Genomic DNA, 56,649 nt, shown 5'->3' on the forward strand with positions numbered 1-56,649 from the left:
CCGACGGCCCGCAGACTACCACGACCTCGCCGAGACGAATTTCGGCCGAACAACCGCGGAGGATCTGCTGCGAGCCATAGAACTTATGCACGTCGTCCAGAACGATCATGACGGACGCCTCCTCCTGTAGAACTCGGCAACCTTCGTGATCGACAGGCAGATCACCAGATAGACGACGGCAACCAGCGAATACATCTCGGTCGCGCGCCCGTCGCGCGAGGCGACGACGCTCGCGGCGGTAAGGAAGTCGTGCAGCGACACGACATAGACCAGCGACGTATCCTGGAAGACGATCACGATCTGATTGAGGATCAGCGGCCCCATGGCCCGCATCGCCTGCGGCATCACGATCAGCCGCAGCACCTGCCAGCGGCGCAATCCAGTCGCCAGCCCCGCATCGCTCTGGCCCTTGCGGACGCTGCCGATTCCGGCGCGGATGATCTCGCAATAGAACGCCGCCTCGAACAGGACGAAGGCGATCAGCGCCGAGGTGAGCGAGCCGACCGGCCGGCCAATGGCGAGCGGCATCAGGAAATAGAACCAGAACAGCACCAGCACCAGCGGCAACGAGCGCATCACCGTGACGTAGCTGGCCGCGGGGACGGAAATCAGCCGATGCTTCGACAGCCGCATCAGCGCCAGCCCAAAACCGACGACGAGCCCGCCCAGCGTCGCGACCAGCACCAGCAGCGCGCTGAGCGCCATGCCCTCCGCGAGGAAACCGTACGATCGGGCGATCACCCCCCAGTCGAAATCGCTCACGCTGTGGCCTTTCGCAACGCGGCACCGCCGATTCGATTATCGATGAGGCGCATGAGTCCGGTCGCGCACAGGCCGATGACGAGATAGCCAATGGTCGCGAAGGTGAAGGCCTCGAAGCCCTGGAAGGTGTAGTTCTCGACATGGCGGCTCTGCGCGGTCAGTTCGAGCACACCGATCGTCAGGCTGAGCGACGACAGTTTGATCGTGATCAGGAATTCCGAAGTCAGAGGCCCGACGATGGCGCGCAGGCCGAGCGGCAGCGCGATCAGCCGATAGGCCTGCATCGGGCGCAGACCGGTCGCGAGAGCCGCCGGCAACAGCGGCGCACCGACGGCCTCGATGCCTGCGCGAACCTGCTCGGCCACGCGCGCGCCGGCGAACAGGCCGATCGCGATTACCGCGGTGACGATCTCCGGATAGGGCAGATCACGCTTCAACCACAGGCCGACCGCGTCGGGAACGATCTCGGGCAGGACGAAGTACCACAGGAACAGCTGGACCAGCGGCGGCACGCTGCGAAACACGTCGATGTAGATGCCGGCCAGCAAGCGAGCCACCGGCGACGGGGCGCTGCGGGCGACGCCGGCGACGATGCCAATCGCCAGCGCGACGGCCCAGCTCATGATGCTGATCGCCAGAGTCAGGAGCAGACCGCTCCACAGCCAATCGACAAAAGGCTCCCGTATCAGGACCGACCAGTCCCAGCGGTAATTCATCCGGCCCCACCTATCGCAAAGGCAATTTCTACGTGTTTGCTATTCCGATATACCGGAATTGGCCCATCGACCGGGTGGATTGTCAATCAGCATTTTAGCTCGCCGAAATTTTCGGTATAGAGGCGATGAAGGCCGAATAGAGCGTCATTTACGCTTCATTACTGAACGCTTTAGATGAGTACTTTGTTTATATCTACGAACAAAAGCAATCCGGAGGGCGCCCACACCTATCCGCTATAATGAACCTAACGTGCAAGGCGGGGAACTCGATGGCATGGAAATCACGCCCCATCGAAAGCAAACCTCTGGCATTCCTTCGTATATCGCCGGCACGCTCATCGGCGGCCTTCGCGCGCGTTGAGGCTGCGCGAATCGTAACGCGCGGGAGCCGGCTCGGCGGTTTGCCCGAAATGGAGCCCCGCCACGGTGATGATCGGAAGCAGGCTGTTGCACAGCGCATGCGCGTAGACGAGCCGTTGGGCTCGCGCCCATGGTGGAGCGTCGAGACGGCTCATTCCCAGGGGTCATACCCAACAGAGCTCATGACGTTGATCACTGATGCGGCAATGCCTGGAGAGACGGCTACGATGGCTCGCCAGGAAGATTTGGATCCGAACCGAAAGCCGCGAGCAGGAGCTACGCGGCTGGCCAGGGACAGGCCCCGCCGAAAGCGATACCTGCGAGCTAGCGCGCGGAGGCGAAAGACCTCGGCGCCCCCTGCCCGACGGCTCGCTACAGACCATCGCAGATAGCGTGAAAAAGAGAGGTGCTGGCGAGCCACGGCTCCCCGTGCAGGGGGCCTCGCTTTAGGGATGCTGCAACGGGTCGAGCAGGCCGCCCTTGCTCGCACAATGTGCCGATGTTGGCCTCAGGCTGCTGCTTTAGATGCCACGCCAAGCTCGGCCAGAACAGCCTGCGGGCAAAGGCAAGCCGGATCGGTTGGCGGGGGGCCCCAAGCGGGTTGCCAGTCGAGTTCACCCTGCTGCCAGGCTGAAACAACCGCTTTCCATTGCTTGCGCTGCACAGATGCCTTCCGGCGCCGGACAGATCCGCTGTTTCGTTTAGCCATGATGGATTCGAAAGCCTGTTGTGCGCCGCGTCTAAATTTGTGCGACGCAACAAGGTAGCGACCCGGCGCCCTGGCCGACCATCCCCAGTTTGGGCATCGCGACTATGCGTCGAAGGGGCTAACCAAAAGGCCCCTTCCGCTCCGCTGCTCCGCGGGCTTGTACCGCCGGTCAGGACAGGGTCAGAGAGATAGCCGCCAGAAGAAGCCGTGACTTCACTCCCGCATCGCGGCAGGATCGGCTTCAACAAGGAGCACTCGGTATGAAGAAGTTTCTCGCGGCTGCATGCTGTCTGTTCCTCACGGGATGCGCTGCCTTCGGCGGAGTATCGGAGTCGACAGGCGTCGATCCGATGCAAAGCGACGGGCAGACTTATGTGCCTCGATCAGCAGGAAGCTTTGAGCCGCCTCCTGCCGAGGAGCGAATTACGAGCACCTGCACGATGAAGGGCCAAAACGTAAACTGCTTCTGAGCGTGGCGCTCCGGGCGAGTCCATTCTCGGCCATGGAGAACATTTCGAGCCGTTTAGGGCGTCGCTACGGCCAATCTCCGATTCGCGCTTCGGCCTTACGACGACGCCGGTAGCCCATGAATAGCAGCGACGCTCGAGCCTCTCCGTTTATCGGCGGCAAGCGTCGGCCATGAGACCCTGACGCCTTTCGGCAAGGCCTTCATAGTGATCGGCACGAGGCCGGTCACATTCGGAATACCCGCATAACGATCATGCCCAGTAATTTAATCATGAAGGCGCCGATCAACAGAAGTATGCCCGCGATCACCACCGCCGCAGCGGTCTTTATTATTGCGATATCCTGAGAGTCGAAGAGAGAACACCACCAGGCGATGAAATTCAGGAACCAGCCGAGTTCGGATTCGTCTGCCGAAAATTGATACATGGCGCACCGGCTAACCTGTAGCTGAGCAGTTGGCACGCTAACACGCACGCCAGGAGCGCTCAATTCGAAGTCGTCCTCACCGGGCAGCTTCGGCTGCCCTCCGATAGTCCGACCGATCAGCCCACCTAGGCGGTTTTTTCGCGCCTGGAGGATCTTCGGTTGCGTAAGCCGACCGAGTGCCAGGCGATCTGGTCGGATCACGCTTTCTCTATCAATAGCTTAGAGGCGGCTTCAGGCTCCGCTGATCGATTGGGCCCAGCTCAGCATCTCCCAGGCCACACAGCCAAGGAACAGGAACCAAGCCACCGTCAGCGCGCCGCCGAGGACCATGATCGTGACGAGGAAAACCCCGTGGAGGCGCTTCTTCAGACGGGCCGGAATGAGTTTTTTCATGGTCGATCAGCCAACCATCCGGACCAATTCCGTAGCCGGCGGAACACGCACCTGATTGGTCACGACCAGTGAAATGGACCCGCGGAAATCCGACCACTTGGCAATAGCGGCGCCACAGCTACCGCAGAGAACCTGGCTCTCCGGCTTGAGGTCGTCCGGGATTGAAACATGTGGCGACCAGCAAGTCTCGCAACGGAACTCTGTCTGATCCAAGACGGTACCTCCCGCGATTTTTCCGTTTGTCGCGGCAAGCCTCGTTCCAGTTCATCGTCATAGCCGAAGCATCCCGCTCCACGCGGCTTTTCTTTGGCGGGTGCTCCGACAGCGACGCCATCCGCCGCCCGGTCGAGGAGAACGGCACAATGCCCAACACCCTGCCCAAGACCGACCGGCACTGGAGGAACCCGCTTCTCGCCCGTGCTCTGCCTGGATCGCAACGCCATCAAGCGCATGTGCTGCCGTCTCAAGGACTTCAGGCGCATCGGGACCCGCCGCGACCACCGCGCCGTCGACTGTCTCGCCGTCGCCGTCAGCTACCGGCGGTGAGTTCGGGCCCTAGAACCGCAGGCTCAGCCCGACGACCGGTCCGTGCTGAAGCATATCGAAGGCATAACGCCGCCGTCCTTCCCCTTGCGAATAGTCGACATAGAGCGCCCGGTAACCGATGACGCCCGAATAGGTGATGCCGTTTTTCTCGGCGAAGTCGAAGCCGTAGCCGGCGATGCCCTGCCACGAAAACTTGCTGCCGCCCCCGCCGATGTCGCCGCGCAGGAAGAGTTCCTGACCGGGCGCGACCGCGACCCGCATGCGCGCCCCGGCGAAGCCGTCGAGCCAGTCGACAGTGCCGGAGCGGGCGACCGCCACGTTGCGGCCGAAACTGAGATCGCCGATGTCGACCGTCGTGGCGAGATCGAAGGACAGATTGGCCCGCTGATACCAGTAGCGCGCACCGGCCAGGACGTCGAAGCTGACCGATCCGAAGCGCGCCACCTCATAGGTCGCCCCCGCTTCGATGATTCCCATCGAGACTTTGACGTCGGCAGCTGCGCCGACCGCACCCACGATCCCGGGCGCGGCGCTGCGCGTCGTGGCGCCGCTGCGGTCGACACCGATCTTGGACCAGACGACATTGCCGTAGAGAGAGAACCGACCGTAGCGGGCCTCCAGATCGCCCATCAGGCCGATCAGGGTTCCGCCCTCTCCGAGTGTGGCATCGATGACATCAACGAAGCTGGCATCGACCTTCACGTTTCGCCCTTTCACGGTCTGGTTGCCGTTGAGCGATGTGAGCCAGCCATAGGGCGTGAACCGGAAGGTCCATGCCGGGGGCGGCACCAGCTTCTCGGCCGGCACCGGGGGCGACAGATCGGCGGCTTCAGCCAAGCCGCCGCCAAGTCCGAGCATCATCATCAAGGTAAGCCCGCACAACCTTGAGCCGATGAGTGTCATCGTGATCCCCCTTTTGCGTTTCGTGCTTTCTCGACGCGGGAAAGGGCCTTGTCGTCCCTTAGCCAACTCGCGAGCTAGCTTGCCCGAAAGCCAACTTTCCGGACCCAGAGAAAAGGCCACTTTTACCCGTCGGATCGCTCGCCACCAGAACACCCGGGAGCGGATGTTGTCAAAGTCCGAAATGAACCGATTGTGTTGAAGACGTCGGCGTTGCTGTTGGGCTTGAAGTCCTGCTTCAGTCGTTCTCGGGCTGGATGAGGACCGGCGAATGTCGAACCATCGCGACCAACGAACGCAACGGTGTCCGCCCGGAACAGCAGAGCGGTCGCCACCACGATCAAGCTCTGCGCCTTGCAGGAATGACGGCATTGAGGGCGCGAAAGCCGAATGCCCCGATGAGGCGAGGCAACTGGAACTCGGCGCCTCCCCGACCGATGACGCCGCCCCGCGTGCCGCCGCATGCACAGCCGCCGAATGCGGTCGATTGATCGCGGAGAGATTTCATGAGCACGAGCCTTCGACGCGCGGTTGGGCCGTCATCTAGATCAGGCCCATGAACCGACGTGGCGGTGCTTTTCACGGCGAGCTCACGGCGCGCCGCAGGGCGAAGGAAGCCTACGGCGCGCCGCGCCGAGTTGGCAGGAGCTGATCGCTCGAAACGCCGCGTTCGTACCAGCCCTTCGACCGATTCACGATCCAGACGACGGTCAGCATGACCGGGACCTCGATCAGGACGCCGACAACCGTGGCGAGCGCGGCCCCGGAATTGAACCCGAACAGGCTGATCGCGGCGGCGACGGCGAGCTCGAAGAAGTTTGAGGCACCGATCAGCGCGGACGGCCCCGCAACGCAGTGCTGCTCGCCGGCTATCCGGTTCAGGAGGTAGGCCAACCCGGCATTGAGGTAGACCTGAATCAGGACAGGCACCGCCAGCAGCGCGATCACCATCGGCTGGGCGAGGATCTGTTTGCCCTGGAAGCCGAAGAGCAGGACGAGGGTGGCGAGCAGAGCAACCAGGGAAATCGGCCCCAGGCGACCGAGCAGCCTATCGAGTGTGGCCTGACCGCCGTTTGCCAGAACGCGGCTGCGGACGACCTGCGCGACGATCACGGGAATGACGATGTAGAGGACGACCGAGAGAATGAGCGTTCCCCATGGTACGGTGATCGCCGACAAGCCCAGCAGCAGGCCGACGATCGGCGCGAAGGCGATGACCATGATCGCGTCGTTGAGCGCGACCTGGCTCAGTGTGAAATGCGGTTCGCCCTTGGTCAGGTTCGACCAGACGAAGACCATGGCGGTGCACGGCGCTGCCGCCAGGATGATGAGGCCAGCGATGTAGCTGTCGATCTGATCGGCAGGCAGCCACGGCCGGAACAGCCAGGCGATGAAGATCCAGCCCAGCGCCGCCATCGAGAACGGCTTTACCGCCCAGTTGATGAAGAGCGTGACGCCGATCCCGCGCCAGTGCCGGCCGACCTGCCCCAGCGCGGCAAAATCGATTTTCAGCAGCATCGGGATGACCATCAGCCAGATCAGCACCGCGACCGGAAGGTTGACCTTGGCGATCTCGGCCGAACCGATGGCCTGGAATACGCCGGGCATGATGTGCCCCAATGCGATACCGACGACGATACACAGCGCGACCCACACTGTGAGGTAGCGTTCGAAGGTGGACATGATGACCTCAGGCGAGCGCGACGGGGCGACCGCAGGCATCGACGACCAGCTCGCCGTCCTCCTTGCGGAACTCGCCGCGCTGGGGCGGCAGCAGGGCCATAACGGCCTCGGACGGGCGGCACAGCCGCACGCCCTTGGGTGACACCACCAGCGGCCGGTTGATCAGGATGGGATGGGCTTCGATCGCATCGAGCAGGGCCTCGTCGGAAAGGGCCGGATCGCCGAGGCCAAGCTCGGCGAAGGGCGTACCCTTCTCGCGCAGAATTTCCCGGACGGTCAGCCCCGCACGGTCGAGAAGCTGCTTGAGCAGCGTCCGCATCGGCGGCGTCTTCAGATATTCGATGACGTGCGGCTCGACGCCCGCATTGCGGATCAAGCCCAGCGTGTTCCGAGACGTCCCACAGGCTGGATTGTGATAGATGACGACGTCCATCACGCCACCTCCCGGCGAGCGGAATTGTGCGTGCGGATAAACGGCACGTTGCGGACGCGATCAGGCATCGGTCGTAACCTTCGGCGGGCAGCAGGGGCTGAGTTCGGCGAGAAGCGGCGCACAGATCTCCGGGCGACCGCCGCAGCAATCCTTGAGAACGAACGCGAGCACCGCACGAAGGGCGTCGAGGTCCGCGCGGTAGACGATAGAACGACTGAACCGCTCGGAACGGACGAGACCCGCCCGGCTGAGGATGCTGAGATGGGAGGACATCGTGTTGTGGGGAACGTCGAGCTGGCGGGCGACCTCGCCGGCAGGCAGCCCCTCGGGCTCCGCGGTCACCAGCAAGCGGAAGACGTCAAGGCGGGTGCTTTGAGCCAGCGCGGCCAGGGCGAGGACGATTTGCTTACTTTCCATATGTCGAGACTTATCGACATATTTTTAGCGACGCAAGAAGCCCTGGACGGACGTGAAGGATGGCTCCGCGCCGTCAACTGTCTCGCCGCCGTCTGCGTCGCTGCCGCCGTCAGCTACGGGTCATCAGTTTGGGCCCTGGCGCCCTGGCGCCAACCACCTCCATCTCGCCCCTGAACTCAGTGGTTCGTGAGCTGCCGAAGATCGTTCATCAAGCTCTTGGAGAGCTGGGCGGCTGGAGGCGACAACGAACGGTGGGTTGCCGTAATGATGCCGATGCGCAGCATGTTCACGCCGGGGGAAGACAGAGGGCGCCATGCGATCTTGCCCTGTTCGATTTCCTTCAGGAAGCCGAGTCGGGTGAAAAAGGCGATACCGAGTCCGAGCTCGATGCAGATTCGGATCATCTGAATCGAGTTCGAGGTGATCTTCGGTTTGAGCATCGCCTTGAACTGACTGAAATCGGCGTCGGTGTCGGCGCCGCGCGGCAACGGTCCGGTCTGGTCGAGCACGGGATAGGACAGAGCCTCCTCGAAGCTGACGCTCAGGCGCGCGGTCAGCGGATGATCAACCGGCATGACCACCCCGATCGGCGCGGGAACTTCTGCAATGAAATTGACGTTCGCGGTCGACAGCGGACTGATAAAGGTCAGACCAATATCGACGGCGCCGCTGCTGACCATGCCTGCGATCTCGGCCGGCGGCGTGGCGAGCACGGTGTGGTTGATCGCGGGAAAGTCGCGCCCGAACCGCGCCAATGCCCGCGGCAGGAAGTCAACCAGAAGCGAATCGAGCGCCGCGATCGTGACGTGGCCCGAACGTGCTTCGCGAAGATCGTCGATCGCCGCGCGAACCTGCCCATAGGCTTCGATCGTCGAGGTAACGTGCTGCAGAAGCAACGTACCTGCCACCGTCAGGCGCATTCCGGCCGGAAGTCGGTCGAAGAGGGGGCCGCCGAACTCGTCCTCGAGTTTCAGAATCTGGCGGTTGATCGCACTCGCCGCGACATTCAGCTGGGCTGCTGCGCGGCGGATCGAACCCAGCCGCGCGACCTCCCGGAAATAGAACAGGGCAGCGGCATGCATGACCGGGCATCCTCAGCTTGCGGCCTTCCTCGGCCAGGCCGCCACCGTGGGATGATCGCGCGTCGTCGTCAAAGACAAGTCGGCGCCGCCGGGCTTGCCCCAGCCTGTCACCTCCGGTCCGAAGAATTCGCGATTGACCGCCGGCCATTCGGCAAGCCCGGGCGGCAGCCGGTCATCGGCGTGGATAGCCGCAACCGGGCAGACCGTCTCGCACAGGCCGCAATCGATGCACTCGTCCGGCTGGATATAGAGCGTGCGGCCGCCTTCGTAGATGCAGTCGACTGGACAGGCTGTCAGGCAAGCCTTGTCCTTGATGTCGATGCAGGCGTCCGTGATGACAAAGGGCATGGCGGACCTCCCGGTTCAGCGACCCTGCCAGACGGGCTTTCGCTTCTCCCGGAAGGCGCGGACGCCTTCGTCCGAATCCGCCGATTGTAGAGCCGCGACCAGGGCCGGCAGGCGCTGCGCCTGCGCCTCCGTCGGCGAAAGATGGGCTGTCCGGCGCGCGACCTGCTTGATCGCGCGCAGCGAAAGGGGCGCGCAGGCGAGGATATCCTGCACCCAGCGATCGACCGCGGCGTCGAGTTCCTCCTTGGCTGCAACCTCGTTGACGAGGCCGAAGCCGAGCGCTTCCTGCGCCTTGATCCGGCGCCCGGTCAGCAGCATGCCGAGCGCGTGGCGATGGGCGATCTGGCGCTGCAGCAGCACCATGCCGCCGTCGAGCGGCAAGCGGCCGACGCGCGGCTCGGTCAACCCGAAGCTCGCATGCTCGGCCGCAACGACGAGATCGCAGCCTAGAACCATTTCGAAACCGCCACCGACCGCATGACCGTTGACGCGCGCGATAACCGGGATGTCGAGTGTCTGGCGCAACGCAATGCCGCCGAAGCCCGCCGGTCGTGCGGCCGCCCAATAGGCGAGGCCGGTCAGCTCGGGATCGACATTGCGCATGTCCGCGCCGGTGCAGAAGGCGCGGTCGCCGGCGCCTGTCAGCACCGCCACGCGCACCGAGCGATCGGCCTCGATGCGCTGCCAGATCGCCTCCATCTCGGCCTCGGCCACCTGGTCGAGCGCGTTCAGAACCTCCGGCCGGTCGATGGTGACCCGGGCTACGTGATCCTCGACCGAAAAGCTGACCGGCATCAGGCCACCTTTCCGAAAGCCGACAGCCCGAGCTCGCCCAGGATTTCGTCGGTATGTTGCCCGAGGCCGGCAGGAACAACGCGGATCGTCACCGGCGCAGCCTCCATATGGATCGGCGAGCCGACCACACGCACGCGCTCGCTCGGCCCGTCAGCCTCGAGGATCATCCCGTTCACGCGGGTCTGCTCGTCGTCGAGGGCTTCGGAGAGCTGGCGCACAGGCGCGCACAGGAGGTCTTGTCGCTCGAGCCGCTCCAGCCAGTAGGCGGTGGTCTGCGCCGCAAAGCGCTCTGCGAAGATCGCCTGCAAGGCCGATTTGTTGGCGACCTGCAGCTCATGGCCAGCAAAGCGCGGATCGCCCTTCAGCGTCGGCAGGTCGAGCGCGGCGGCGATGTCACCGAGCGGATCAGCCTTGAAGGCGCCGACCATGACGAGGGCTCCGTCCTCGGTCTCGAAGACGCCGGTGAGCGGCATCGCCCCCCAATTCACCTCGCGTCCGCGCATCAGCTGCGCGGCTGCCTCCTGCGTCTGCGCCGCCAGCATCGAATCGAAAAGCGAGACGCTGATGCGCTGTCCCTTGCCGGTCTTGTGGCGCTGCAGCAGTGCAAGCAGGATACCCTGGACCATGTGCATGCCGGCCGAATAATCGGCGAAGGTGGTCGAGAGCACGGCCAGCGGCTGATCGGCATTGGCGCGCCGGAACATCACGCCCGAGAGCGCCTGGGCCAGCACGTCCTGGCCGCCCTTGTGGGCATAGGGGCCGGTGAGGCCGAAGCCGGTGCCGACCGCATAGATCAGCCGCGGGTTGCGCGCGGCAAGCGCCTCGTAGGAGAAACCCATCCGGTCCATCACACCGGCGCGGAAATTGTTGACGACGACATCCGCCTCGTCGATCAGCCGCAATACGGCGTCCTTCGCCTCCTGCTTGCGCAGGTCCAGCACGATCGAGCGCTTGTTGCGGTTGAGCGAGCAGAAGACCGGGCCCTGCAGGCCGGCGGGGTCGTTGGGAAAGGACGTGCGCGAGAGATCGCCGTAAGGCGGGCGCTCGACCTTGATGACGTCGGCCCCATAGTCGCCAAGCACCTGCGTCGCGACCGGCCCCATCATCACCTGGGTGAAGTCGACGACCTTGATGCCGGCGAGCGGCAGTTCGGCGGGGTTGGTCACGCGGCATTCTCCAGGATGGTGGCGTTTTCGGAGGGGATGTCGCCGGGATCCCCCCCCTGGGCGCGCACGCGCTTGCAGATTTCCTGCGCGGCGACATCGCGCAGGCGGCGCCCGCTGGCGACGGCCAAGGCGGCGGCGACGCCGGCCGACTGGCCCATCGCCATGCAAGGCGGAATCTCGCGCGACATCTTCTGGGCCTGTTCCGTCGCGGAATAATGCCGCCCGGCAACGACGAGCCCGTCGAGGCCGCGCGGCAGCATGGAGCGATAGGGTGTGTAGTAGTCGCGGCCGCGGGCCACCGTGTCCGCGAAATGGACCCGGTCGAGGACGTCGCGCTTGCTCACCACGTATTCGCCTTGCAGCAGCCGGGTCTGGCGCACGCCGAGCTGGGGCGCGACGTCGACGACGAAGCAGCTGCGGAAGCCGGGCATGTGCTCACGGACATAATCGACGAGGGCGTAGAGCTTGTTGCGGCCCTCGAAATCGGCACGGGTCAGGTCCTCGACGGCGAGCGCGTCGAACCCGGCCATATGGGGGCAGTTGCACCAGACGACTCCGGGCAGCGGTGTCTTAAGCCACCACATGTCCCAGGAGCCGCCCATGATGCGCTTGGCCTGCCGGTCGATGGCGGCGAAGGCGTCGGGCTCGTCATGCTGGAAGCGCTCGGCTTCGTCGGTATCGACCCCGCCGAGCCGGAACACGGTCGTGACGATGAAGGAGCCCTTTTCGTGGGCCGCGCCGGCCGAGGCGGCAACGTCGAGATCGCCGGAGGCGTCGACGACGGCATCGGCCAGGATCGCCTGTCGCCCGGACTTGGTCTCGCAGACGATGCCCGTGACCTTGCCGTTCTCGACCAGCGTGCGCGAGAACCAGGAATGAAGGCGCACATCGAGCTTCGCCTCGGTCACCATCTCGTTGGCGGCGCGCTTCCAGCCATCGGGATCGAAGGCAGCGGCCATGACGATCGGTTGCGGCTTGGTCTGGGCGCGGAAATCATGCGCTCCCCAGCGCGCCCATTTGCGGTGCATCGCCCAATCCTGGCGGCGCTCCTCGGGCGGCGGATAGACACAGGCGCCGCGCGCCGCCATGCGTTCGATCATTTCCATGCAGACGCCCTGCACGGTGACCTCGTCGCCGTTGTGCATGTCGTCGAGCACCAGCACCATGCCGCCGGAGGCGAGGCCTCCGAGATAGGGATAGCGCTCGACCATGGTGACGGCGCAGCCCTCGCGGCGGGCGCCGATCGCGGCGGCCATGCCTGCCGGCCCGCCGCCCACGACGAGCACGTCGGTCTTGGCGACGACGGGGACGGGGCCGCCCGGATCTGCGATGGTGGTCGGAGTCATGAGCCTCTCCACGTTTGGGCCGGAGCGTCAGTGCGCGTTGGCCGGCTGCCAGCGCACGATCAGGCGCTCCAGCAGGGTCACGGTCAGGAAGAACAGCATCGAGAAGCAGGAAGCGACGATGACGGTCGCGTAGAGCAGAGCCGAGTCGAAGCTGTAGGTCGCCTGGATGATCAGCGCGCCGATGCCGACATTAGAGCCGATCCATTCGCCGACGATCGCACCCACGACCGAGGTCGAGGCCGAAATCTTGAGCGCGGAGAACAGATAGGGCAGCGAGTTGTAGAGCCGGAGCTTGAAGAAGACTTCGCGCTTCGAGGCCGAGAGCACGCGCATCAGCTCCATCGCCTGCGGATTCACCGCCTCGAGCCCGCGCACCATGTTCACCAGCGTTGGGAAGAAGCAGATCAGAGCCGCAATGGCGATTTTGGGTTCCATGCCGTTGCCGAGGAGCAGCACCAGGATCGGTGCCTTGGCCACGACGGGAATGGTGTTGATCAGCACCACCGTCGGGAAGAAGGTTTCCTCGAGCGTCTTTTTATGAACGAAGGCGGTCGCGATGACGATCGCGACGATGTTGCCGAGCAGAAAGCCGGAGAGGGCCTCGATCGCGGTCGGAACAAGGTTCGACAACAGGATGCCGCCCTTGCCGACGAGCGTCTGCGCCACCAGCAGCGGCGAAGGCGCGACGAACGGTGGAACCTTGAACAGGTAGACCAGCGCGGCCCAGATACCGAGGAAGATGGCGATGCCGACGAAGGGCAGGATGCGCCGGCGCAGTTGCGCGTGGCGCCGTGCCCGGCGGAAGCTCTCCTCGGCATCGGAAATGGTTTCTTCGTGCGAAATCGCGGTGGCAAGCGTCATTCCGTGCCTCCCAGCGCTGCGCGTAGGACTGTGGCAGTGCGCATGAATTCCGGCGTCTCGCGGATCGCGAGCGTACGGTCCCGCGGGAGGTCGATATCGACCAGGGACGCGACGCGGCCGGGATTGGCGGCGAGCACCAGGACCTGCTCGCCGAGGAAGAGCGCCTCATAGACCGAATGCGTGACGAAGAGGATCGTCGTGCCGGTCTCGCGCCAGATGCGGCGCAGCTCCTCATTCAAACGATCGCGCGTGATCTCGTCGAGTGCGCCGAAGGGCTCGTCCATCAGCAGGAGCCGCGGTCCGCCGAGCAACGCGCGGGCGATCGAAACCCGCTGGCGCATGCCGCCGGACAATTCGTGCGGAAAGCTGCCTTCCCAACCCTCCAGTCCGACCAGCTTGAGCAATTCGCGCGGGGTCGGCATGCCCGGAGGCAGGGGCGGCCGCCCGCCGACCTCGAGCGAGAGCTCGACATTCTGCAAGGCCGTCCGCCAGGGCAGCAGGGCGGCATCCTGGAAGACGAAGCCGAGCGCGCGCTGGAGCCGCGCCTGTTGCGGGGTCTGGCCCAAGACCGTGATCTGGCCCGAGCTGGGCGGGATCAGATCGGCCACCACCCGCAGCAAGGTCGACTTGCCGCAGCCGGAGGGGCCGAGCAGGCTCAGGAAGCCGCCGCTCTCGACTGAGAAGCTGACATTCTCCAGCGCGGTAACGGTGCGCCGCTCGGTGACGAAGCGCACCGAGAGGTTGTGACAGCCGACCGCGGTGCTCCCGGCCGGGCGCGATGCATCGGTCTGGCGCGGTTCCATCGTGGCGAGCGCGGCCATCGGATCAGCCGATCCGCGGCCGCGTATCGGCTGTCATCCTGAGGACGTCGGCCGTCATAACCTCCGAAAGCTTGGGGGTGCGCTTGGCGAACTGCCCCAGAGCCGCATAGAGGTCGATCTGCTGTTGCCAGACGATTGGGTCCATGGTCCCCCAACCTTCCGCCTTGGTCTGGGGACCGAAGGAGAAGGACAGCATCACGTCGAGAGCCACCCGCTCGTCCGCTGCGACCAGATTGGGGTATTCCTTGACCAGCAGCGCAACCGCCTGATCGCGATTTTCGTAGGCATAGGCCCAGCCTTTGGCGGTCGCGCGCAAATACTTTGCCAGCAAATCGCTCTTTGTCTTCACCGTATCGGCGGTGGCATAGTAGGGCAGTGCGTAGAGCTTCACCCCGGCATCCCAGAGCGACATCCCAACCCGGTCGGCGCCGAGGACCTTGAGCGCGGTGGTGTTCGTCTCCCAGCCGGTCACGACATCGACCTGCCCGGTCAACAGCGGGGTCATTTCCGCGCCGATCGGGACGATGGTGACGTCCTTCTCCGGTATCTTGTTATGAGCCAGGAGCGCGCGCAGCAGGATGATACCCGTCGACTGGATGCCGACCTTCTTGCCGATGAAGTCCTTCGGCTCGCGCACCGGATTCTTCTTCAGTGAATAGAAGGTGTAAGGGTGCTTCTGGCAGCCGGCTGCAAAGCAGACGACCGGGACATCCTGCGAGGCGGCCAGCATCAGCGAGGGGCTCGACGACACCTGGCCGACCTCGAAACGCCCGCTGGCGACGACGGCGACGCCATCGACATTCGGCCCGCCGGGCTGGATGCGCATATCGATGCCTTCGGCATCGTAGTAACCAAGCGCCTTGGCACAGACCTCGCCGATCTGATTGCCGCCTGCGATCCAGCCGAGCTGCATATTGACGATCGCGTTGCCTTGGGCTTCGGCTTCGATCGAGAGCAACGGAGCGGAGAAGGCGGCGGCACTGGCGCCACGCAAGAAATTGCGTCTGTCGAGCGGCATGATGATAGTCCCCTCAATGTGGCGGTTACCGCCTTATCGGGGAACTAGATCACTATCTGGCGTACTCAGATATCACAAAATTTCGTTCAACGCGTTGCCGTAATAAGATCATGCACAAGCTGGCGGCAACTGCCTTGGCGGTGTGCAGGGCGAACCCTCATCTGTCGGTGGCTGCAGCGACGTCGACATGCCGTATGGCGACGCCGCCCTCCTCCAGAATCACGACGGAGCGGACGAAGGCATGCCCCCATACCGGATCCTCGAATGCGGGCGGCGGCGTCTCGACGCAGATGATGCCGGCATCGACGATCGCGCGGGCGCAATCGATGCACGGAAAGAATGTCGTCGTCAGCGTAGCTCCCGCCGTCGCGATACCGCGCCGTGCGGCGGTGAAGATCGCATGGCGCTCGGCGTGCTCCATCCACACGAAGCGACCGTCCCCCTCGTGTCGCTCGGGTCGATCCTGCACCCCGGCGGGGAAGGTGTTGCACGCGCCGATCACCGTGCCGTCGCTTGACCGAAGGACGGCACCGACCTGGCGCAGCCGGTTCGGGCTTTCGCGCGCGGCTTCGAGCGCCGCACGCATGTTCGCGTCCGGGGTGCTGCCCATGGTCAGCCCAGCCGCGGGCGCGAGTCTTGCGTCAGCGCAAGTATGTCCGGCGTGTACACCTCGTCGGCCGAAGGAACGCGCGCGGTGAACTCACCCAGCTCCCGGAACAGGTCGATCTGGTCCTGCCAGAGCTTCTGCGACATCGCTCCCCAGCCCTGTGTCCGGGTCGTCTCGTCATAGGCGAAGGTTATCAGCGATTTTGCGGTCGCCATTGCATTGGCAGCGTCGAGCTCGGGCTGGTTCTCCAGCAGGTAGGCGACGGCCTGCTCGACATTCTGATAGGCAAAGGCCCAGCCCTTGGAGCTGGCGCGCACGAAACGCGCGAGCACATCCTTGTGCTTGGCCAGCGTCTCGACCGTCGCATAATAGGGGAGTGCGTAGAGGCGAACGCCGCAATCCCACAGCCCGAGTTCGATCCTGTCCGGGCCGACGGCAAGCCCGTTCGACATCCAGCCGGTCGCGACGTCGACCTGCCCGGTGAGCAGCGGCGTCAGCTCGGCACCGATCACGGTGATCTTGACGTCGCTTTCCTGCAGGCCGTTCCGGAGCAGCATGCCGCGCAGCAGCGGTCGCGCCGTCGCCTGGATGCCGACGCGCTTGCCGACCATATCCTGCGGCCGGCGAACGGGCGCCCGCGGCAGGGAGAAGAATGTGAACGGGTGCCGCTGCAAAGCCGAGGCGAAGCAGCGCAACGGGATGCCCTGAGACACTGCGAGCAGCAGGGAGGGCGAGGACGAGAGCTGTCCGACATTGGCCCGGCCGGACGCGACGATGGCGACACCGTCATTGCTAGGGCCGCCCGGCTGCATCTTCAGCTCGATGCCCTCGGCCTCGTAGTAACCGAGCTTCATCGCGGCGATCTCGCCGAGCTGGTTGTTGCTCAGCCGCCAGCTGAGCTGCGCGTTCACGACATCCTTGCCGGCGGCGCGAGCGACCGAAATGCCCAGGCCTCCACCCGCTAGGGCAAGGCCGGAACCCAGGAGCTCGCGCCGGCTTGGGCAGAAGATGGGTTGACCGGAGATCCTGTTCATCGTTGCTCCCTAGCTCAGGACAGGAAGGGCCGTGCGGGCGGAATGGCGTGCCCGCCACTCATCTCAAGTGGCGGCAGGCCGACATGCGCTGCCAGCCGCGCAGCCGCTGCGCGCACCCCTGCGACGGCGGCGCCCATATCGGCATGAAGGGGGGCGCCGTCACGGGCAACGACGCGACCGTCGACGATCGTGGCACGAACATCGCGGGTCGTCGCGCTGAAGACGAGCGAGGTATAGACATCGTAGAGCGGCTGCATATGCGGCTGATCCGTCCGGATGATCGCGATATCGGCCCTCTTGCCTCGCTCGAGGGAGCCGAGCTCGTCAGCCATTCCGATTGCCCGCGCCGCGCCGATCGTCGCCATCTCGACCACGTCGCGCGGCGGCATGGCCGCGTTGTTCAGCGCCATCAGATTGGCGACCTTGGCGACATAGCCAAGCTGACCGAGGGTATCGATTCCATTGCCGCTCATCGGCCCATCCGTGCCCAGCCCGACGGCAACGCCGGCGCGGCGCAGCTTCGCTGCCGGCGCGACGCCTTTTCCGGCCTTGATGTTGGCGACCATGTTGTGGGCGACGCTCATGCCGCCCCTGGCCATGATGGCGATGTCGTCGTCGTCGACGAAGATGCAATGCGCGGCGATGAACACGCGGTGGGAGAAGCCGAGCGCATCGAGATGAGCGATCGGTGTGAGGCCGCGCCTCTCGCGCAGGCGCTGCGCCTCCCACTCGAATTCGGAGACGTGCATGGTGACGCTGCAGCCGCTCCGATCGCTCAACCCCACGATCGCGGCCAGCGCCTCGTCATCCAACGCATAGGGCGAATGCGGCGAGAGGATCGGTGTGACGAGGCGATGGCCTGCCCAGTCGCCGAGCCAGCCTTCCGCGCGCCGGAGCCCGGCGCGCCAGTCGGGCGAATCCGGCGTGCGCTGGCTCATGATGGTCTGGCCGATCAGGGCGCGCAGGCCGACCTTGTCCGCGGCAAGGGCGCGTCGCTCGGGATAGGTATAACTGTCGACGACGCAAGTCGTGCCGGCGACGACCATTTCGATCGCACCGAGGGTCGCCCCTGCCTCGACCAGATCGCCATCGACCATGTCGCGCTCCAGCGGCCACATGAAGCGCTCCAGCCGGTCCGGCAAACCCTCGCCGAGGCCACGAAACGGCGTCATCGCGAAATGGCAATGGCTGTTGATCAGGCCGGGGATGACCAGCCCGCCCTCGGCGTCGATCTCCTGCCCGGCTGTGAAGCCTTCGGCGACCGAGGCCGGTCCGGCAGCGGCAATCCGATTGCCGGAAATCACCACTGCACCGCCGACATGGACCGAGAAACCGCTGTCCATGCTGACAACATGGCCGTTGCGAATGATCAGATCGGCTTGCATGCCCCGCCCCGGCAGATACGGCGCGCCCAAGGCGGCGCGGCGTGACGGAAGCCTAGCGCTGCCGTAGCGCGCCGGGAAGGCATTGATTTTAGCTCCAAATGTACTGATTTCAGCAACGTGCCCATTGGAGAGCCAGATGCCTTCGAACTGGCCGGCGTGCTCCGGGAATCGTGGACAGTGATCTGGCTCCTGGGATCTTCCGTGGCGATTGTCGCCCGATCTCGACAGCGCCCTCACCGGGGGCCGCCATCGTGCCGTCGTCGGACATCGCCAAAAAACCCGCCATGCATCAGATCGAAACCCGGCCACGGAACCGCGGCGGGCCAATTCATTCCCGAAACCACCCTTCGGTTTGGAACGTTCTTCGCATCCGAGACGTATATTAAAAAGAACGTTTGTTTGACTTAACGAACGTTTCCTTTGCAGAATTTGACGATCGCCGCGTCATCGGGACGCCGCACGGCAAATACTGCGAAAGGGACGGATATGGTCAGCGCGACCGATCTCGCGAAACGCTTGGACGCCAGCCGCCGGACCCTGCTGAAGGCGTCGCTGGCCCTGCCGCTTCTGGCTTGCGCGGTTGGCGGGGCAGCGGCGCAGGACGCCCTTCCCAAGCAAATCCCTGCCGGCACGAAGCTGGTTGTCGCCGATCAGAACGAGGCGTTGCAGACGCTGATCCGCGCCTCGGGCGTGCAGGCCAAGCTGTCGAGCAACGTCACCTACGCCAATTTCCTTGGAGGCCCGGCGATCCTGGAGGCCTTCCGCGCCGGCGCACTGGATCTCGCCACCGTCGGCAATACGCCGCCGATCCAGGCGCATGCTGCGGGCGAACGGATCCCGATCGTCGCCGCGCGCGTCTCCTCCGAGACCGATTACTTCCTCGCCGTCCGTCCCGGGCTGAAGATCAAAAGCCTCGAGGAACTGAAGGGCAAAAGCATCGCCTATGGCGAGGGCACTGGACGCCAGCCCTTCGTGCTGAACGCGCTGAAGCTTGCCGGGCTGACCCGCAAGGATGTCAAGCTCGTACCCCTGAGAGCCGCCGACTTTCCGGATGCGATACGGACCGGCCAGGTCGATGTGGCCGCGCTCAACGAACCGCATTTCTCTCGCTACCTCGCCGACTTCGCCGATCGCGGCGCAAGCGCGCTGCCGAAGGAGCAGAATGACCGGCTGCCCAAGAGCCTAACCTACCTCTACGCAAGCCAGAAGGCTCTCGATGACCCGGCAAAGGCCGCAGCGATCCGCGAATTCGTTGGGGGCTGGATCGACGCCAGCCGCTGGTCGCACAAGAACGTCGATGCCTGGGTCGACGCCTACTACGTCAAGCGCCAGAACCTGAAGCCGGCCGACGGCAGCAAGATCGTCGAGTCTGAAGGCGACTTCCAGTTTCCGCTGCTGGCCGGCCTGATCGCCAAGCAGCAGTCCCTGATCGACGTGATCCACGAGGCGGGCGATCTGCCGAAGCGGCTCGACGCGCGGGAGGAGTTCGACCTGCGCTTCGACGAGGTCATCGCCGCCAAGACCAACTGACGCGCCGGTCGGAACGGATGGACGCCATGAGCCTGATCACCTACGCCACCGGGTTTCAAGCTGGCGCGGAAACCGGCGGGCATTCTGCGGGCTCGGCCGGAACCCAGGCGCCGCGGTCGCCGCAACTCGCGCCGTCGCGGCTGCCACCGGGCGGAATCCTGTTCGGCCCGATCGCATTGGTCGCCATCTGGGAACTGGCCTCGAGCATCGGCTGGCTTTCCCCGAAATTCCTTGCCGCGCCATCGACCGCCGTCCTGACGGGCATCGAGCTCCTGAGCAACGGCACGCTCGCCGACCACTTCCTCGCCTCGGCCCAGCGCGCCTATCTCGGCCTCGGCATCGGCGTTGCCATCGGACTTGCCATGGCGCTTGCGGCCGGCCTCAGCCGCATCGGCGAGGCCTCCCTCGACGGGCTGGTGCAGATCAAGCGTGCCGTGCCGACGCTGGCCCTGATCCCGCTCGCCATTCTCTGGCTCGGCATCGGCGAGGCAATGAAGGTCGCGCTCATCGCCTCCAGCGTGCTGGTGCCCATCTACATCAATACCCATGCCGCGCTGCGGGGCATCGATATCCGCCATGTCGAGCTTGCCCGCAGCGTCGGGCTTTCCCGCGGAGCGTTCCTGCGTGAGGTCGCGCTGCCCGGCGCGCTGCCGGGCTTCTTCACCGGCTTGAGGCTCGCCGTCACCACCTGCTGGACGGCGCTCGTCGTTCTCGAGCAGATCAACACCACCGAGGGTATCGGCTATCTGATGAACCGCGCCCGCGACTACGGCCAGACCGATGTCATCGTCGTCGGCCTCGCGATCTACGCCATCCTTGGCCTCGGCTCCGATTTCGCGGTCAGGTTCTGGGAGCGCCGGGCGCTGTCCTACCGCAAGGCGCTGGCGTCATGAACGCCTCGGCCCATCCCCTCCGCCTGCCACACGGCCATGTGCCCGCCGCCGTCAGCCTGCGCGGAGTCACGCGCCGCTTCTCGGGCCGCACGGTGTTGTGCGACGTTTCACTCGACTTCGCGCCAGGCGAGTTCGTCGCGCTCATCGGCAAAAGCGGTTCGGGCAAGAGCACGCTGTTGCGGGCCCTGGCGGGCCTCGACGACGGCGTCGAAGGTGAAGGCCGGATCGGCGTGCCCACCGATCGTTCGGTGCTCTTTCAGGACTCCCGGCTGCTGCCCTGGAAGACTGTGCTGCAGAACGTCGTCTTCGGCCTGCGCGCGGTGGATGCGGACGAACGCGGCCGCGCCGCGCTCGCCGATGTCGGGCTCGGCGGGCGCGAGGAGGCCTGGCCGAATGCGCTCTCCGGCGGCGAACAGCAGCGGGTGGCACTGGCGCGCTCGCTGGTGCGCCAGCCGCGCCTGCTCCTGGCGGACGAGCCCTTTGGCGCGCTCGACGCACTGACGCGCATCAGGATGCACGAGCTGCTCTTCCGCCTGATCCGCCAGCATCAGCCCACGGTTCTGCTGGTCACCCACGATGTCGACGAGGCGATCAAGCTCGCCGACCGCGTCCTGGTGATGGAGGCTGGCCGCGTCACTGTCGACCGGCCCGTCATTCTGGCGCATCCGCGCCTCAAGGATCCCAATTTTGAGGCCTTGCGCGGCGAATTGCTCGCAGCGCTGGGCCTCTCAGACGCCGTCTAGACCTCACCGAGCAGGATTGACCCGCCATGGCACGCGAACTTCACCTCAATCTCTTCATCAACGGCCGCGGTCACCACGAGACGGCCTGGCGCCATCCCGCCTCGACGAAAAAGGCACTGAGCGATCTTTCCTATTACCGCGATCTCGCGCTTGCTGCGGAAGCGGCAAAGCTGGATTCGATCTTCTTCGCCGATCAGCTCGCTCTCGGCGACGAGCTCGCTCACGCAGCGCGCGGGGAACTGGAGCCGATCACGCTGCTGGGCGCGCTCGCTGCGCTGACCGATCGGATCGGGCTGATCGCGACGGCATCGACGACCTACAACGAGCCCTACAACCTCGCGCGCCAGTTCGCGTCGCTGGACCACATCAGCGGCGGCCGCATTGGCTGGAACATCGTCACGTCCTGGGCTCCGGGCGCGGCCGCCAACTTCGGTCAGGTTTCCCAGGTCGGTCTCGACCAGCGCTATGCACGCGCCCACGACTTCGTCGAAACCGTTTCCAAGCTCTGGGACAGCTGGGCCAGGGACGCCATCGTCGACGACCGCGAGCGCGGGATCTACGCCCTCCCCGATCGCGTCCGGCGCGCCGGTCACCGGGGCAGCCATGTCAGCGTCGCGGGAGCGCTCAACATCCCGCGATCGCCGCAGGGCCGCCCCGTCTTCGTTCAGGCCGGCGCCTCGACCGACGGCCGTGCCTTTGCCGCGCGCTACGCCGAGGCCATCTTCACCGCGCATCTGGACAAGGAGAGCGCGATCGCATTCTACGCGGACATCAAGACGCAGGCGCGCGCTGTCGGCCGGAGTCCCGACCAGATCGTCATCCTGCCCGGCCTCAGCGCCGCCATCGGCTCGACCGAGGCGGAAGCGAAACGAGTCTGGGAGGAGCTGAACGAACTCTCGCATCCCAGCGTCGGGCTCGCCAGGCTGTCGAGCCGCTTCGGCGGCCACGACTTCTCGCATCTCGAGCTCGATCAGGTTCTGTCGGTCGACGATTTCCCCGATCCCTCGCAAGTCCAGGCCTCGCGCAGCCGGGCCCAGTCGATCACCGCGCTCGTCGCGCGCGAGCGGCCGACATTGCGCGGTCTGCTGCACAGCCTGGCCGGAGCACGCGGCCATTTCACCGCAACCGGGACACCCGAGCAGATCACCGACATCATCGAGGACTGGTTCACGTCGGGTGCAGCTGACGGCTTCAACGTCATGCCGCCGATCCTGCCGGCGCAGTTCGACATCTTCGCGAGCGAGGTCGTGCCGCTGCTGCGCAAGCGCGGTCTGTTCAGAAGCGAATATGGCGACGGGACGCTGCGCGACCGACTGGGCCTCGATCCTGTTCCCAGCCAGTTCGACCCGCCTGTGCCGGTGAAACGCTCAGCCTGAGCGCCACACCGTCCGGCCCTCGACAGACGGCTGTACCGTTCCTGTCTCGCGCAAACCTGCCCGACGACCGAAGCCGTTATGGCCGACAGCCCCTCGCGCCGGCCAATCGCTACGCCTGTTGGCGAGAGAAGTCTGTTTCCGCATCGCATGGCCGGGGCAGCGCTTTCATTCTATCCCGGCATCGCGATTTGGAAGCAATGCCCCCTACTCCGGTGCGATAACGCGGAGTTGCTGCCTCGGCCCTGAGGTCGCGCGGAAGCGGAACCTGAGATGATCGACCGTAGAACCCTGCTTGCTCTGGCGGCCGGCTCCGTGGCCGGGATTGGCCCCGGCTTCGCCCAGGGCGCCACCCTGCGCATCGGCTACGTACCGGTCATCGGAGCGAGTGCCTTGTTCGTCCTCGCCGGTGACGGCTCGGCACGGGATGCCGGCCTCGATCTGAAGCTCAACAAATTCGACTCCGGCCCGAACGCCATCCAGGCTTTTGCCTCCGGCACGATCGATATTCTCGTCATCGGCGTCGCACCGGTTGCGGTGGCTCGTTCCCGCGGCCTGGACACGTCCGTCATCGCAGCCGCAGCGGTCGGCGGCACGGCCTTTATGGCCGGCCCGAACCTCGCCAAGGCCTTCGCCGAGAACGCCAACGATCCAGCCAGGGCCTTCGCGGCGTTTCGCGTCGCGACGGGTCGCAAGGCAAAGCTCGGCACGCTTCCGCCGGGCGGCGTGCCGACCGTTGCCCTCCACCACTGGCTCTGGAAGATCGGCAAGGTCGACCGCGCCGATGTCGAGATCGTCAACATGGGCATCGAGGTCGTTCAACAAGCCATGCTGACCGGTGCCGTCGACGGCGGCACGCTGCTCGAGCCCTCGGCCACCCTGGTGTCCGAGCGTGACCCGCGCATCAAGCGCATCGTCAACTCGCCGGACATGTTCCCGAGCATTCCCGGCGTCGTCGTCGCAGCCTCCGGCGCTCTCATCAAGAACCAACCGGAGGTGGCCGAACGCTTCGTCGGGCTTTTCCATCGAGCGACCGAGCGGATTCGCAACGAGCCGGCCAAGGTCGCCCCGTTCGTGCTTGCTGCTCTGGGCGGCGACCTGGTCGCCGAGGCGACGATCACGCGAGCACTCGCCTCGCCAGCGGTGAGCTTCGTCAACGACCCCGCCCAGATCCGCAAGGCGACCGAGGAGCTGCTGGCTTATCAGGTGGAGCTCGGCGATTTTCCTCAGGCGCCAGCGTTGAGCGGCCTGTTCAATCAGGCCCTGTACGAACGCGGCGTGCAGACGGCGGTGGTGCGCTGAGTACCACGACTGGCGAGAGCGTGCGCCATCGATCGGCCTGACGCAGGAAAACCGCCACGGCCGTGCCGATCACCTGCGCCTGGAATGGCGCGCATACGAACGGCACATCCGCTTCACTCCTGAATGCGTCATGACGGGACATTGGACCATCGCAAGCAACGGGACATTCACGTCCCGCGCCTCGGGGTGGCGTTTCGACCCGTTCCTGCCATCGACAGCGTCCGCTTTCACACCACCAGATCGCGCTCTGGCACCGGCTCGCCGCGCGAAACACGCGCCATGTTGTCGAACATGCGCTTCACCGTCGGCACGAAATTATCGGCGGCCATTGCCGCAAGGTGCGGAGTCACCACGAGATTGTCGAGCGTGAGCAACTCGCTGTTGGCCGGCAGCGGCTCGATTGAGAACACGTCCATGGCCGCGCCGGCAATCTCCCTCGCCTTCAGCCCCGCGATCAGGTCGGTCTCGTTGACGACACCGCCGCGCGCGACATTGACCAGCACCGCCGTCTTCTTCATCGCCTTCAAGGCCGCCAGATCGATCAGGTCGGTCGTCTCCGGCGTCAGCGGACAATGCAGCGAGACGACGTCCGCCTGTGCCAAAATCTCCGGCAGCGACGCATGCCGGACACCGAGCGCGGCTTCCGTCGCCGCATCGAGCGGCTGGCGCTTGCTGTAGAGGATGGTGCAGCCGAAGCCCTTGAGCAGCTTCGCCAGGCTCTGGCCGATCGCGCCGAAGCCGATGATGCCGACCGTCTTGCCCGAGAGCATGAAGGTGTCGCCCGGCAGCTTGCCGGTGGCCCAATGCCCCTGCTTCAGCTCGGCATTTCCATAAGCGATGAAACGCAGCGCCGAGAGCGTGAGGCCCAGCGCGAATTCGGCGACCGGCACGGCATTGGAGCCAGTCGTGCGCGCCACCGTGATGCCGAGTTCCTTGGCTGCGGCGATATCGATGTTGTCGTAGCCGACGCCCCATTTGTGCAGCAGCTTCAGCTTCTTCGCCGCCCGCAGCACATCGGCCGAAACGCCGACCTGCCCGGAGATCGCGTAGTCGGCCTCGGCGATGATCTCCTTCATGTGCTCGTCGCCGCGCGCGGTCCCATGCGTCAGCACGAAGCCATCAGGCAGCAGCGCACGCAGCCGCTCGGCCCGCTCGGGGCTGGTCATGTCGAGGAGGACGATGGTCTCGGGCATGGAAAGGTCCAGTCGAATGCTCAAGTCAGATGAGGAAAGGGGCAGTGCCGGGGCTTGGGGCAACGGTCGCCCCCTGCCCCGGAACGGCGACGCCGGGGCAGGACAGGGGATATCGGCGCGCTCCCGCGCCGGACATCAGCCCTTCTGCGCCAGCGCGTCGAGGACCATCTTGGTCGCGCCGGAGATGTCTCCGAGCTTCTCGCCGGCCTTCACGCGCTCCTGGTTGCGTTCACCACGCTCCTGCCGCGCGATGGCCGCGTCGGCGATCGCCTCGGCTTCGGCCCGCGGCAGCACCAGTACTCCGGATTCGTCGGCGAGGATGACGTCACCCGCCTTGACCGGCACGTTGCCGCAGGAAATCGGCAGGTTGAGTGTGCCACCGAGGTTGTAGAGCCTCGTGGTGATCGGCGACATGCCGCGGCACCACATCGGAAAATCGGAATCCTCGAGCTCGGCGAGATCGGTGCAGGGACCGTCGACGATCCCGCCGACCGCGCCGGCCGCCTTGGCCGCGACGGTGACGCCGCCGCCCCAGCAGGCATGCTTGTCGTCGCCGAGCCGGTCGACGACGAGGATGTCTCCGGGGCGCAACAGGCCGAGCGCGTGGTGCAGCAGGGTCGAATCCTGTCCCGGAATCGCCAGTGTCACGGCGGCGGCGGCGATGCGCTTGCCGCGCAGCAGCGGCTGGATGCCACGATCCATGAAACCCCAATGCTGCGAATGGCCGATGGTCGCGGTCTCGACCTTCTGCAGCTTTTCGACGAGCGCCGCCGGCAATTGCTCGGGCATGGGTTCGATGCGGTAGTCTGGCATGGATCTCTCCTATTTTCCGACGGCGCGGGCGACGCCGACGAGGCGTTCGACCACGAGGACGACGGCGAGCGTGGCGACGATGAGAACGACGGACAGAGCCGCGATCAGCGGATCGGTACGGCCTTCGACATAGCGGACCATCTCGACCGGCAGCGTCGAGGCGCGCGGCCCTGCGATGAAGAGCGAGATCACCGTCTCGTCGAAGGACAGCAGGAAGGACAGGCAAGCGCAGGCGATCAGCCCGGGCGTTGCCAGCGGCAACGTCACCCGGCGTACGACGCGCAAGGGCGAAGCTCCGAGCGTAGCAGCCGCCGCCTCGATATCATCAGGCAGGTTGGCGAGCGCGGTCGTCATCATGCGGATCACAAAGGGCACCGTCACCGTCATGTGGCCGAGGACGAGGCCAGGCAGCGTCGCCGTCAGCTTGAGGGGCGAGAAGAACAGCAGCAGCGCAAGGCCAGTGATCAGCGTCGGCAGCAGGAGCGGCGCCAGGAAAAAGCCGGTCAGCGCGTCCTTGCCGGCGAAGCGTCCTTTCGCGAGGGCGAGCGCCGCCGGCACACCGATCGCGAGCGAGAGCAGCGCCACGACCGCGGCGATCCGCACGCTCAGCCAGAGCGCCGCAAGCAGCGGCCCGTTGCCGGCGAGCTGCTGGTACCAGCGCAGCGAATAGCCGGAAGGCGGAAACAGGATGAAATTGTCCGCCGAGAAGGACAGCATGACGACGACGACGATCGGCGACAGGATCAGCACATAGACCAGCGCCGCGAAGCCGGAGAGAACGCGCCCTGCCCCGGTCATCGCTGCAGCCTCCGCGCCACCAGGTTGGACACAACGAGCAGGGCGAGCAGCAGGACGAGCGTGTAGATCGCCAGAACTGCCGCGACCGGCCAATTGGTGTTGGTCGTCGCCTGCTCGAAAATCTCGGTCGCCAGCACGAAGACCCGCCCGCCGCCGAGCAGCTTGGGCGTGATGTAGGCCGACATCGACAGCACGAAACCAAGCCCCGCCGCGAGCGCGATCGCCGGCAGGCTGAGCGGCAGGGTGACGCGCCAGAAGGTGCGGAACGGCGAGGCGCCGAGCGAGCGCGCGGCTTCCTCCAGCGTGCGGTCGAGCCGGCCAAAGCCGGCGAGCAGCGCCAGGATCATATAGGGCATGATGCTTTCGGCGAGGCCGATGGTGACGCCGGTCCAGTTGAATACGAGCTTCAGCGGCGTCGCGATCAGCCCCAGCGATTGCAGCGTGGTGTTGACCAGCCCGCGATCGCCGAGAATGGCGAGCCAGCCGAAGACGCGCACCACGCCGGAGACCAGCATGGGCATGATCGCGACGACCGCCAGCAGGCCGCGAAAGCGAGAGTCCGTCCTGAACAGGAAGAGCGAAACGGGATAGGCGAGGCACAACGCGATCAGCGTCGACACCGCCGAGAGCCAGAGCGAATTCAGCGTCAGTTCGAAGGTGAAGCTGTCATGGAAGGTTGCGCGCCAGGTTTCCAGCGACCAGGCCTCGACCATTGCGCCGGTCGGCCCGACCTCGTTGAAGGCGTTGCGGAACAGCCCGAGCGATGGCCAGACATAGATGACGAGAACGAACAGTGTCGCAGGGATCAGGAGCAGCGGCAGGCGCCGCGAGGCTGTCATGATGCCTCGCAGGCGAAGATGCGGCTCTCTCTGCGCGGCCAGACGACCGCCACCGCGGCGCCTTCGGTGGGAGCCGCGGTTCCAGACGGCATCTCGACCGTAAGTTGGCCGCCACCACCTTCGACAAGCACCTCGACATGGTCGCCCACATAGACGCTGCGAAGCACGCGCCCGGTCAATCGCGCCATGCCTTCCCCGCCGGGCTCGGAAGCCGGCGCGATCCGCATGCGCTGTGGCCTGACGAAGAGATCGGCATTTTCAGCCGCTTCCACCGGCACGGCCTGTCCCCATACGGTTGCCCGCCCCTGCGCGTCGCGCTGGATCGGCAGCACGTTGGCGCGCCCGACGAATTCCGCGACGAAGCGCGTCGCAGGCCGCTCGTAGATATCCTCGGCGCTGCCGATCTGCGCGATGCGGCCGCGATGCATCACGGCGATGCGGTCGCACATCGTCAGCGCCTCGACCTGATCATGCGTGACGAACAGCGTGGTGATGCCGAGCGAGCGCTGGATCGAGCGGATCTCGTGCCGCATCGCGTCGCGCAGCTTGGCGTCGAGATTGGACAGGGATTCGTCGAGCAGGAGGACGGAAGGCCGGATCACCAGCGCCCGCGCCAGCGCGACACGCTGCTGCTGGCCGCCCGACAGTTCCTTGGGACGGCGCTGGCCGAGCCCGGCAAGCCTGACGAGCGCCAGCGCCTCGTCGACACGCCTGACGATCTCCGGCTTGGCAACGCCCCGCTCCTCCAGCCCGAAGGCGATGTTGCGGGCCACCGACAGATGCGGGAACAGCGCATAGGACTGGAAGACATAACCCATGTTGCGCCGGTGCGGCGGCAACCGGGTAATCTCGGTGCTGTCGAGCGAGATCGCGCCCTGATCGGGCGCGACGAGGCCGGCGAGCATGCGCAAGGTGGTCGTCTTGCCGCAACCGGAGGGCCCGAGCAGCGCGACGGACTCGCCCTGCTCCACCGACAGCGACACGTCGTCCACGGCGACGGAGTTGCCGTAGCGCTTCTGCAGGCGGGAGAGTTCGAGATAGCTCATCGCAAACCGCTCAGCGCGCCGCCGCGATGACCTCGCGCCGCCAGCGATTGTTCCACTGGTCGCGCAGCTTCAGGATCTCGTTCCAGTCGACCGGGATCATGCGCGCGCGATTTTCCGGCGAGGCGGCCGTGCGTGCCAGGGCCTTGGCTTCGATCTCGGCCTTGCCGTTGGTCGGCGCATAGAACATCCGCTCGGTGAACGCCTTCTGCGCGGCCTGCGACAGGGCATGCGCCACGAAGGCTGCGGCTGCCGCCCTGTTCTTCGAGCCGGCGGTCAGGTTGATCGTGTTGACCTGGAAGACCGAGCCTTCCGGCGGGAGCAATGCGTTGATCTTGCCGCCGGTCTGGTCGGAATAGAGCTGGGCGCGGGCATTCCATCCGGTCGCCACCTTCGCCACGCCGTTGAGGATCAGCGAATAGCCGTCGGGATTGGGATCGAAGGTGCTCACGCCCGGTGCGAGCTCCTTGAGCTTCTTCATCGCGGCATCGATGGATTTGCGATAGTCGCCGCCTTCCATCTTCTCGGTCATCGCCGTCAGCGCCAGCCCCTGGATGTTCGGCGGCGCGGCGAGCGCGATCTGGCCCTTGAGATCAGGGCGCCAGAGATCGGCGAGCTTGGCGAGCTGCGGCTTCAAGGCTGCATCCTGCACGATGACGAGGTGGTCGAAGGTGACGGCAGGGCCGTACTCGCCGCCGGCGGCGCGGGCCTCCGGCAACAGCTCGTTGAGTACCGGGAACTCGGCGGGGGTCAGCTTCTCGAACAGCCCCTCGATGTTGCCGATGCTGGAGGTGGTGACGTCCATGATCGCCACGTCGGTCTGCGGATCGGCCTTCTGCGCCCGCACGCTGCCGACCATCTGGGCCGAGGTGCCCCCGGGCACGTAGTTCACCTTGACGCCGGGATGCGCTTGCAGAAACGGCTCGATCACCGCCTTGGTATAGTTGTCCTGGAAGATGCCGGAATAGGACATCAACGTGATCTGCCCCGACAGCGTCTGCGACCTCGGGATGGCAGGCGCTGCGATGGTGGCGAGGCCGGATTGGACGACGAGACGGCGGGTGATCATCAGAACCTCCTGCTGGAGCGCCGCCCCGGCCGAGCGCCGGAGCAGCGGGCTGCGGTGGTGGGCGTGCCGCCGCTCAGGCCGGAACCTTGGCGGCGAAATGGGCGACGAAGCGGGAGACGATCTCGCTCAGCTTTTCGGCGAGCTTGGCTCCGGTCTCGGGCGAGCACAGCTTCGGATCGCCCTTGCCGACGCCGTCATGATAGACCTCGTCGTATTCGTGCGGCACTCCGACCTCGGCCCCTTCAAAGCTGGCGGTGCCGAGCCCGGTGAAGGGCAGATCGAGCACGGGATCGCGCTTCAGCGCCTTGCCAGCCGGCACGAAGTCGGGACGCATCAGTTCCGGGAAGAGATGCAGGCCGAGACTGGTCAGCGGATCGGCGCCATGGCCGGAGACCTTCGCCGACATCTCGGCGCCGACGATGCCCGGCAGCATGCCGTAGGCGATACGCCAGAGATAGAGGCTCGGCAGCACGATGCGCTCGCGCTGGTAGAGTTCGCGCGCGACCTCCGAGATCGGCCCGACATTGCCGCCATGGCCGTTGATGACGATGATCCGTGTCAGGCCGTTGCGATGCAGCGAGTCGACCATCTCGGCGATCACCGCCGTCAGCGTCGCCTGCGAGATCGCGATGCCGCCGATCATCGGCCCGAACCAGTCGGCGCCGCCATAGGGCAGCACCGGGGCGACAAGCGTCCGGACACCGGCCTTGCTCGCCTGGAGCGCGGCGAGCTCCGCGATCTTCTCGGCGAGCAGATAGTCGCCCATCGGGGCGTGGGGCCCCTGGTCCTCATGGCTGCCCATCGGCAGCAGGATCACCGGGTTGGACTTGAGCAGCTCACGCGCCTCCCCGCCGGTGATGGTGCCCATATGGACGAGAGGTTCGGTCTTGGCGGCCATGGCGAGGTCCTTCTCTTGAATTCGGTTGGTGTTCAGCGTTCCGCCGTGCGCGGATCGAGGATGTCGCGCAGCGCGTCGCAGAGCAGGTTCATCGCGAGGATGGTCAGCGTCAGCACGGCGCAGGGCCAGAGCAGCAGCAGCGGGGCCTGCTCCATCGTCGAGCGCGCCCCGCGGATCATCAGCCCCCAGGACGGCGCGGGCGGTACGACGCCGAGCCCGAGAAACGAAAGGCCGCTCTCGATCACCACCGCGGCCGCGACGGCGAGCGAGAACTGCACGAGCAACGGCCCCGCGATGTTGGGCAGCACGGTTCGGAACAGCAGATGCGTGGAGCTGGCGCCGAGCGCCCGCGTCGCCTCGACATAGTCGCGCCCCTTCACCGCCAGCACCTCGGCATAGGTCACGCGCGCAAAGCCGGGCAGATAGAGCACCGACAGGACCAGGATCAGCGTCGCGGCTCCCGGGCCGAGCAGCGTCACGACCAGCAGCGCCAGCAGCACCGGCGGAAAGCACATGATGATCTCGACGCTGCGCACCGTCAGGAACGCCCCCCAGCTCCTCGCCCATCCGCCGATCAGCCCCAGCGTGATGCCGACGAGCCCGGCTGCCAGCGCCGAGGCGAAGGCGACGGAAAGGCTGGTGCGCGCACCCCAGATCAGCCGCGAGAGCACGTCGCGGCCGAACTCGTCGCGGCCGAGCCAGGATCCGGTCATCGGTCCAGCCAGCCGGTTCGCGACGTCCTGTCGGATCGGATCGGGCAGCGGCAGCAGCGGCGCGGCAAGCGCGATCAGGACGATCAGCGCGACGCAGCCACCCGGCAGAGCCAGCTTTGTCAGGCCACGCCGTCTCATGCCGCCTGCACCCGCGGATCGATCGCCGCATGCAGCAGCTCGACGAGGAGGTTGATCAGCAGAAACAGCACCGAAATCGTCAGGATGATGCCGACGACCATCGGGTAATCGCGTCCTTCGACGGCCCGCAGCAGCGGCGTCGACAGCCCGGGCCAGTTGAAGACGTATTCGACGAGCACGGTGCCGCCGAGCAGCGTGCCCATCTGCAGGCCCAGCACGGTGACGACCGGGTTCAGCGCGTTGCGCAGCACATGCACGACCAGCACCCGCCGCGGCGACAGGCCCTTGGCGCGGGCTGTGCGGACATAGTCATGGGCGAGCGCATCGAGCGTCGCCGCCCGCGTCATCCGGAACAGGACGGCGGCGAGCCCCTTGGCGATGGCGATCGCCGGCAGGGTGAGGAGCTTGAGATGCTGCGCCGGGTCCTGCGCGAAGGGCACGTAGCCGCCCGCCGGCATCAGCCGCAGCATCTGCGCCAGCACGAGCACCAGCAGCGTGCCGACGACGAAGACCGGCACCGCCAGGAGCAGCGCCGTCATCCAGGAGGCGATGCGATCGAACGCTCCGCCGCGATGAACCGCGGCGTAGACCCCCGCGGGAACTCCGATCACGACCGCGATCAGTGCTCCTGCCAGGATCAACTCCAATGTGCGCGGCAGCCTGAGCGCGATTTCCTGCACCACCGGATAGTCGTCGACCAGCGAGGCGCCGAGATCGCCGCGCGCCAGGCCGCCGAGGAAATGGCCGTATTGCGCCAGCAGGGGCCGATCGAGCCCGAGCTTCTCGCGCAGCTCCGCCACCGAAGCCGGATCAGGCACGACGCCGGCCGTCGACAGCAGAAGCTCCGCCGGATCGCCCGGCACCATGTGAAGCGCCAGGAAGACGATCGTCGCCACCAGCCAGGCCGTCAGCAAGGTCAGGATCAATCGCCGTCCGAGCCAGGCCGCGCTCATCCGAAATAGGTCTCCTCGAGCATGTTGCCGGAGGAGTTGGAGAGCGCGCCGGGCAGGTTGGTGAACCCCTGCACGCTCTTGTCCATCCCGTAGCCCTGCTGCCGCCAGGCGAGGCCGACCAGCGGCACCTCCTCCAATGCGGCGCGCTGCATCTCCTTGTAGATGTCGATGCGCTTAGCCTGGTCGAACTCAGCCCGCCCCGCGGCGAGCGCAGCGATCGTGCGCGGCGCGTCCACCTTGAAGGAGCGGCCATGCGAGGGCGAGAGCGAGGTATCGAGCACGACGGTCAGCCCATCCGGGTCGTTGTTGTCGGAGGAGACGCCATGGATCGCCATGTCGTACTGCCCGCGCGAGCCGCGGCTCACCCGCGTCGACCAGTCCGGCAACTGCAGCTCCGCCTGGATCCCGATCGCCGCGAGATATTGCTGGACGATCTCGGCAGTATCCTTGTGCATGCCGAACTGAGCCGTGGCGAGGAGCGTCGTCTGGAAGCCGTTGGCGAAGCCCGCCTCGGCCAGCAGGGCCTTGGCGCGCGCCGGATCGTAGTTCCAGCCATGCGCCAGCTCCTTGTCGTACCAGGGCGTGCCCTCGGCGATCGGCAGCCCCTCGAGCGGCTTGCCGCGGCCGAAGAAGGCGACCTTGACGATGTCCTCGCGCTTCACCGCATGGGCCACGGCCCGGCGCACGCGCGGGTCGTTGAAGGGCGGCTTCGTGCCGTTGAACAGCACGTCCATGAACGGCCCTTCCTGATTGTCGAGCTTGAGCCGCGGATCGGCTTCGACCGCCGCCATCGACTGCCAGGGCACATACTCGATCATGTCGACATCGCCCGAGATCAGCGCCGCATTGCGCAGGTTCTCGTCGGCGTAGACGACGAACTTGATGCTCTTGAGCTTCGGGATGCCCGGCTTGTAGAACTTGTCGAAGGCGGCGAGCTCGAGCGAAGTGCCGCGCTCCTGCCCGACGAGGCGGTAGGGGCCGGCACCGATCGGCTCGTTCGGGCTCGACTTCCGCCAGATCACGAAGGTGTTGTAGTTGGCAAACCAGCTCGGCAGCGTCGCCTGCGGCCCTTTGGTGACGAGGCGGATCGTCTGCGGATCCGGAATCTCGATCCGCTCGACCAGCTGGAACTGCGCCCGCATATAGGCGGTCGATTTTTCGCCGGCGATCTGCTCGATCGACCACTTCACGTCGTCGGCCGTGACCGGCTCGCCGTTGTGGAAGACGCAGCCCTTGCGCAGCTTGAAGACCCAGGCGCCTTCCGCATCGCGCGACCAGGATTCCGCCAGCTCGCCGCGGAGCTCGCCCTTGGGGTCATAAGAGACGAGGCTGCGGTGGATCAGCATCTTCACAGTGCCCGCCGAGGCACCGGTCGAAACCCATGGCTGCAGATTGGGCGGGAAGGCGGAGAGCCCGTAGCGAATGATGCCGGAGGAGCGCTGGGCGCGTGCAGGACTGCTCAGGAAGGGCGAGGCCAGGAGTGGAACAGCAAGGCCACCACCAAGGACGGAACGGCGAGAGATGGTCATCGGCTGATCCTCTGCTGCTATGTCCAATGGCCCGCCGGACTATCCCGGCTCGTGACCTGGAAAGGGGACGAGTGGCGGAACCGCTCGGGCACGAGCAATTGCCGCGCCAGCGTTCCCGGCAGGCCGGACGAGGCCGAAATCTCGATCCGGAATCCGGCTTTGCAGCATCGTGAGAGGCAGCGCGGTCATAAGGTTCCCCGGCACGGCTTCGGCGCTTGGTCGCTCGATCCATGCTCTTGATGCGTCATGTATACGTGGCGGATTTTTTGCTGTCTACTGCCGACCTGCCCTATGCTGCACAGAATGAGGGCACCGACGATGAAGATGATCGAGCCAGATGAAACGACTGCCGCGCGCAGCAAGCCGACCCGCGAGCGGGTCTATCTCTATGTGCGGGAGCAGATCCTGCGCGGCCGCTTCCCCGGCGCCTCCTTTGTCGAGGAGGAGGAGATCTCCTCGGCGCTCGGCGTTTCGCGTACGCCGGTCCGCGAAGCCTTCCATCGTCTCGAAGCCGAGAGATTCATCGACCTGCTCCCGCGCCGCGGCGCGCTCGTCCGGCAGGTGACGGCGCAGGAACTGCTCGATCTCTACGAAGCCCGGCGCATGATCGAAGGACACGCGATCAGCCGCATCTGCCGGGAGGAGATTCCATTGCCTGCCGACATGCAGGCCATTCTCGACGAACTCGAACGCATGCCGCAGGACGATTATTTCAATCGGGTCGAGCTGAACCGCCAGTTCCATTTCATCATGGTCGCCGCCGTCGGCAACATCGTGCTCTCTGAACTCTATCAGTCGCTGGGCGCACGCCAGCAGCGCGTCGCGATGACCGCGATCCATACCGACCCCAGCCGCATCGCGCGCATCAGCAAGGAACATCACGCCCTCATCGCGGCGCTGGCCGAATGGGACGAGGAGAAGGCCCTCGCCATTCTGGAGCAGCATTTGCGGCCGATCGTCGGCGTGATCTCGCGCCTGCCGGATTGAGCCGCCCCCCCTCCGGCGCACCATCCGGGTGCGGCCGGAGAGCGGGGGCCACCCGTAATCGTCTGCTGCGGGACAGCTCGGCGCGGGTCGCCTCGCTACATCCGCGCCGACTGCGTCACCGGCCGGGTGATGACGCCGCTGCGCCGAGCGCGCGGCCCCTGATCCTCGACTACATTCGCGGCAAGCACGCACGGCTCTGCAACGTGATCCCGACGCTCGAGGACGGAACGCTGCCAGCACAGCAATTCCCGGATGGCACCTTCGCCACTGGCAATCACGGGCACGCCGCCAAGCCGCACTGCGGTCGCTGCCGAGCATATCGCTTACGCATTCCATGCAACAATTATATGAAGATAAAACGCACCTTAATTCAGATATGTTTTCATTTTCAAACCATTTTCTTTTCAAATACTTTCGTGATTTCAGAAACTGCGCGAAAATGCCATAATTATAATGTTGACATGAGATAATCTGTACTCAGAATATTGCGATGCAAGAAAAGCTGAGTTTGCGATTTTCTGACGCATGGTGGGCGCTATCTTGAACGAGTCATTGTCTGCGACCATTCATCGACTTCCGCGTCGCAATCGCTATGTGATTGCCGCGATCAGCGACCAGGATGCTCTCGCAGCCTCTCCGCTCCGCGATCTTCTCGTGTTTGTCGATCCGGAGTCTGACGCCGAAGAGCTGCGGGGCACGTTTCCGCTCATCGGCGTCGCGATTTCCGATGCTGGGAACAACGCACTGCGGGCCGCGCTCAAGCGGCTTCGCAAAGTGGGTTCCCTGCCCGATGTCCCCGTCGTCCGGTTGCAGGAAGCAGCGCTCGCGTCGGACGCGGAGCTCGTGGTGCAGGTGCTCGAAGGCGGCCTCGGGCGCCTGTCGCGCCATATGGCGAGCGCCAACACCGAGCTCGCGGCGCTACGGCGGGAGCGGGAGGCGCTCTTCGAAAATTATCGCGCGCTCGAGAACGCGTTTCATGTCCGCAATTGGGACACGGTCTCGGAGGTGTTCGGCCACGGACCGTACATCGACGCCAAGGACCAGGGGCTCGCAGCCTTGCTGTGCGAATCAGAGATCGTGCAGCTCTTCCCGATTTCGAGCTATGCGGTATCCGGCTTCGCTCTGCATTTTCGTGAAGTCCCGACGGACAAGACCGGCCGGCTCATCGTAACCCTCGATTACGTGGAGAGCAGCGAGGGGATCGCGGAATGGTTCATTCCTTATGCCAGTGTCACGCAGGGCTGGAACTTCTTCTCCTTGCCCAAGGCGTGTGACGGCAGCCCCCGCACGCTGCGGCTCAGAATCTCTGCCAGCGGCGGGCTGCCGCCCGAACTCTCTCTCGGCCACGTCATCACCAACGAGCGCTACGCCGCCCAGGCGCGGGCGCCGCATGCCGACCTCGACATGCGCCCTCTCGCCCTGCGGATTTTCACCGGGCTCCCGGGCGTCCGTCCCACCGCCCTGCCGAATGTCTTCGCGCCGTCCACGGTGATCTCCGGGCGGAAGGTCGAGGACTATCGACTCCCGGTCGAGTTGCTGCGCGCCGTCACCAATGTCTCGGCGAGCCCGATCGAGCCGAGCTTTCAGACTGTGCGCTTTCTCGAGCTCGAGGATGCGATCGGCTGCCATCCGCTCAGCGAGGGCATCACGGCCGGCGCCGTTCGTCGCGTCGTAGCGCCGGGCACGGCGCGCATCTCGGCGCGCGCCGTGATCGATCATCCCGAAGGCAAGCCCGCCACGGTCGGGCTGATGCTCGTCCCCTTGTCGGCGAATATCCGAAAGGAAATCGCGGCTCTCGCCGATGGCCGCGCATTGCCGCCCACGGCGTTCTTCAGCGGATGGATGGAAATCACGGCCGCGCAGCCGGTAGACATCAACTTCATGCTGGAAGCGCCGGCGCCGCGCACGATGGACCTGGTCGTCCTGAGCAAGGCTGCAACCAATTCGGTCGATTTCGCCTGGCTCAAGGTCTTCAATTTCCGACTGGTAAAGTATCTGGAGAACAGCCCGGCCCGGGAGGTCGCCAATGCGTGACGAGCCTCAGGATCTGGTCGCCATCGCCGTGCCGCTCTACGGCCATGCTGCGCTCGTGATCGAGGCGTTGGAATCCGCCTTGGCTTCGGTAACGGACTGCCGCCTCGCAATCGTGGTTTCGGTCGATGGCGACCCGCAGCATGAGGTGTTCGACCAGCTCACCCTCCATGCCGCGGCGCATCCGGAGGTCCATGTGATCTTCGGCGAGAATGCCGGCCCGGGCGGCGCCCGCAATCGTGCGATCGACTACATCCTCGAAGAGTTGCCGGAGACCAAGGCGGTCTATTTTCTCGACGCCGATAATCGCGTCCTGCCGAACACGGTCGAAACCCTCTATCGCCGGCTGAGGGCAAGCAAGGCTGGCTGGGTCTACACGAATATCGATACGTTCTCGGTCAATTGGCGGGCGCATTACGGTGACAGTTATTCGCGCCTGATTCACTGCATCAGCGACAATATCTGCGACACCGGCTCGATGATCTCGATCGACGTCTTCAGCAGCGGTGTCCGCTTCGAAGAAGATCGCCAGAACGGCTTCGAGGATTGGGAGTTCTGGCTTTCGGCCGTCGAAGGAGGCTTCGTTGGCGAGCCTTGCCATGACACCGCGTTCGAATACCGCCTGCGCGCGGAAAGCCGCTTCAAGGAGGCGAACCGCGACCGCTCGGCCTCGATGAGTTTCCTCCGCCGGCGGCACAAGGCGCTGTTCCGCCGGCCAACCCTGGTCGGCTTCGAGCATGAGGAAGCGCCGCGCTATGCTCTGATCCGCAGCGGCGAGGGTATGCTCGACGTCTTCACGGATCCGACGCTGCCACCCGGGCAGATGGGCTTCGACGAAGCGGTGCGGGCCTTCTGGGGCAATGCCGGCGAGCCCGACAATGTCCATTTCCCGCCCTTCATCGCCGCCAGCAGCAGCGAGACGCTCAAGCTCCTCGCCCGTTCGCGGCTCCTGCCGAACGTTCTCTGCCATCTCGAGACGTTTGCCGAACGGTGCAATGTCGTCTTCGTGGAGCTCTGCAACGTCGCTTCGCAGCGGAGCATCGAGTGGGAAATCCTCCCGTCCGGCGCTCAGCGCGGCGCAGCGGATCTGACCTTCGTCTCGACCGATCTGATCAGGAGCGTCATCAACGACGACGCGCTCGATTGGTTCTCATCGATTGGCCGCGAACAGGCGTGGCCGACATCGGCACGCCTCAAAGTCAGCTTCCCCTTCCCCAAGGCGCGGCAGCGCCGCTCGCTGATCCGGCCCGAGCAGGCGCTGCTCAATCTCGTCAGCGCGCTCACGACAAGCCCGCTGCGGCAGACAGCGTCGACGCGCTGGACATGGCGCCCCCGCCGGCTGCCTGCCCTGTCCGAGCTTTACAAGCTGCTCAGAACCGAGCTCGGCGGCTCCCCCGTGCTGCCGCTGGCGCACCATGCGGCAGCGCGTCGGACGGCAGCCGTGCTGGTGCCGAACGCCTCGTTCGGCGGAGCCGAAAAGGTCGCCTATGCGGCCGGACGGGAACTTAGGCAGAACGGCTTCGAGACCCATCTTTTCGTGCTCGGCTCCGGGCGGATGGAGGTGCTCGACGAGTTCGACCAAGCGTTCGACCATCTCCATTTCTGGAAGGACGGCGTGCCGGCCTGGGGCGCGAGCGGCCATTTCCTCGGTCAGGATTTCATCACCGACGAGCACGCCCTCGACTGGGCCGGGTTGAAGGGGCTGCTCTCGGGCTTCGACCTGATCGTCAACAACCATGTTATGGCGGCCCATCCGCTGATGGCGCAGTTCCGCTCTGCCGGAACCCGCACGGCCTGCTATCTCCATGTCGTCGATGAGACGGCGCTCAGGCGCCCGGCCGGGCAGCCCTATGCAGCCATCGCCTTCGAGCATGCTTACGACGCCTTCCTGACCTGCTCGGAACAATTGAAGAGCTATCTGCACAGTTTCGGCGTCCCCTTCGGCAAGATCTTCGCCGTGCCGAATGCGGCAAGCTTCTCCATCGACGCAAAGCTGCGGGCTCAGGTGACCGAGGCGCGCAAAGCCGGGCGCGGAAGCGATCCGCTCCGCCTGCTCTATATGGGCCGGCTCGATCGGCAGAAGGGCATCGACCGGCTGCACGGCACGCTCGTCCGGCTCAAGGAGCGGGATATCGCCTTCGAGGCCCGGGCCGTCGGCGGCGAGATCCTCTCCGACGACCCTAGCTCGTCCTGGATGACGCGCTTGCGCGATATCGACGTCGAGGTCGCACCGCCGGTCTTCGCCGCCAAGGATATCGCGGCTCATCTGGCTTGGGCCGACATACTGGTGATGCCGTCGCGCTGGGAGGGGGCTCCGCTGATGATCGCAGAGGCGCAGCAGCTCGGCTGCGTCCCGATGGCGACCGCAGTCGGCGCAGTCGAGGAATTGGTCGTCGACGGCCAGGACGGCGTGCTGATCGCGAACGCGGCCGACGCCCAGATCGTGGTCGAGATGGCCCGGACGATCGCCATACTCGCGCGGGACCGCGCAACGCTTGGCCGCTTGGCCGAAGGCGCGCTCGCGACGGCGGCGCAACGCTCCTGGAGCGCGTCCTTCGCCGATTTCATCGCCTGGAGCGACGCTATCGAACCCGCGGCCCCCGTCCGGCGCAACACCGCTTCGGGCGAGCCCACTGGTGACGTGTCCATGGCGGAGGCCGCTCTCTCCGCCCGTGCCGTCGCGTGACGATCAACGGAAGATCCTGAAGCCATGCCCCCCAGAATCCTTGTCACCGGCATACCGAGCCATCTCACCCGCCACATTCAGAAGGCAGAAGGCGCCCAAGTCTTCTATTCGGAGAAGCAGCCGCAGCCCGAGAGCAAGGAGGCCTTCCTCCGCGAGCTCAAAAACATCAGCAATACCGGGAACTACCTGATCGGCGAAGGCGCGCTGCGGGCGCTGTCGCCGAACGCGACGCATATCCCGTTCTGGCATCTGTGGAACGCCGTCAATAACGGCACCGGCCTCGACACGATCAACGATCGCTTCGATATCTGCGTCTTCACCTGCGCCAACCTGCTGCGCAAGGGCCTTTCGGCCGATGCCGAGGCGCTCGTGCTCTCGAAGCTCGACATGCCGGTCGTGATGCTCGGCATCGGAATCCAGAACCGGCCCGATCTCGAACAGTCCTTGCCCGAGGGGACGCAGCGCCTGCTGAAAGTCCTGAAGGAAAGGGAGCACTATTTCCTGACGCGCGGCGAGGAGACCGCTGCCTTCCTCAAGGACCAGGGCTTTTCCTTCGTCAGGCCGGTCGGCTGTCCCTCGCTCTATTTCATGCCGGCCAATGTACGGCGTGCGCTGCGCCGGCTGCCGGAGGTGAAGGTCGGCGAATGCCGCACGGTCTTCACCGGATATATGGGCGCCGAGCTCAACACGATCGGTGACATGAACGCGCTGTCTTCGAACGACGGGCGCTCATCCTATGTGGTGCAAGACGAGCTGCTGCATTTCGATATTCAGGTCGAGCCGGATGCGGATGGCCGCGTCTACGATTCCGCCTCGGGCGGAGTGATCGGGGACCTGACCTTCAAGGGCTCGGACGAGCTGAAGAAGAAGATCAACGTCCATGCCTTCTTCGACACCAACCAATGGCGGGCCTGGACCTCGTCGATGGACTTCGCCTTCGGCCGGCGCTTCCACGGCAACGTCATCGCGCTGCAGGCCGGCGTTCCCAGCCTGATCGTGGCGGTCGACGACCGCATGCGCGAGATGCTGAACTTTTCCGGGCTGCCCAAGCTCGAAGCCGCCGATTTCAACAACGCCAATGATCGCGCGGCCTTCGTCGCCGATCACCTCGCCGCGATGAACATTCCGCAGGTCATCGAGACCTATTCCGAGCGTGAGCACAATTTCCGCTCGGTCTTGAACGAGATCGGCATCGCCTGATGCCGTGTATGGCAAATCGGGACTTAAGGGCAGACTGACATGCGGATCATGGTCACGGGCATACCATCCTACCTGATGCGGACCGTCGAGAGCGCATCGGGAGCGACCGTCAGGCACCGCCCGTATTTCGAGACGGTGCGGACCAAAACGGACCTGATCGACCAGGTCAAGAAGATCGCCAACACCGGCAACTACCTGATCGGGGAAGGTGCCGCTCACAGCGTGCGCGGCCACGACGTAACCTACGTGCCGTTCTGGCATCTGGCGAACAACGTCAATTCGCCGGAAACCTACGAGAAGCTGAACCAGAGCTTCGATCTGTGCTTGTTCGCCTCGGCCAACCTGCTGCGGCCGGGCTATGCGGCGACGACCGAGTCCTTCGTGTTCGAGCGGCTCAACATGCCGATCGTGGTCATGGGTATTGGCATCCAGAAGAAGGAGAACCTCCAGGACGCACTGCCCGAAGGCACGCGCCGCTTCCTCAACGTGCTCAAGAAGAAGGAAAGCTTCTTTCTGACGCGGGGCCATTTCACGGCCGATTTCCTCAAGGCCGAGGGCTTGAAATACGTCCGCCCGACCGGCTGTCCGTCATTGTATTACGAGCCGGCCGCGATGAAGCGCTCGCTCAGCCACCTCGCCGATCCCGATCTCGCCGATTCCCAGAAGATCGCCTTCGGCGGCTATCTCGGCAGCGTGCCGGACACCATCGTCGATGCCCATGCCCTGCTGCGGCAGGACAGCGTCGCGAGCTATGTCATTCAGGACGAGATCACCGTCTACAACCTCAACATCCTCGCCGACGAGACCGGCGACGCCTACGACCAGGCCGCTGGCCGCATCATAGCCAGGACCGAGTACAAGCATTCCGAGAAATGGCAGCGGAACTGCGAGTTCCGCGTCTTCTTCGACACGCATAAGTGGCGCAGCTGGGTATCGGGACAGGATTTCTGCTTCGGCCGCCGCTTCCACGGTTCGATCATCGGCATGCAGGCCGGCGTGCCGGCGCTGATGATCGCGGTCGACGACCGCATGCGCGAGATGCTCGATTTCGTGGGCTTCCCCTATATCGAGGCGTCCGTCTGGAATCGCGAAGCGAAGAAGAAGGCCTTCCTGCAGGATTTCCTTTCCAAGATCGACGTGCCGGCTGCGATCCATCGCTACGCGGCCTGCGAGGAGAACTTCTACGCGGCGCTCAAGGATATCGGGATCCGCTGATGGCAGGAGGCGCGCGCGAAGCCATGCGGCGAAGCCGGCACGCCGGACGGCCGGCGCTGCTGCCCCGCCTGATCCCCTTCGTCGCGGCGTCGGGCCTGGCGGCGGCGGCTGCTCTCGCCGCGCCCGCCACCGCCCCCACGCAGTTCGGCGTCAACCGCGTCAATCTCGCTTGGCTCGATGCCGCCGGCCGCGAGAAGGTGCTGGATCAGATCGCGCAGAGCGGCATCCGCGCGGTGCGGCTTTCTCTCACGAATCCGATGGACGCCAGCATCGACGCCGTCCGGCTTGCCCATCAGAAGGGCCTCGCCATCCTGCTCGAGATTTCGCTCAACAACGCCGCCCTCTATCCCGAAGGAACGAAGCCGCGCTCCGGCCGCGGCCGCATCTGGGACATGTATCGCCTCTCCGACGTCTCGCCGGAGCTCTTCCGGGCGGCCCTGGGCGATGCCCTGCAACGGATCGATCGGCTCGGCGTCGCTCTCCTCGCCGTCGAACCCGGCAACGAGATCAATTGGGGCGCCTATAACGGCGATCTGGAGATCAGGCCCGAAGCCAATACGCGCACGGCCCGCTCGCTCCAGGATCTGGCGGATCCGGATGCGGTCGCACGCGGCGCGGCGAATTACGTCCAACTGCTGAAGGTCACCCGCGCGGAACTGGCGAAGACGAAGCTCAGTGCCGGCGCCAAGGTCGTCTCGGCCGGCCTCTCGGACATCCCGCCGGAGCATGCCGACCGGCGCGGCATCGATAGCATCGACCCGGCGAGCTTCACCGCGCTGATGCGCGAGCATGGGCTCGATCAGGCCGCCGATGGCTATGGCATCCATGTCTATCCCGGCGGCGATGGCTCGCCCGCCGCCCGCGAGCAGCATGTCGAGCAGGCCCTTTCGATCTGCCGCTCGCGCCCGGCGGAGGGCAAGCCCTGCTGGGTCACCGAATGGGGCTTCGCCAACACCGCAAAGACCTGCCCGGCAGACGACAGCCGCCGCGAGCGCCTGGTCAAGGCGACCCGCGAGCGCTTCGCGGACCTTATGCGCGCGGGGCGGATCGCGGCCGCCTTCTATTTCGACTGGGACGCGACCACCTATGGCATCTGGCGCTGCGGCGAACTTTCTTCCGCCGGCCGGGCCGCGGTGACGCCGTGACGCTGAAAACCCTGATCATCGGCGGTTCCAATACCGTCATGCAGCCCGGCTACCTGTCCTCGCTCTTGTCGGTCATGGCGCGGCGCGGCGTGGCGCTCGACATCGTCGCGGATCTCTCGGTCGGCGGCACGACCAGCGCCTTCGGCCTCCACCAGCTCAAGCTGCATGAGCAGGAGCTCGCCGATTGCGACCTGCTGCTCATCGAATATGCGCTCAATGACGCCTTCGTCTATGGCGACGAGCGGCGCCCGTTTCGGCACTGGGCCCGCTTTTACGAGGGCCTCATCCGCTTCGCCCGCGAGCGCAACCCCAAGCTCAGGATCGCCACCCTCATCTTCGGCGCCCGCAACGGTTCGTTCCTGACGTCCGTGCCCGCGATCGACGCGGGGATCGCCTATATCTCGCGCTGGTACGGGACGATCTGCATCGATGTCTCGCAGTTGCTGATGCAGCGCCTCGGGCGCGATGTCGTCGGCCATGCGAGCTTCTACTCCGATCAGGGCCATTATGCCCGGCCGGTGGCGACGACCATCGTCGCCAACCTGATCGCCGACGAGCTGGAGCAGGCCCTCGCCGCCCCTCAACGCCCCGCAGCGCTGCCGCCCGCGATCGATCCCGAGCATTTCGCCAACGCCCGCGCGTTCGATGGCGCCTGGCTGGCCAAGCGGCTCGGACGGCCCGTCGTCGAATATGCCAACCGCCGCTTCTCGGTGGCAGCCGTGGATCTCGGGCGGGACCGGCTCCGTTTCGACATCGACAAGGGCATGCTGCTCGCATTGAGCTATGTCTGCGAGCCTCGCATCCCGCCGCTTGATCTGCAGGCCGGTGACGAGATGCACCGCGCCGCGCTGCTCAAGGGCGGCGTGCGCGACGGCACCTACAAGTTCCTGGTCTCGATGCTCAGCTTCGAGTTTTTATATGGTCCAACGCTTCTCGACATGCAGCAGACGCGCGCGCTGACACTCTCCGGAGGGACCGCCGCCGCCGGGCACAAATTGCATGTGCCCAAAGACAGCGTTCGGCACGAAACCCTTCCAGCAGAGCCGGCCCTCCCCATTACCGGCATTCTCTTCACCGGAAACCTCAAGACCTGCGCCATCGAGAGATACGGCGCACAGCAGCCATCGACGGCCGACGGGCTTGCCGAGGCCGCGACGGCATAGAGGTGCCGGCCCGCACAGGCGTGCTGCGGCCGAGGCACACCCTGGTTAGGCCCGCATAGAGCGCCAGGCGCGAGTTGGAGATGACGAGGAGGCTCCAGGTCGCGCAGAAGACAAGCCCGTTCGCGCGCCTCATTGCGGCCAATCATGCGACCATCTGGGACAAATCGGCTAACACTCCGACGACCGCGGAAAGTCGGCACGGCGGCTGTCCTCGCGGCAGCCCTCCATCCGCCGCAGGTGACCGGCCTAAGCCGGAGTTCCTGCCGCTTCGCTCTCTATCGCGCCGGAAGGGACGCGTAATAGGCAGCGAGAGCGGCGATTTCGGCCGTGGACAGCTCGCGAGCCATGTAGCGCATTTCCTTATGAGCGCGCTTGCCCGACTTGAAGGCCAATATCTGATTGAACAAGTAGCGTTCATTCTGCCCCGCCAGGTGAGGCACCTCGATATCTCGCGCGATACCATCTTCGCCATGGCATGCGGCACATTGCTCGATGGCGAACTGCCTCGGCTCCGAAAGCGCAGGACTGGCGACAAGGAGCGCAGTCAAAGACAAGCGAATGATCAAGTTCCAAGCTCCCGGCCTACGCGCCTGACGACGCCGCTGTGGTCAACTGTTCCGCCATCGCAATTGCCCGCGACCGAGCTTCCGGCGTCATCATCGGGGCAGGCCACAGCACCTGCACCCGCGGCGGAAGTGGTGGCTCATCATTCAGCCAATCGTGAACGCGGCTGATCCGGCCATTGCAGAACTGCTGCGCAAACCGGTCCGGCGCCAAGTTCACCTGCCGGAGCCCATAGCGAAACTGCTCACCGGTTATGTGCGCCGCCTTTGCCTTCGACGGCGATAGCTGAAATTTGGGGGCCATGTCTTGTGCTTAGCCTGTGTACCGCGTTTCCAGCAGGTCGATATCCCGGATCATCTTCTGGGCGGCCTCTTCGTGCAGTTCGCGACGGCGCGACAATCGGTAGATTTCGGCGCGTTCAGCGCGAAGCCCCGCCACTCTCAGCTTTCTCTCGATGGCCTCCAGGCGGCGACCATGAAAAGTTCCTTCGATATTTTTCGGGCGCCCTTCGATCCTTTGTCGATAAGTCTCCATCACGCGTAATGCGCCCTCCGTGTAGAGGTCAGCATCCGAGCGCCCGGCCGCCATTTCATGCTGGGCCCGCTCGATGGCTTTGATGGCCGCACGCGCCGCTCTGTCGCGGGCTTGGTCGATTTCCTCCTGATCGAAATCTTCGGCGGGAAGTTTGAGGTTTCTGAGGAGCGGGGGCAGCACGATGCTGGCCACGACCAGCGAAACCACGATAACCCCGGCGGCCAGGAAGATCGCGAGTTCTCTTGCCGGAAAGGGCGAGCCGTCGCGGAGGGCAAACGGCAACGTCATCACACCGGCGAGCGTGATAGCCCCGCGCACACCTGCAAGCGATGTCGCCGCGATTATGCGCCAGCCAACCAGAGGGATGGGCTCGCCTTTTCGCGAGGCCCTGAACATCGTGAAGCGAAGTGAGACCCAGACCCAGACGAAACGCAACACGCAAAGCGCCAGGCTGATCGCCAGAACGTAGCCTGCCAGCAGCAACGGTTGGTGGTGGCCGGCAGCTCGCACGGCGCTCACGGCTCCATTCAGAATTCCGGGCATCTGCTCCCCGAGCAGAACGAAGATCACGCCGTTGGCCGCGAACTGGATCATGTCCCAGACGGCCGCGCGTCGGATGCGGGTGACAGCGAGCGCCTGCCCGGTTCCTTCGATGAAACTCATCGTGATACCGGCCGCGACCACCGCCAGAATGCCGGAACAGTGGAAATGCTCGGCGACGAGATAAGCGCCGAAAGGGATGAGCACGCTGATCAGTATCTGCGAACTCGTGTCCTCGCCGACCCTGCTCGTGATCCATTGCTTGGCAGCGGAGACGGCCCAGGTAAGGCCGACGCCGATCAAAACCCCGCCAAGAGCGAGCCACACGAAAGTCGCGAGCGCCTCTTGCAGCGAGAACGTGCCGGTCAACACTGCCGCCACGGCAAAGCGCATGCAAACCAGGCCCGAGGCATCGTTGAGCAGTGCTTCGCCTTCCAGGATATGCATCAGCCGCTTCGGAATACGGGTGCGCGACGCAATCGCGGTGACTGCGATGGGATCGGTCGGTGAGACGATTGCGGCCAGGGCGAACGCCACGGCAAGGGGCATCGCAGGAATGAGCCAGTGGATCAGGAGGCCCACGCCCAATACCGTGAACAGCACGAGCCCGAGCGCGAGCTCAAGGATCACTCGCCTGTCGCGAACCAGATGCGCTTTCGGAATGCGCCAGCCGTCCAGAAAGAGGAGCGGCGGCAGGAAAAGGACGAAGAACAGATCCGGATCGAGATAAACGGTCGGCACGACCGACACGGCAATCACCGCACCGAGTCCGATTTGGACGAGCGGCAAAGGCAGCTTTGTCCAGCGAGCAAGGGAGCCGCTGATCACAACGGCTGCAAGCAAGGTCAGAACGGTAACGACAGGTTCCATGACTCGGCGCGCTTTAGACAATCATCAAGCGCCGGACCTTATCCCGGCCTCACACCACGGCGATAGCTCCGGTCGCACGCGTCGCAAGCGCATAGGCCTTTCGTAGCAACGGGCTTGACTGACGCTACGGCCGACAGGCCAAAGGTGGCCGAGCAAGGCGGGATCCGAAATGTCGAGAATTGCGAACGCGCCACTACGCGCGAAGGTGATGAGCGCGCAGGATGCGGCGGCACTCATCCAGAGCGGCATGACCCTGGGATTGAGCGGCTTCACGGGCTCAGGCTATCCGAAGGCGGTGCCGCTAGCGCTCGCCGAACGCATCGAAGCCGCGCACCGCGCTGGCCAGCCGTTCCGTGTCCGCGTCTGGACCGGAGCCTCGACCGGCCCCGAGCTCGACGGCGCTCTGGCCAAGGCCGACGGGATCGAGTTCCGCCTGCCCTACAATTCCGATCCCATCGCGCGCGAGAAGATCAACCGCGGCGAGATGGAGTATTTCGACATGCATCTCTCCCAGGTCGCGCCGATGGCCTGGCAAGGCTTCCTTGGGCCGCTCGACGTCGCGGTGATCGAGGTCTCCGGCATCCGACCGGACGGCTCCCTGATCCCCTCCTCCTCGATCGGCAACAACAAGACCTGGCTCGACAGGGCCGACAAGGTCATCCTCGAGGTCAATCGCTGGCAGAGCGCCGAGCTCGAAGGCATGCACGACATCTACTACGGCACGGCCCTGCCGCCGCACCGCGTGCCGATCCCGCTGGTGAAGCCGCAGGACCGGATCGGCGAGGCCTATCTGCGCTGCGATTCCAACAAGATCGTCGCGATCGTCGAGACCGAATCGCCCGACCGCAACCTGCCCTATGCACCGCCGGACGAGACGGCCAGCGCCATCGCCGGCCACCTCATCGAGTTCCTGCGCCACGAGGTCGCCCGGGGCCGGCTGCCCGCCTCGCTGCTGCCGCTGCAGTCCGGCGTCGGCAACATCACCAATGCCGTGCTCTCCGGCCTGCTCGATGCGCCCTTCGAGAACCTCACCGCCTATACCGAAGTCATCCAGGACGGCATGATCGACCTGATCGACGCCGGCAAGCTCGTGCTGGCGTCGGCGACCGCCTTTTCGGTCAGCCCGGAGGCGGCAGCGAAGCTCAATGCCGGCATGGCGCGCTACCGCGACAAGATGATCCTGCGGCCGCAGGAGATCAGCAACCACCCCGAACTAGTGCGCCGGCTCGGCTGCATCGCCATGAACGGGCTGATCGAGGCCGACATCTACGGCAACGTCAATTCGACCCATATCATGGGCTCGCGCATCCAGAACGGCATCGGTGGCTCCGGCGATTTCGCGCGCAACGCCTTCGTCTCGATCTTCATGACCCCGTCGACAGCCAAGGGTGGCGCGATCTCGGCCATCGTCCCGCAGGCGAGCCATGTCGACCACATCACTCAGGACGTGCAGGTGATCGTGACCGAGCAGGGCCTGGCCGATCTGCGTGGCCTCAGTCCGAAGCAGCGCGCCCGCACGATCATCGCCAACTGCGCTCATCCGGGCTACCGGCCCGCGCTGGAAGATTATTTCCGCCGAGCCCAGGCCGGATCCTACGGTCAGCAGTCGCCCTGCCTGCCCGGCGAAGCGCTGTCCTGGCACCAGCGCTTCATCGAAACGGGCAGCATGCGGGGCTGAGCAGCAGATTTGGAACTCCCGAAGCCCGGCATGCCGGGAGATCCACGGTCATCGTCAGTTTTGGCGTTGCCAGCTGCATCCGATATTGGCCCAGAAAGCGGACTCAGGGGCGACCGAAAGAGAGCTCTCCGCTCGGCGTAGGCTTTCATCCCCTCCCGAAAAAGACCCCGTGCCGCTCGTTTACGGGTCGTCGGGCGATGACGGATGCTTTCGCACACTTCCAGACGGTTTCCTGTCATCGGGAGCCTGACCGGCGCTGAGGACTTCTCCAAGCTTCGGTTCACCTTGACGCAAATCAAGGGAAAACGCTGCCCCGCAAGTTATGAGGGATGTCGAAAGGGCATCCCGATCATGGTTCACGCCAAAGACCTGCCATCCAGCTTCCGCCATGTGCGACTGCTCCTCGCGCGGGAAAAGGGCCATCCTTCCGGCGAGGAGGATCAAGGGTACGATCTCCTGGTTCCGCTGGACGACGAAAATCGTCTCGATCCGGTGGAGTGGAAAAATCATCAAACGGCATGTCGGGTGCGCCGGTTCGACGAGGGCCAGGAAGAAAAAATCGGTCGATTGCGGCGCAAGCCCGGCGGCCAATGGTATTTCGACTACGAAGCAGGAGAAAGCGACGACGAACTCGGCTTTCGTCTTGGCGAAGAACGTTTCCTGATCGGTGAGTACATCTCAATCGGCAGACGGCCGGATTACCATGTCTATCGGGTTGTTCGCGTCGAAAAGCCATAAAGCACCGTCCAGACCCTTCACGTATGCGGCCTCGCGTGAGGCATGCCAGTGATTTGCCCCGTCGGTCTGGAGCGCATGGGGAAACTTACGGAGAACAGGACATTGTCAAACACGCCGCACACACTTCGCGATGAATTTCCCGACCAGATGGATGCGATCCACGCCCTGAAGGTGAGCAGCCCGGAACTCTTGCGGATTCTGGAAGAGTACGACGAAGTGAACGACCAGATTCATCGGGCCGAGACCCGGATTGCAGCGCTCAGCGAGGACGCCGAAGCGGCGCTACGTAAAGAGCGGCTGTCCCTCAAGGACAGGATTGCCGACGCTCTGAACAAGGCAAGATAGGACCCACCGACCGGACAGCCTCGCTCTGAGGCGAGGCTGTCTGTTTCTGCCGTCCTGCGGCGACGGGGGCTGCCGACCGGCACTCCAGAGCCCGCGGCCATCGAGGCGGTGACGCCCGTCGTGCAAGAAATAGCCAAGGTCAGCGGAGCCGCCGGTTCAGCTCGAAGCCGGCTGAGCCTTGCCCGTGGCAGCGGCCTTTCGTCCCTTCAGCGCAGTCAAGATCTGCCAGCCGGTGAACAGCGCCAGCAGCGACAGCAGCGTTGCACTGATCGGATGCTCGAAGAAGGTCAGGAAGCTGCCGCGGCTCAGCAGCATCGAGCGTCTGAAGTACTCTTCCAGCATCGGCCCCAGGATGAAGCCGAGCATCAGCGGCGCAGGGTCGAAGGAGAGCCGCATCATGATGTAGCCGATCAGGCCGAAGGCCGCCGTCGTGTAGATGTCGTGGAGGCTGTTGTTGATGCTGAAGGTGCCGATGCAGCAGAAGAAGAGGATCGACGGGAACAGCACATTATAGGGAATCTTGAAGACGGAGAGCCAGAACCGCACCAGCGGCACGTTGAGCAAGAGCAGGAAGCAGTTGCCGATCCACATGCTCGCGACGAGCCCCCAGAACAGGTCGGGGTGCTTGGCGATCATGTTCGGGCCGGGCTGGATGCCCTTGATGATGAAGGCCGCCATCATCAGCGCCATCACCGCATTCTCGGGGATGCCGATGCTCATCAGCGGAATGAAGCTCGTGCGGGCGGCGGCTTCATCGGCCGCAGCCTGCCCGGCGACACCCTCGATCGCGCCCGAACCGATCTCGTCCCTGTATTTGCTCACCTTCTTGTCGAGGCCGTAAGCGGCGAATTGCGCGATCACCGGACCTCCGCCCGGCAAGATGCCGAGAAAGGAGCCGACGATGCTGCCGCGCAGCGCGCTCGGAATGATGCGCTTGAACTCAGGCCAGGTCGGCATCAGCTTGATCTTGCCGTTGAACGGCGTGCGCTCCTCTTTCGCATCGAGATTCTTGGTGATCTCGGCGATGCCGAAACAGCCGAGCGCCAGGCTGACCAGGCTGACGCCATCGATCAGCGAGGGCAGGCCCATGGTGAAGCGCTCCATGCCGGTTTCGAGGTCAGTGCCGACCTGCCCGAGCAGCACGCCGACCAGGCACATCGCCAGGCCGTTCAGCAGGCTGCCGGTGGTGACGAAGCTGACGCAGACGAAACCGAACAGCATCAACGCACAGTAATCGGTCGGGCCGAATTGCAGGGCGACGCTGCCGAGCAGCGGCGCAAGCGACGCCAGGACCACGATCGCGACGGTGCCGCCGATGAAGCTGGAGACGCCGGCCGTGAAGAGCGCGAGCCCCGTCTTGCCCTTCAGTGTCATCTGGTAGCCGTCGATGCAGGCCACGATGCTGGAGGCGTGCGGGATCTTCATCGTGATGGCGCTGACGCTGTCGCCATATTGCGCGCCGTAATAGATGCCGGCGAGCATGATCAGCGCTCCGCCGGTCGGGATCGAGTAGGTCAGCGGCAGCAGCAGGCTGATCGTCGCCAGCGGACCCAGGCCCGGCAGCAGGCCAACGAGCGTGCCGACGACGCAGCCGATGGCGCAGTAGAGCAGGTTTTCCGGGGTGAGCGCGTGGCTGAAGCCAAAGGCGAGGTTCTGGAGGACTTCCATCAGATCAATCTCAGATTCAGGCCGAGGAAGCGCTGGAAGACATAGGCCACCACGATCAGGCCGAGCGCGATCTTGATGTTGCGCATCCAGGAGTAGGTCGTCCCCGCGAGGCCGGCGACGAAGACCAGCACGATGATCCCGGCGATGGCGTTCACATATTCGGAGGCGATCACGAAGCCGACGAGGCTCGCCATGATCAGGGCGATGTTCTTCGGATTGAATTGCAGAGGCACCGGCTCGGAGAAGCGCGCCTGCAGGATGATGGCCCCGGCGATGATCAGCAAGGGCACGCAGATCAGAAGCGGAAACAGGCCGGGGCCGGCATGGGCCAGGTCACCAATGGGATATCGCAGTGCGTTCGAGGCGAAGAACAGCACCAGCGCAGCGAGGAAGAGGCCTCGCGCCACATTCTGGTTGAGCATTCGTTGGTCTACTCATGGTTTATGTCGTATCTTTATTAATTCGAAGGAACCAATCTGGCAACGGGCACGACGCCCTGCGTCAAAAGAATTTTCCGAGCCGGCTTCGCGCGCCCTCCGGCCGTGCCCTGCGGGCCAGAAACCGCGTGATGCCCACGATCAAATAGAGGAGGTTTCAGCCGGCGCAGCCCCCCGCGCAGAGCTGTTCGCGAAGGCGGCGCGGGCCCTACGACGACGGCTGTGAGGCATAGACTAAAGGATGATGAAAGACTCAGTGCAGACGGGCGCGCAGATATTTCATCATGACGGCAATCGGGCGCTCAGATCCGATCTAATCCATTAAATCGGGAGGATAACGATGCACCTGACCCGTCGCGGGTTTACGACCGTTCTCGCCGGTACCATTGCCGCCCCGGCCGTCATGCGGACCGCCTACGCCCAGGGCGCCACCGTCAAGCTCGGCATGGTCGTGCCGATGACCGGCGCCGCCGCCGAGTCCGGCTCTTTCGCCCAGACCGGCGCCAAGATCGCGCTCGAACAGGTCAACAAGGCCGGCGGCGTGCTCGGCAAGCCGCTCGAACTGATCTTCGAGGACGACCAGACCACCAATCCCGGCGCGGTCCTCGCCTTCTCCAAGCTCGCCAGCCAGCCCGACATCGTCGCCTTCCTCGGCTCGATCCGCTCCACGCAGATGCATGCGATGGCGCCCGACATGCTGAAGATCGGCAAGCCCGTCGGCTTCGGCGGCACCGACCCGAACCTGACCAAGCTCGGCAATCCCTGGCTCTTCCGCTTTCGGCCGAACGATTCCTATTCGGGCAAGGTGATCGCGCAGTTCGGCGCCAAGGAACTCGGCAAGAAGAAATGGGCGATCGTTCATTCGACCGACGCCTTCGGCACCGCCGGTGGAAAGGCCCTTGCCGATGCCCTGCCCGACAATGGCGCCACGCTCGCCCTCGACCAGGGCTACGCCAACCAGAGCCAGGATTTCACGCCGGTGGTTCTGGCGGTGCGGCAGTCGGGCGCCGATATCCTCGGCACCTATTTCACCTTCGAGACCGACCTCGGCATCTTCGCCCGGCAATTGCGCCAACTCGGCGTCAACATTCCCTGGGTCGGCTCGCCCTCGATCGTCAACGTCTCGGCGCTCAAGCTCGCCGGCCCGGCGCTCTACAACACCTATGGCTCGCCGATTACGCCGAGGATTCGAGCGACGCCTCGAAGGCCTTCGGCAAGGCCTATCGCGACGTCCGCAAGGTCGCACCCGACAACCAGTCGTCCTGGACCTATGACGCCGTCACCTGCCTGGCCATGGCGATGAACAAGGCGGGCTCGACCGAACCCAACAAGGTGCGCGAGGCCATGCTGGCCATCCGCAGCCACAAGGGTGCCGAAGGCGAATACAACTTCGACAAGAACGGCGACGGCCTGCACGGCTACAACATCGTCAAGAACGAGAAGGGCGAGATCAAGTTCGACAAGCGGATCGACTTCCCGCCGAACCTGGGCTGATCCACGCCGGGCGCGCCGGCCTTCCGCTCGGCGGAGGCCGGCAATCGTGCCGGGGCTCGGCATGCCCCGCACGGCCTGAAGCGCCCGGCGCATCTCGTACCACGCCTTTTGCGGTGAACGGCCCGGCCGTTCACCCCGAAGGACCGATCGGCTCCACGCAAGCGCGGTAGACAGATGGATCTCGTTCTTCAGCTTCTTTTCACCGGGATCGGCATCGGCTCGGTCTATGCGCTCGTCGCGCTCGGCTTCGTCCTGATCTTCCGCGCCACCAATGTCGTGAACTTCGCGCAGGGCGAGTTCTCCATGGTGGCGGCCTTCCTGATGGTGGTCTTCTCGGTCAAGATCGGCCTGCCCTACTGGATCGCCTTTATCGTCGCGCTGATCGGCATGGCGGCACTCGGCGCGGTCTTCAATCTCGCGGTCTATTATCCGTTGCGCCACCGCACCTATCTGCCGGTCATCATCTCGACGATCGGCGCCTCGATCTTCATGGCCAACACCACGCTCGCCATCCACGGGCCGGAGCCGGAGGTGCTGTCGGGCTGGTTCGACACGCCGGGCTTCATGCTCGGCCCGGTCTATCTCGACAACCAGTACGTCCTGATCATTGTCGTGACCGCGCTCCTGGTCGTGCTGCAATACTGGTTCTTTGAGCACACCCTGCTCGGCAAGAAATTGCAGGCGACCTCGCAGGACAAGGAGATGGCCTCGCTGCTCGGGATCCCCGTCGCCGTGATGATCATGATCACCTTCGTCTATTCGGCGGTGATCGGCGGCATCGCCGGCATCCTCGTGGCGCCGGTGCTCTTCGTCTCGATCGGCATGGGCGCGACCATCGCGCTCAAAGCCTTCGCCGCCACGATCATCGGCGGGTTCGGCGACGTCACGGGCGCGATCATCGGCGGCCTCGCGCTCGGCGTCATCGAGACCTTCGGCGCCGCCTATATCTCGGTGCCCTACAAGGACGGCTTCGCCTTCCTGGTGCTGATCGCCTTCCTGATTTTCCGGCCGCAAGGCATCTTCGGCGAGCGCGTGGCGGAAAAAGCATGAGCACGACCGAAACCACCGCCACCACCGGGGATGCCCGGCCACGCCTGCGCTGGGGTATCCCGGCCTACATCCTGCTCGTCCTGGCTGCGATCGTTCTCGCCATCGCCCTGCCCAAGACCGGCTATGTGCTCAACATCTCGCTGCAGGCGACGACCTATGCCATCGCGGTCCTCGGCCTGACGATCGTGCTGGGCCTGTGCGGCCAGATCAATCTGGCGCAGGCCGCCTTCTTCGGGCTCGGCGCCTATGCGGTCGGCCTCGGCCAGACCGATTACGGCCTGAATTTCTGGATCTGCCTGTTGATCGGCACAGGCATCGCCGCTGTCTTCGGCGCATTGCTCGGCGCCTCGACGCTGCGGCTCGGCGGCCATTACCTCGCGATGGTGACGATCTCCTTCCAACAGATCGTCACCCTCGTCCTGATCAACTGGATCCCGGTCACCAAGGGGCCCGACGGCGTGCGCGCCATCCCGCGCCCGCCTCTCTTCACCGATGGCTCGGTCTATCTCGCGCTGTGCATCGCGGTACTCGCCGGCCTCGGCTTCCTGGTCTGGCGTCTGCGCGATACCCGCCTCGGCCGCGCCATGCGCGCGGTGCGCGACAACGAGCTCGCCGCCGGCGTCGCCGGCATCGACGTCTACCGTACCAAGGTCACAGCCTTCGCTCTGTCCGCCATCCTCGGCGGCATCGGTGGTGGTCTCTTCGCCGGCGGCTTCGCCTATGTCAGCCCGGACCAGTTCTCCTTCGCGGAATCGGTCGTGTTCCTGACCATGGTGTTGCTTGGCGGCGTCGCCTCGCCGATTGGCGCCGTCATCGGCACGGGCCTGCTGATCCTGATCCCGGAATGGCTGCGCTTCCTCAAGAGCATCCCCGGCCTCTACCTCGCAATCTATGGCGCGGCCGTGATCCTGATCGTGCTGTTCATGCCGGACGGCATCTGGGGCTTCCTGCGCGGCCAGCTCGACCGCTTCAAGCGCGCCGTTCTGCCGGGCCGCTCGGGCCAGACTCTCCAGTTGTCGGGGGGCGGCGAAGGCACCGAGACCGTCATGGAGGTGCGCGGCCTCTCCAAGCATTTCGGCGGCCTGAAGGCGGTCGACGAGGTCGATCTCACCATCAAGCGTGGCGGCGTCCATGCGCTGATCGGTCCAAACGGCTCCGGCAAGACCACGACGCTGAACGTCCTCTCCGGTCTTTACCGGGCGACCGCCGGGACCATCAAGCTCAACGGGCAGGACATCACCGACCTGCCGCCACATGCCCGCACCAAGGCCGGGCTCGGCCGAACCTTCCAGAATATCCGGCTCTGGCGTTCGATGACGGCGCTGGAAAACGTCATGGTCGGCGCCGAGCGTCCCGGAAATCCGGTCGGGAACGATCCTGCCGCCGCGATGGCGCGGGCACGCGCCGCGCTCGCCTTCGTCGATCTGGAGGACCGAGCCGGCGAAATCGTGGCGAGCTTCTCCTATGGCCATCAGCGGGCGGTCGAGATCGCCCGGGCGCTGGCCGGTGATCCGGTCCTGCTCCTGCTCGACGAACCGGGGGCGGGCCTCAACTCCTCGGAGAAGGTCGAGCTGCGCAACCTGCTCAAGCGCATCTCGGCCCGCGGCCTCACCATCCTGATCATCGACCATGACATGACGCTGGTGAGCGAGGTCGCCCAGCACATCACCGTGCTGAACTTCGGCCGCCGCATCGCCGACGGCTATTCCGCCGATGTGCTGAAGCATCCCGACGTAATCGCGGCCTATCTCGGAACGGCTCCCGATGTCCCTGCTTGAACTCAAATCCCTCATCGTCCGCTATGGCGAGATCGAAGCCGTCGACGGCATCTCGCTGGTCGTCGAGGCCGGCGAGGTCGTGACCCTGCTCGGCTCCAACGGCGCCGGCAAATCGACCACGCTGCGAGCCATTTCCGGCCTCGCAAAGCCGGCCTCGGGCGATATCCTCTTCGACGGGCAATCGATCGTGGGCCTCAAGCCCGAGGAGATCGTGCGCCGCGGCATCGCTCATGTGCCGGAGGGGCGCCGCGTCTTTCCGGGCCTGAGCGTGCGCGAGAACATCATGCTCGGCGCCTCGAACCGGCGCGGGCTGAAGACCGCGGAGATCAAGCGCGAGGCGGACGAGATGTTCGACCTCTTCCCGGACATCCGCCGCTTCGCCAACGCGCTCGGCTGGACGCTTTCTGGCGGCCAGCAGCAGAT

General features: G+C 65.1%; 53 protein-coding genes and 1 pseudogene (2 of these 54 running past the window's edge). 19 read left to right on the forward strand and 35 right to left on the reverse strand.

The window, feature by feature from the left end; all coding sequences use genetic code 11:
• The 21 genes from AB4Z10_RS03680 to AB4Z10_RS03780 form a co-directional block, all read right to left on the reverse strand.
• On the reverse strand, window positions 1-109 hold the beginning of the coding sequence (locus AB4Z10_RS03680; RefSeq protein WP_441469024.1) for an amino acid ABC transporter ATP-binding protein. The gene continues 620 nt to the left of window position 1, outside the view; only the first 109 of its 729 coding nucleotides appear in the window; it begins with the start codon at window positions 107-109; the stop codon falls past the left edge of the window.
• The gene (locus AB4Z10_RS03685; RefSeq protein WP_441469025.1) at window positions 106-762 is read right to left on the reverse strand and encodes an amino acid ABC transporter permease; all 657 of its coding nucleotides are present in this window, start codon (window positions 760-762) and stop codon (window positions 106-108) included. The genes AB4Z10_RS03680 and AB4Z10_RS03685 overlap by 4 nt, the downstream gene beginning before the upstream one ends.
• On the reverse strand, window positions 759-1,478 hold the full coding sequence (locus AB4Z10_RS03690) for an amino acid ABC transporter permease (RefSeq protein ID WP_441469026.1): 720 nt from the start codon (window positions 1,476-1,478) through the stop codon (window positions 759-761). Before AB4Z10_RS03690 ends, AB4Z10_RS03685 begins: the two co-directional genes overlap by 4 nt.
• Window positions 1,479-1,813: 335 nt before the next feature.
• Window positions 1,814-1,993: a hypothetical protein gene (locus AB4Z10_RS03695; protein ID WP_441469027.1), complete on the reverse strand. Its 180-nt coding sequence runs from the start codon at window positions 1,991-1,993 to the stop codon at window positions 1,814-1,816.
• 1,247 nt (window positions 1,994-3,240) lie between these two features.
• Complete coding sequence (locus AB4Z10_RS03700) at window positions 3,241-3,642, reverse strand: hypothetical protein (protein WP_441469028.1); 402 nt, start codon at window positions 3,640-3,642, stop codon at window positions 3,241-3,243.
• A 30-nt stretch (window positions 3,643-3,672) separates the two neighbouring features.
• Entirely contained in the window at window positions 3,673-3,834 is a 162-nt protein-coding gene (locus AB4Z10_RS03705; RefSeq protein WP_441469029.1) for a hypothetical protein, read from the reverse strand.
• Window positions 3,835-4,389: 555 nt separating this feature from the next.
• Entirely contained in the window at window positions 4,390-5,652 is a 1,263-nt protein-coding gene (locus tag AB4Z10_RS03710) for a hypothetical protein (RefSeq protein WP_441469030.1), read from the reverse strand.
• A 246-nt stretch (window positions 5,653-5,898) separates the two neighbouring features.
• Window positions 5,899-6,963 carry an ACR3 family arsenite efflux transporter gene (arsB, locus tag AB4Z10_RS03715; protein ID WP_441469031.1) on the reverse strand — a complete coding sequence of 355 codons (1,065 nt, stop codon included), beginning with the start codon at window positions 6,961-6,963 and terminating at the stop codon, window positions 5,899-5,901.
• A gap of 7 nt (window positions 6,964-6,970) precedes the next feature.
• The gene (gene arsC / locus AB4Z10_RS03720; protein ID WP_441469032.1) at window positions 6,971-7,396 is read right to left on the reverse strand and encodes an arsenate reductase (glutaredoxin); all 426 of its coding nucleotides are present in this window, start codon (window positions 7,394-7,396) and stop codon (window positions 6,971-6,973) included.
• A 60-nt stretch (window positions 7,397-7,456) separates the two neighbouring features.
• Window positions 7,457-7,813: an ArsR/SmtB family transcription factor gene (locus AB4Z10_RS03725; RefSeq protein ID WP_441469033.1), complete on the reverse strand. Its 357-nt coding sequence runs from the start codon at window positions 7,811-7,813 to the stop codon at window positions 7,457-7,459.
• Between the two features lie 176 nt (window positions 7,814-7,989).
• Window positions 7,990-8,895 (reverse strand): LysR family transcriptional regulator, encoded by a 906-nt coding sequence (locus AB4Z10_RS03730; protein WP_441469034.1) that lies wholly within the window; start codon window positions 8,893-8,895, stop codon window positions 7,990-7,992.
• A 12-nt stretch (window positions 8,896-8,907) separates the two neighbouring features.
• Window positions 8,908-9,243, reverse strand: a complete 336-nt coding sequence (gene fdxA, locus AB4Z10_RS03735; protein WP_441469035.1) for a ferredoxin — start codon at window positions 9,241-9,243, stop codon at window positions 8,908-8,910.
• A gap of 15 nt (window positions 9,244-9,258) precedes the next feature.
• Window positions 9,259-10,038, reverse strand: a complete 780-nt coding sequence (locus tag AB4Z10_RS03740; protein ID WP_441469036.1) for an enoyl-CoA hydratase-related protein — start codon at window positions 10,036-10,038, stop codon at window positions 9,259-9,261.
• Window positions 10,038-11,204, reverse strand: coding sequence for a CaiB/BaiF CoA transferase family protein (locus AB4Z10_RS03745; RefSeq protein ID WP_441469037.1), 1,167 nt, complete (start codon window positions 11,202-11,204; stop codon window positions 10,038-10,040). Before AB4Z10_RS03745 ends, AB4Z10_RS03740 begins: the two co-directional genes overlap by 1 nt.
• Window positions 11,201-12,550 (reverse strand): FAD-dependent oxidoreductase, encoded by a 1,350-nt coding sequence (locus AB4Z10_RS03750; protein WP_441469038.1) that lies wholly within the window; start codon window positions 12,548-12,550, stop codon window positions 11,201-11,203. Before AB4Z10_RS03750 ends, AB4Z10_RS03745 begins: the two co-directional genes overlap by 4 nt.
• A gap of 27 nt (window positions 12,551-12,577) precedes the next feature.
• Complete coding sequence (locus AB4Z10_RS03755; RefSeq protein WP_441469039.1) at window positions 12,578-13,411, reverse strand: ABC transporter permease; 834 nt, start codon at window positions 13,409-13,411, stop codon at window positions 12,578-12,580.
• Window positions 13,408-14,232: an ABC transporter ATP-binding protein gene (locus AB4Z10_RS03760; RefSeq protein WP_441469040.1), complete on the reverse strand. Its 825-nt coding sequence runs from the start codon at window positions 14,230-14,232 to the stop codon at window positions 13,408-13,410. Before AB4Z10_RS03760 ends, AB4Z10_RS03755 begins: the two co-directional genes overlap by 4 nt.
• A gap of 4 nt (window positions 14,233-14,236) precedes the next feature.
• Window positions 14,237-15,250: an ABC transporter substrate-binding protein gene (locus tag AB4Z10_RS03765; RefSeq protein WP_441469041.1), complete on the reverse strand. Its 1,014-nt coding sequence runs from the start codon at window positions 15,248-15,250 to the stop codon at window positions 14,237-14,239.
• Between the two features lie 157 nt (window positions 15,251-15,407).
• The gene (locus tag AB4Z10_RS03770; RefSeq protein ID WP_441469042.1) at window positions 15,408-15,860 is read right to left on the reverse strand and encodes a deaminase; all 453 of its coding nucleotides are present in this window, start codon (window positions 15,858-15,860) and stop codon (window positions 15,408-15,410) included.
• Window positions 15,861-15,862: 2 nt separating this feature from the next.
• Window positions 15,863-16,891 (reverse strand): ABC transporter substrate-binding protein, encoded by a 1,029-nt coding sequence (locus AB4Z10_RS03775; RefSeq protein WP_441469043.1) that lies wholly within the window; start codon window positions 16,889-16,891, stop codon window positions 15,863-15,865.
• Between the two features lie 14 nt (window positions 16,892-16,905).
• Window positions 16,906-18,276 (reverse strand): amidohydrolase, encoded by a 1,371-nt coding sequence (locus tag AB4Z10_RS03780; protein WP_441469044.1) that lies wholly within the window; start codon window positions 18,274-18,276, stop codon window positions 16,906-16,908.
• Window positions 18,277-18,762: 486 nt separating this feature from the next.
• On the opposite strand from AB4Z10_RS03780, the gene AB4Z10_RS03785 reads away from it, so the two are divergent.
• The 5 genes from AB4Z10_RS03785 (at window position 18,763) to AB4Z10_RS03805 (ending at window position 24,117) form a co-directional block, all read left to right on the forward strand.
• Complete coding sequence (locus tag AB4Z10_RS03785) at window positions 18,763-19,806, forward strand: ABC transporter substrate-binding protein (RefSeq protein WP_441469045.1); 1,044 nt, start codon at window positions 18,763-18,765, stop codon at window positions 19,804-19,806.
• Between the two features lie 26 nt (window positions 19,807-19,832).
• On the forward strand, window positions 19,833-20,699 hold the full coding sequence (locus AB4Z10_RS03790) for an ABC transporter permease (protein ID WP_441469046.1): 867 nt from the start codon (window positions 19,833-19,835) through the stop codon (window positions 20,697-20,699).
• Window positions 20,696-21,442 carry an ABC transporter ATP-binding protein gene (locus AB4Z10_RS03795; protein WP_441469047.1) on the forward strand — a complete coding sequence of 249 codons (747 nt, stop codon included), beginning with the start codon at window positions 20,696-20,698 and terminating at the stop codon, window positions 21,440-21,442. Before AB4Z10_RS03790 ends, AB4Z10_RS03795 begins: the two co-directional genes overlap by 4 nt.
• A 26-nt stretch (window positions 21,443-21,468) precedes the next feature.
• Window positions 21,469-22,818, forward strand: a complete 1,350-nt coding sequence (locus tag AB4Z10_RS03800) for an LLM class flavin-dependent oxidoreductase (RefSeq protein WP_441469048.1) — start codon at window positions 21,469-21,471, stop codon at window positions 22,816-22,818.
• 270 nt (window positions 22,819-23,088) lie between these two features.
• A complete protein-coding gene (locus AB4Z10_RS03805) occupies window positions 23,089-24,117 on the forward strand; it encodes an ABC transporter substrate-binding protein (RefSeq protein ID WP_441469049.1) in 1,029 nt (342 codons plus the stop codon).
• A gap of 227 nt (window positions 24,118-24,344) precedes the next feature.
• On the opposite strand, the gene AB4Z10_RS03810 is transcribed toward AB4Z10_RS03805, so the two are convergent.
• The 10 genes from AB4Z10_RS03810 to AB4Z10_RS03855 all read right to left on the reverse strand — a co-directional run bounded on the left by AB4Z10_RS03810 (window position 24,345) and on the right by AB4Z10_RS03855 (window position 34,103).
• Window positions 24,345-25,310 (reverse strand): 2-hydroxyacid dehydrogenase, encoded by a 966-nt coding sequence (locus tag AB4Z10_RS03810; protein WP_441469050.1) that lies wholly within the window; start codon window positions 25,308-25,310, stop codon window positions 24,345-24,347.
• Window positions 25,311-25,445: 135 nt separating this feature from the next.
• Window positions 25,446-26,123 carry an RraA family protein gene (locus AB4Z10_RS03815; protein ID WP_441469051.1) on the reverse strand — a complete coding sequence of 226 codons (678 nt, stop codon included), beginning with the start codon at window positions 26,121-26,123 and terminating at the stop codon, window positions 25,446-25,448.
• A 9-nt stretch (window positions 26,124-26,132) separates the two neighbouring features.
• Window positions 26,133-26,921, reverse strand: a complete 789-nt coding sequence (locus AB4Z10_RS03820) for an ABC transporter permease (protein ID WP_441469052.1) — start codon at window positions 26,919-26,921, stop codon at window positions 26,133-26,135.
• Window positions 26,918-27,760 (reverse strand): ABC transporter permease, encoded by an 843-nt coding sequence (locus AB4Z10_RS03825; protein ID WP_441469053.1) that lies wholly within the window; start codon window positions 27,758-27,760, stop codon window positions 26,918-26,920. The genes AB4Z10_RS03820 and AB4Z10_RS03825 overlap by 4 nt, the downstream gene beginning before the upstream one ends.
• On the reverse strand, window positions 27,757-28,806 hold the full coding sequence (locus tag AB4Z10_RS03830; protein ID WP_441469054.1) for an ABC transporter ATP-binding protein: 1,050 nt from the start codon (window positions 28,804-28,806) through the stop codon (window positions 27,757-27,759). Before AB4Z10_RS03830 ends, AB4Z10_RS03825 begins: the two co-directional genes overlap by 4 nt.
• 10 nt (window positions 28,807-28,816) lie before the next feature.
• Window positions 28,817-29,872, reverse strand: a complete 1,056-nt coding sequence (locus AB4Z10_RS03835; RefSeq protein WP_441469055.1) for an extracellular solute-binding protein — start codon at window positions 29,870-29,872, stop codon at window positions 28,817-28,819.
• Window positions 29,873-29,945: 73 nt separating this feature from the next.
• Window positions 29,946-30,770 (reverse strand): creatininase family protein, encoded by an 825-nt coding sequence (locus tag AB4Z10_RS03840; protein WP_441469056.1) that lies wholly within the window; start codon window positions 30,768-30,770, stop codon window positions 29,946-29,948.
• 32 nt (window positions 30,771-30,802) lie between these two features.
• Window positions 30,803-31,621, reverse strand: coding sequence for an ABC transporter permease (locus AB4Z10_RS03845; protein ID WP_441469057.1), 819 nt, complete (start codon window positions 31,619-31,621; stop codon window positions 30,803-30,805).
• The gene (locus tag AB4Z10_RS03850; protein WP_441469058.1) at window positions 31,618-32,574 is read right to left on the reverse strand and encodes an ABC transporter permease; all 957 of its coding nucleotides are present in this window, start codon (window positions 32,572-32,574) and stop codon (window positions 31,618-31,620) included. The genes AB4Z10_RS03845 and AB4Z10_RS03850 overlap by 4 nt, the downstream gene beginning before the upstream one ends.
• Complete coding sequence (locus AB4Z10_RS03855; RefSeq protein ID WP_441469059.1) at window positions 32,571-34,103, reverse strand: ABC transporter substrate-binding protein; 1,533 nt, start codon at window positions 34,101-34,103, stop codon at window positions 32,571-32,573. Before AB4Z10_RS03855 ends, AB4Z10_RS03850 begins: the two co-directional genes overlap by 4 nt.
• A 324-nt stretch (window positions 34,104-34,427) precedes the next feature.
• Here AB4Z10_RS03855 and AB4Z10_RS03860 point away from each other — a divergent pair, with 324 nt between their 5' ends.
• The 7 genes from AB4Z10_RS03860 to AB4Z10_RS03890 all read left to right on the forward strand — a co-directional run bounded on the left by AB4Z10_RS03860 (window position 34,428) and on the right by AB4Z10_RS03890 (window position 44,530).
• Window positions 34,428-35,090: a GntR family transcriptional regulator gene (locus tag AB4Z10_RS03860; protein ID WP_441469060.1), complete on the forward strand. Its 663-nt coding sequence runs from the start codon at window positions 34,428-34,430 to the stop codon at window positions 35,088-35,090.
• Window positions 35,091-35,615: 525 nt separating this feature from the next.
• Window positions 35,616-37,124, forward strand: coding sequence for a DUF6212 domain-containing protein (locus AB4Z10_RS03865; RefSeq protein WP_441469061.1), 1,509 nt, complete (start codon window positions 35,616-35,618; stop codon window positions 37,122-37,124).
• A complete protein-coding gene (locus AB4Z10_RS03870) occupies window positions 37,117-39,807 on the forward strand; it encodes a glycosyltransferase (RefSeq protein WP_441469062.1) in 2,691 nt (896 codons plus the stop codon). Before AB4Z10_RS03865 ends, AB4Z10_RS03870 begins: the two co-directional genes overlap by 8 nt.
• A 24-nt stretch (window positions 39,808-39,831) precedes the next feature.
• Window positions 39,832-41,007, forward strand: a complete 1,176-nt coding sequence (locus tag AB4Z10_RS03875; RefSeq protein ID WP_441469063.1) for a polysaccharide pyruvyl transferase family protein — start codon at window positions 39,832-39,834, stop codon at window positions 41,005-41,007.
• Window positions 41,008-41,046: 39 nt separating this feature from the next.
• A complete protein-coding gene (locus AB4Z10_RS03880) occupies window positions 41,047-42,222 on the forward strand; it encodes a polysaccharide pyruvyl transferase family protein (protein ID WP_441469064.1) in 1,176 nt (391 codons plus the stop codon).
• Window positions 42,222-43,367, forward strand: coding sequence for a glycoside hydrolase (locus tag AB4Z10_RS03885; RefSeq protein WP_441469065.1), 1,146 nt, complete (start codon window positions 42,222-42,224; stop codon window positions 43,365-43,367). The genes AB4Z10_RS03880 and AB4Z10_RS03885 overlap by 1 nt, the downstream gene beginning before the upstream one ends.
• Window positions 43,364-44,530, forward strand: coding sequence for an SGNH/GDSL hydrolase family protein (locus AB4Z10_RS03890; RefSeq protein ID WP_441469066.1), 1,167 nt, complete (start codon window positions 43,364-43,366; stop codon window positions 44,528-44,530). The genes AB4Z10_RS03885 and AB4Z10_RS03890 overlap by 4 nt, the downstream gene beginning before the upstream one ends.
• Before the next feature lie 275 nt (window positions 44,531-44,805).
• On the opposite strand, the gene AB4Z10_RS03895 is transcribed toward AB4Z10_RS03890, so the two are convergent.
• On the reverse strand, window positions 44,806-45,096 hold the full coding sequence (locus tag AB4Z10_RS03895; protein WP_441469067.1) for a c-type cytochrome: 291 nt from the start codon (window positions 45,094-45,096) through the stop codon (window positions 44,806-44,808).
• A gap of 310 nt (window positions 45,097-45,406) precedes the next feature.
• Entirely contained in the window at window positions 45,407-47,038 is a 1,632-nt protein-coding gene (locus AB4Z10_RS03900; protein ID WP_441469068.1) for a Na+/H+ antiporter, read from the reverse strand.
• 169 nt (window positions 47,039-47,207) lie between these two features.
• On the opposite strand from AB4Z10_RS03900, the gene AB4Z10_RS03905 reads away from it, so the two are divergent.
• The 3 genes from AB4Z10_RS03905 to AB4Z10_RS03915 all read left to right on the forward strand — a co-directional run bounded on the left by AB4Z10_RS03905 (window position 47,208) and on the right by AB4Z10_RS03915 (window position 49,799).
• Complete coding sequence (locus tag AB4Z10_RS03905) at window positions 47,208-48,716, forward strand: acetyl-CoA hydrolase/transferase family protein (RefSeq protein ID WP_441469069.1); 1,509 nt, start codon at window positions 47,208-47,210, stop codon at window positions 48,714-48,716.
• Window positions 48,717-48,920: 204 nt separating this feature from the next.
• Window positions 48,921-49,454, forward strand: a complete 534-nt coding sequence (locus tag AB4Z10_RS03910; protein WP_441469070.1) for a hypothetical protein — start codon at window positions 48,921-48,923, stop codon at window positions 49,452-49,454.
• 102 nt (window positions 49,455-49,556) lie between these two features.
• Window positions 49,557-49,799, forward strand: coding sequence for a YdcH family protein (locus tag AB4Z10_RS03915; protein ID WP_441469071.1), 243 nt, complete (start codon window positions 49,557-49,559; stop codon window positions 49,797-49,799).
• A gap of 156 nt (window positions 49,800-49,955) precedes the next feature.
• Here AB4Z10_RS03915 and AB4Z10_RS03920 read toward each other — a convergent pair whose 3' ends face one another.
• Together AB4Z10_RS03920 and AB4Z10_RS03925 are read right to left on the reverse strand one after the other, a co-directional pair.
• Entirely contained in the window at window positions 49,956-51,467 is a 1,512-nt protein-coding gene (locus AB4Z10_RS03920) for a tripartite tricarboxylate transporter permease (protein ID WP_441469072.1), read from the reverse strand.
• Window positions 51,467-51,889, reverse strand: coding sequence for a tripartite tricarboxylate transporter TctB family protein (locus AB4Z10_RS03925; RefSeq protein WP_441469073.1), 423 nt, complete (start codon window positions 51,887-51,889; stop codon window positions 51,467-51,469). The genes AB4Z10_RS03920 and AB4Z10_RS03925 overlap by 1 nt, the downstream gene beginning before the upstream one ends.
• Window positions 51,890-52,244: 355 nt before the next feature.
• Here AB4Z10_RS03925 and AB4Z10_RS03930 point away from each other — a divergent pair.
• The 4 genes and pseudogenes from AB4Z10_RS03930 to AB4Z10_RS03945 form a co-directional block, all read left to right on the forward strand.
• Window positions 52,245-53,398 (forward strand): annotated as a pseudogene (locus tag AB4Z10_RS03930) (ABC transporter substrate-binding protein).
• A gap of 174 nt (window positions 53,399-53,572) precedes the next feature.
• Window positions 53,573-54,448: a branched-chain amino acid ABC transporter permease gene (locus AB4Z10_RS03935; protein WP_441469074.1), complete on the forward strand. Its 876-nt coding sequence runs from the start codon at window positions 53,573-53,575 to the stop codon at window positions 54,446-54,448.
• Window positions 54,445-56,226, forward strand: a complete 1,782-nt coding sequence (locus AB4Z10_RS03940) for a branched-chain amino acid ABC transporter ATP-binding protein/permease (RefSeq protein WP_441469075.1) — start codon at window positions 54,445-54,447, stop codon at window positions 56,224-56,226. The genes AB4Z10_RS03935 and AB4Z10_RS03940 overlap by 4 nt, the downstream gene beginning before the upstream one ends.
• Window positions 56,213-56,649 carry the 5' portion of an ABC transporter ATP-binding protein gene (locus AB4Z10_RS03945; protein WP_441469076.1) on the forward strand. Its footprint extends 295 nt past the window's final position, so the window shows 437 of its 732 coding nt (coding positions 1-437); it begins with the start codon at window positions 56,213-56,215; the stop codon falls past the right edge of the window. The genes AB4Z10_RS03940 and AB4Z10_RS03945 overlap by 14 nt, the downstream gene beginning before the upstream one ends.

Source organism: Allobosea sp. RAF48, from assembly GCF_052114025.1.
In the GTDB taxonomy this organism is placed as follows: Bacteria; Pseudomonadota; Alphaproteobacteria; order Rhizobiales; family Beijerinckiaceae; genus Allobosea.

Coding starts and splice junctions, on each gene's coding strand:
- AB4Z10_RS03785 (WP_441469045.1), top strand. CDS start 18,763: ATGGTCAGCGCGACCGATCTCGCGAAACGCTTGGACGCCAGCCGCCGG.
- AB4Z10_RS03905 (WP_441469069.1), top strand. CDS start 47,208: ATGTCGAGAATTGCGAACGCGCCACTACGCGCGAAGGTGATGAGCGCG.
- arsC (WP_441469032.1), bottom strand. CDS start 7,396: ATGGACGTCGTCATCTATCACAATCCAGCCTGTGGGACGTCTCGGAAC.
- AB4Z10_RS03940 (WP_441469075.1), top strand. CDS start 54,445: ATGAGCACGACCGAAACCACCGCCACCACCGGGGATGCCCGGCCACGC.
- AB4Z10_RS03900 (WP_441469068.1), bottom strand. CDS start 47,038: ATGGAACCTGTCGTTACCGTTCTGACCTTGCTTGCAGCCGTTGTGATC.
- AB4Z10_RS03710 (WP_441469030.1), bottom strand. CDS start 5,652: ATGCCGTCATTCCTGCAAGGCGCAGAGCTTGATCGTGGTGGCGACCGC.
- AB4Z10_RS03880 (WP_441469064.1), top strand. CDS start 41,047: ATGCGGATCATGGTCACGGGCATACCATCCTACCTGATGCGGACCGTC.
- AB4Z10_RS03885 (WP_441469065.1), top strand. CDS start 42,222: ATGGCAGGAGGCGCGCGCGAAGCCATGCGGCGAAGCCGGCACGCCGGA.
- AB4Z10_RS03755 (WP_441469039.1), bottom strand. CDS start 13,411: ATGACGCTTGCCACCGCGATTTCGCACGAAGAAACCATTTCCGATGCC.
- AB4Z10_RS03705 (WP_441469029.1), bottom strand. CDS start 3,834: ATGAAAAAACTCATTCCGGCCCGTCTGAAGAAGCGCCTCCACGGGGTT.
- AB4Z10_RS03875 (WP_441469063.1), top strand. CDS start 39,832: ATGCCCCCCAGAATCCTTGTCACCGGCATACCGAGCCATCTCACCCGC.
- AB4Z10_RS03795 (WP_441469047.1), top strand. CDS start 20,696: ATGAACGCCTCGGCCCATCCCCTCCGCCTGCCACACGGCCATGTGCCC.
- AB4Z10_RS03865 (WP_441469061.1), top strand. CDS start 35,616: ATGGTGGGCGCTATCTTGAACGAGTCATTGTCTGCGACCATTCATCGA.
- fdxA (WP_441469035.1), bottom strand. CDS start 9,243: ATGCCCTTTGTCATCACGGACGCCTGCATCGACATCAAGGACAAGGCT.
- AB4Z10_RS03805 (WP_441469049.1), top strand. CDS start 23,089: ATGATCGACCGTAGAACCCTGCTTGCTCTGGCGGCCGGCTCCGTGGCC.
- AB4Z10_RS03860 (WP_441469060.1), top strand. CDS start 34,428: ATGATCGAGCCAGATGAAACGACTGCCGCGCGCAGCAAGCCGACCCGC.
- AB4Z10_RS03800 (WP_441469048.1), top strand. CDS start 21,469: ATGGCACGCGAACTTCACCTCAATCTCTTCATCAACGGCCGCGGTCAC.
- AB4Z10_RS03780 (WP_441469044.1), bottom strand. CDS start 18,276: ATGCAAGCCGATCTGATCATTCGCAACGGCCATGTTGTCAGCATGGAC.
- AB4Z10_RS03770 (WP_441469042.1), bottom strand. CDS start 15,860: ATGGGCAGCACCCCGGACGCGAACATGCGTGCGGCGCTCGAAGCCGCG.
- AB4Z10_RS03730 (WP_441469034.1), bottom strand. CDS start 8,895: ATGCATGCCGCTGCCCTGTTCTATTTCCGGGAGGTCGCGCGGCTGGGT.
- AB4Z10_RS03790 (WP_441469046.1), top strand. CDS start 19,833: ATGAGCCTGATCACCTACGCCACCGGGTTTCAAGCTGGCGCGGAAACC.
- AB4Z10_RS03835 (WP_441469055.1), bottom strand. CDS start 29,872: ATGATCACCCGCCGTCTCGTCGTCCAATCCGGCCTCGCCACCATCGCA.
- AB4Z10_RS03870 (WP_441469062.1), top strand. CDS start 37,117: ATGCGTGACGAGCCTCAGGATCTGGTCGCCATCGCCGTGCCGCTCTAC.
- AB4Z10_RS03740 (WP_441469036.1), bottom strand. CDS start 10,038: ATGCCGGTCAGCTTTTCGGTCGAGGATCACGTAGCCCGGGTCACCATC.
- AB4Z10_RS03765 (WP_441469041.1), bottom strand. CDS start 15,250: ATGCCGCTCGACAGACGCAATTTCTTGCGTGGCGCCAGTGCCGCCGCC.
- AB4Z10_RS03855 (WP_441469059.1), bottom strand. CDS start 34,103: ATGACCATCTCTCGCCGTTCCGTCCTTGGTGGTGGCCTTGCTGTTCCA.
- AB4Z10_RS03760 (WP_441469040.1), bottom strand. CDS start 14,232: ATGGCCGCGCTCGCCACGATGGAACCGCGCCAGACCGATGCATCGCGC.
- AB4Z10_RS03695 (WP_441469027.1), bottom strand. CDS start 1,993: ATGAGCCGTCTCGACGCTCCACCATGGGCGCGAGCCCAACGGCTCGTC.
- AB4Z10_RS03830 (WP_441469054.1), bottom strand. CDS start 28,806: ATGAGCTATCTCGAACTCTCCCGCCTGCAGAAGCGCTACGGCAACTCC.
- AB4Z10_RS03690 (WP_441469026.1), bottom strand. CDS start 1,478: ATGAATTACCGCTGGGACTGGTCGGTCCTGATACGGGAGCCTTTTGTC.
- AB4Z10_RS03820 (WP_441469052.1), bottom strand. CDS start 26,921: ATGACCGGGGCAGGGCGCGTTCTCTCCGGCTTCGCGGCGCTGGTCTAT.
- AB4Z10_RS03910 (WP_441469070.1), top strand. CDS start 48,921: ATGCTTTCGCACACTTCCAGACGGTTTCCTGTCATCGGGAGCCTGACC.
- AB4Z10_RS03935 (WP_441469074.1), top strand. CDS start 53,573: ATGGATCTCGTTCTTCAGCTTCTTTTCACCGGGATCGGCATCGGCTCG.
- AB4Z10_RS03810 (WP_441469050.1), bottom strand. CDS start 25,310: ATGCCCGAGACCATCGTCCTCCTCGACATGACCAGCCCCGAGCGGGCC.
- AB4Z10_RS03850 (WP_441469058.1), bottom strand. CDS start 32,574: ATGAGCGCGGCCTGGCTCGGACGGCGATTGATCCTGACCTTGCTGACG.
- AB4Z10_RS03725 (WP_441469033.1), bottom strand. CDS start 7,813: ATGGAAAGTAAGCAAATCGTCCTCGCCCTGGCCGCGCTGGCTCAAAGC.
- AB4Z10_RS03815 (WP_441469051.1), bottom strand. CDS start 26,123: ATGCCAGACTACCGCATCGAACCCATGCCCGAGCAATTGCCGGCGGCG.
- AB4Z10_RS03825 (WP_441469053.1), bottom strand. CDS start 27,760: ATGACAGCCTCGCGGCGCCTGCCGCTGCTCCTGATCCCTGCGACACTG.
- arsB (WP_441469031.1), bottom strand. CDS start 6,963: ATGTCCACCTTCGAACGCTACCTCACAGTGTGGGTCGCGCTGTGTATC.
- AB4Z10_RS03775 (WP_441469043.1), bottom strand. CDS start 16,891: ATGAACAGGATCTCCGGTCAACCCATCTTCTGCCCAAGCCGGCGCGAG.
- AB4Z10_RS03750 (WP_441469038.1), bottom strand. CDS start 12,550: ATGACTCCGACCACCATCGCAGATCCGGGCGGCCCCGTCCCCGTCGTC.
- AB4Z10_RS03840 (WP_441469056.1), bottom strand. CDS start 30,770: ATGGCCGCCAAGACCGAACCTCTCGTCCATATGGGCACCATCACCGGC.
- AB4Z10_RS03845 (WP_441469057.1), bottom strand. CDS start 31,621: ATGAGACGGCGTGGCCTGACAAAGCTGGCTCTGCCGGGTGGCTGCGTC.
- AB4Z10_RS03920 (WP_441469072.1), bottom strand. CDS start 51,467: ATGGAAGTCCTCCAGAACCTCGCCTTTGGCTTCAGCCACGCGCTCACC.
- AB4Z10_RS03925 (WP_441469073.1), bottom strand. CDS start 51,889: ATGCTCAACCAGAATGTGGCGCGAGGCCTCTTCCTCGCTGCGCTGGTG.